This window comes from Deinococcus yavapaiensis KR-236, assembly GCF_003217515.1.
Taxonomy (GTDB): Bacteria; Deinococcota; Deinococci; order Deinococcales; family Deinococcaceae; genus Deinococcus_A; species Deinococcus_A yavapaiensis.
The window spans coordinates 1-56,831 of the sequence record NZ_QJSX01000019.1 but is presented as its reverse complement, the minus strand read 5'-3'; the positions used below and the strand labels follow the sequence as shown (position 1 = coordinate 56,831).

Annotated in this window: 54 protein-coding genes, 1 tRNA gene, 1 pseudogene and 1 riboswitch (1 of these 57 running past the window's edge); of the genes and pseudogenes, 24 read left to right on the top strand and 32 right to left on the bottom strand. The window is 64.6% G+C overall.

All coding sequences use genetic code 11. From position 1 onward, the window contains the following. The 3 genes in view from DES52_RS19390 to DES52_RS19380 are tightly spaced (each overlapping or abutting the next) and all read right to left on the bottom strand, a layout consistent with a single transcriptional unit that may run on beyond the window. Nucleotides 1–815: the 5' portion of an ROK family protein gene (locus DES52_RS19390; protein WP_110888489.1), read on the bottom strand. 79 nt of this gene lie to the left of the window's left edge; only the first 815 of its 894 coding nucleotides appear in the window; it begins with the start codon at nt 813–815; its stop codon lies off the left edge, out of view. Next, a complete protein-coding gene (locus DES52_RS19385; protein WP_110888488.1) occupies nt 802–1,068 on the bottom strand; it encodes a hypothetical protein in 267 nt (88 codons plus the stop codon). The genes DES52_RS19390 and DES52_RS19385 overlap by 14 nt, the downstream gene beginning before the upstream one ends. Next, the gene (locus tag DES52_RS19380; RefSeq protein ID WP_245901163.1) at nt 1,065–1,493 is read right to left on the bottom strand and encodes an acyl-CoA thioesterase; all 429 of its coding nucleotides are present in this window, start codon (nt 1,491–1,493) and stop codon (nt 1,065–1,067) included. The genes DES52_RS19385 and DES52_RS19380 overlap by 4 nt, the downstream gene beginning before the upstream one ends. A gap of 55 nt (nt 1,494–1,548) precedes the next feature. Here DES52_RS19380 and DES52_RS19375 point away from each other — a divergent pair, with 55 nt between their 5' ends. The 7 genes from DES52_RS19375 to DES52_RS19340 all read left to right on the top strand — a co-directional run bounded on the left by DES52_RS19375 (nt 1,549) and on the right by DES52_RS19340 (nt 7,604). After that, a complete protein-coding gene (locus tag DES52_RS19375; protein WP_110888487.1) occupies nt 1,549–1,869 on the top strand; it encodes a cell division protein FtsB in 321 nt (106 codons plus the stop codon). A 46-nt stretch (nt 1,870–1,915) separates the two neighbouring features. Next, nucleotides 1,916–2,004, top strand: a riboswitch (adenosylcobalamin-variant (AdoCbl-variant) riboswitch). 121 nt (nt 2,005–2,125) lie between these two features. Next, a complete protein-coding gene (locus tag DES52_RS19370; RefSeq protein WP_110888486.1) occupies nt 2,126–2,986 on the top strand; it encodes an ABC transporter substrate-binding protein in 861 nt (286 codons plus the stop codon). Further along, nucleotides 2,983–3,978, top strand: coding sequence for a FecCD family ABC transporter permease (locus DES52_RS19365; protein ID WP_245901160.1), 996 nt, complete (start codon nt 2,983–2,985; stop codon nt 3,976–3,978). Before DES52_RS19370 ends, DES52_RS19365 begins: the two co-directional genes overlap by 4 nt. Continuing rightward, on the top strand, nt 3,975–4,766 hold the full coding sequence (locus tag DES52_RS19360; protein ID WP_110888485.1) for an ABC transporter ATP-binding protein: 792 nt from the start codon (nt 3,975–3,977) through the stop codon (nt 4,764–4,766). The genes DES52_RS19365 and DES52_RS19360 overlap by 4 nt, the downstream gene beginning before the upstream one ends. Nucleotides 4,767–4,768: 2 nt before the next feature. Next, nucleotides 4,769–5,107, top strand: coding sequence for an NAD(P)H-dependent oxidoreductase subunit E (locus DES52_RS19355; RefSeq protein WP_110888484.1), 339 nt, complete (start codon nt 4,769–4,771; stop codon nt 5,105–5,107). 9 nt (nt 5,108–5,116) lie between these two features. Next, nucleotides 5,117–6,085, top strand: coding sequence for a DUF2268 domain-containing putative Zn-dependent protease (locus tag DES52_RS19350; protein WP_110888483.1), 969 nt, complete (start codon nt 5,117–5,119; stop codon nt 6,083–6,085). A gap of 550 nt (nt 6,086–6,635) precedes the next feature. After that, nucleotides 6,636–7,604: a ferritin-like domain-containing protein gene (locus DES52_RS19340; RefSeq protein WP_110888481.1), complete on the top strand. Its 969-nt coding sequence runs from the start codon at nt 6,636–6,638 to the stop codon at nt 7,602–7,604. Between the two features lie 173 nt (nt 7,605–7,777). Here DES52_RS19340 and DES52_RS19335 read toward each other — a convergent pair whose 3' ends face one another. Beyond that, nucleotides 7,778–9,310, bottom strand: coding sequence for a carboxypeptidase M32 (locus DES52_RS19335; protein ID WP_110888480.1), 1,533 nt, complete (start codon nt 9,308–9,310; stop codon nt 7,778–7,780). A gap of 37 nt (nt 9,311–9,347) precedes the next feature. Between DES52_RS19335 and DES52_RS19330 the strand changes: the two genes are divergently transcribed. Further along, entirely contained in the window at nt 9,348–10,121 is a 774-nt protein-coding gene (locus tag DES52_RS19330) for a class I SAM-dependent DNA methyltransferase (protein ID WP_110888479.1), read from the top strand. Continuing rightward, a complete protein-coding gene (locus DES52_RS19325) occupies nt 10,118–11,071 on the top strand; it encodes an NAD(P)H-dependent glycerol-3-phosphate dehydrogenase (protein WP_110888478.1) in 954 nt (317 codons plus the stop codon). Before DES52_RS19330 ends, DES52_RS19325 begins: the two co-directional genes overlap by 4 nt. Before the next feature lie 53 nt (nt 11,072–11,124). Here DES52_RS19325 and DES52_RS19320 read toward each other — a convergent pair whose 3' ends face one another. Continuing rightward, a complete protein-coding gene (locus DES52_RS19320) occupies nt 11,125–12,942 on the bottom strand; it encodes an RNB domain-containing ribonuclease (protein WP_110888477.1) in 1,818 nt (605 codons plus the stop codon). Between the two features lie 99 nt (nt 12,943–13,041). On the opposite strand from DES52_RS19320, the gene DES52_RS19315 reads away from it, so the two are divergent. The 3 genes from DES52_RS19315 to DES52_RS19305 all read left to right on the top strand — a co-directional run bounded on the left by DES52_RS19315 (nt 13,042) and on the right by DES52_RS19305 (nt 15,002). Beyond that, nucleotides 13,042–13,929 carry a hypothetical protein gene (locus DES52_RS19315; RefSeq protein WP_110888476.1) on the top strand — a complete coding sequence of 296 codons (888 nt, stop codon included), beginning with the start codon at nt 13,042–13,044 and terminating at the stop codon, nt 13,927–13,929. 13 nt (nt 13,930–13,942) lie between these two features. Continuing rightward, a complete protein-coding gene (locus DES52_RS19310; RefSeq protein ID WP_110888475.1) occupies nt 13,943–14,539 on the top strand; it encodes a hypothetical protein in 597 nt (198 codons plus the stop codon). A gap of 106 nt (nt 14,540–14,645) precedes the next feature. Beyond that, a complete protein-coding gene (locus DES52_RS19305) occupies nt 14,646–15,002 on the top strand; it encodes a DUF2089 domain-containing protein (protein WP_110888474.1) in 357 nt (118 codons plus the stop codon). A gap of 3 nt (nt 15,003–15,005) precedes the next feature. On the opposite strand, the gene DES52_RS19300 is transcribed toward DES52_RS19305, so the two are convergent. The 7 genes from DES52_RS19300 to DES52_RS19270 form a co-directional block, all read right to left on the bottom strand. Next, nucleotides 15,006–16,535, bottom strand: a complete 1,530-nt coding sequence (locus DES52_RS19300; RefSeq protein ID WP_110888473.1) for a sensor histidine kinase — start codon at nt 16,533–16,535, stop codon at nt 15,006–15,008. 62 nt (nt 16,536–16,597) lie between these two features. Continuing rightward, entirely contained in the window at nt 16,598–17,275 is a 678-nt protein-coding gene (locus DES52_RS19295) for a response regulator transcription factor (protein ID WP_015235450.1), read from the bottom strand. A gap of 46 nt (nt 17,276–17,321) precedes the next feature. Further along, the gene (locus tag DES52_RS19290; protein WP_110888472.1) at nt 17,322–17,912 is read right to left on the bottom strand and encodes an adenylate/guanylate cyclase domain-containing protein; all 591 of its coding nucleotides are present in this window, start codon (nt 17,910–17,912) and stop codon (nt 17,322–17,324) included. A gap of 75 nt (nt 17,913–17,987) precedes the next feature. Further along, nucleotides 17,988–18,416, bottom strand: coding sequence for a hypothetical protein (locus DES52_RS19285; RefSeq protein WP_110888497.1), 429 nt, complete (start codon nt 18,414–18,416; stop codon nt 17,988–17,990). 10 nt (nt 18,417–18,426) lie between these two features. Then, nucleotides 18,427–18,699: a hypothetical protein gene (locus DES52_RS19280; RefSeq protein WP_110888471.1), complete on the bottom strand. Its 273-nt coding sequence runs from the start codon at nt 18,697–18,699 to the stop codon at nt 18,427–18,429. Then, a complete protein-coding gene (gene mqnP / locus DES52_RS19275) occupies nt 18,681–19,565 on the bottom strand; it encodes a menaquinone biosynthesis prenyltransferase MqnP (RefSeq protein ID WP_110888470.1) in 885 nt (294 codons plus the stop codon). Before mqnP ends, DES52_RS19280 begins: the two co-directional genes overlap by 19 nt. A gap of 49 nt (nt 19,566–19,614) precedes the next feature. After that, on the bottom strand, nt 19,615–20,787 hold the full coding sequence (locus DES52_RS19270; RefSeq protein WP_110888469.1) for a VanW family protein: 1,173 nt from the start codon (nt 20,785–20,787) through the stop codon (nt 19,615–19,617). Nucleotides 20,788–20,913: 126 nt separating this feature from the next. Between DES52_RS19270 and DES52_RS19265 the strand changes: the two genes are divergently transcribed. Beyond that, a tRNA-Gln gene (locus DES52_RS19265) sits at nt 20,914–20,987 on the top strand. A 150-nt stretch (nt 20,988–21,137) separates the two neighbouring features. Here DES52_RS19265 and DES52_RS19260 read toward each other — a convergent pair. Further along, entirely contained in the window at nt 21,138–21,812 is a 675-nt protein-coding gene (locus DES52_RS19260; protein WP_146237389.1) for a hypothetical protein, read from the bottom strand. A gap of 476 nt (nt 21,813–22,288) precedes the next feature. On the opposite strand from DES52_RS19260, the gene DES52_RS19255 reads away from it, so the two are divergent. After that, on the top strand, nt 22,289–23,344 hold the full coding sequence (locus DES52_RS19255; RefSeq protein ID WP_170131178.1) for a chemotaxis protein CheB: 1,056 nt from the start codon (nt 22,289–22,291) through the stop codon (nt 23,342–23,344). A gap of 28 nt (nt 23,345–23,372) precedes the next feature. On the opposite strand, the gene DES52_RS19250 is transcribed toward DES52_RS19255, so the two are convergent. Further along, entirely contained in the window at nt 23,373–24,662 is a 1,290-nt protein-coding gene (locus DES52_RS19250; protein ID WP_110888467.1) for a sensor histidine kinase, read from the bottom strand. Between the two features lie 218 nt (nt 24,663–24,880). Here DES52_RS19250 and DES52_RS19245 point away from each other — a divergent pair, with 218 nt between their 5' ends. Then, the gene (locus tag DES52_RS19245; RefSeq protein WP_110888466.1) at nt 24,881–27,868 is read left to right on the top strand and encodes a CheR family methyltransferase; all 2,988 of its coding nucleotides are present in this window, start codon (nt 24,881–24,883) and stop codon (nt 27,866–27,868) included. 69 nt (nt 27,869–27,937) lie between these two features. Here DES52_RS19245 and DES52_RS19240 read toward each other — a convergent pair whose 3' ends face one another. Next, nucleotides 27,938–28,993 (bottom strand): chemotaxis protein CheB, encoded by a 1,056-nt coding sequence (locus tag DES52_RS19240; protein ID WP_110888465.1) that lies wholly within the window; start codon nt 28,991–28,993, stop codon nt 27,938–27,940. A 211-nt stretch (nt 28,994–29,204) separates the two neighbouring features. Between DES52_RS19240 and DES52_RS23795 the strand changes: the two are divergent. The 3 genes and pseudogenes from DES52_RS23795 to DES52_RS22660 form a co-directional block, all read left to right on the top strand. Next, nucleotides 29,205–29,477: pseudogene (locus tag DES52_RS23795) on the top strand (transposase); the annotation flags it as partial. A gap of 777 nt (nt 29,478–30,254) precedes the next feature. Continuing rightward, complete coding sequence (locus tag DES52_RS19230; protein WP_110888463.1) at nt 30,255–30,713, top strand: hypothetical protein; 459 nt, start codon at nt 30,255–30,257, stop codon at nt 30,711–30,713. Nucleotides 30,714–31,425: 712 nt separating this feature from the next. Beyond that, complete coding sequence (locus DES52_RS22660; RefSeq protein ID WP_146237388.1) at nt 31,426–31,626, top strand: hypothetical protein; 201 nt, start codon at nt 31,426–31,428, stop codon at nt 31,624–31,626. Between the two features lie 236 nt (nt 31,627–31,862). On the opposite strand, the gene DES52_RS19220 is transcribed toward DES52_RS22660, so the two are convergent. The 12 genes from DES52_RS19220 to DES52_RS19165 form a co-directional block, all read right to left on the bottom strand. Then, nucleotides 31,863–32,438 (bottom strand): TerD family protein, encoded by a 576-nt coding sequence (locus DES52_RS19220; protein WP_110888461.1) that lies wholly within the window; start codon nt 32,436–32,438, stop codon nt 31,863–31,865. 59 nt (nt 32,439–32,497) lie between these two features. Next, nucleotides 32,498–33,079 carry a TerD family protein gene (locus DES52_RS19215; RefSeq protein WP_110888460.1) on the bottom strand — a complete coding sequence of 194 codons (582 nt, stop codon included), beginning with the start codon at nt 33,077–33,079 and terminating at the stop codon, nt 32,498–32,500. A gap of 37 nt (nt 33,080–33,116) precedes the next feature. Further along, nucleotides 33,117–34,340, bottom strand: a complete 1,224-nt coding sequence (locus tag DES52_RS19210; RefSeq protein ID WP_110888459.1) for a VWA domain-containing protein — start codon at nt 34,338–34,340, stop codon at nt 33,117–33,119. Beyond that, nucleotides 34,337–35,506 carry a TerD family protein gene (locus DES52_RS19205; protein WP_110888458.1) on the bottom strand — a complete coding sequence of 390 codons (1,170 nt, stop codon included), beginning with the start codon at nt 35,504–35,506 and terminating at the stop codon, nt 34,337–34,339. Before DES52_RS19205 ends, DES52_RS19210 begins: the two co-directional genes overlap by 4 nt. Nucleotides 35,507–35,593: 87 nt before the next feature. Beyond that, the gene (locus DES52_RS19200; RefSeq protein ID WP_110888457.1) at nt 35,594–36,169 is read right to left on the bottom strand and encodes a TerD family protein; all 576 of its coding nucleotides are present in this window, start codon (nt 36,167–36,169) and stop codon (nt 35,594–35,596) included. Between the two features lie 112 nt (nt 36,170–36,281). After that, entirely contained in the window at nt 36,282–37,193 is a 912-nt protein-coding gene (locus tag DES52_RS19195) for an aldolase/citrate lyase family protein (RefSeq protein WP_110888456.1), read from the bottom strand. Further along, entirely contained in the window at nt 37,190–38,236 is a 1,047-nt protein-coding gene (locus tag DES52_RS19190; protein ID WP_110888455.1) for a cysteine protease StiP domain-containing protein, read from the bottom strand. Before DES52_RS19190 ends, DES52_RS19195 begins: the two co-directional genes overlap by 4 nt. 38 nt (nt 38,237–38,274) lie before the next feature. Then, entirely contained in the window at nt 38,275–39,024 is a 750-nt protein-coding gene (locus DES52_RS19185; RefSeq protein WP_110888454.1) for an HAD family hydrolase, read from the bottom strand. Further along, a complete protein-coding gene (locus DES52_RS19180; RefSeq protein ID WP_245901156.1) occupies nt 39,021–40,100 on the bottom strand; it encodes a phosphoribosyltransferase domain-containing protein in 1,080 nt (359 codons plus the stop codon). Before DES52_RS19180 ends, DES52_RS19185 begins: the two co-directional genes overlap by 4 nt. Before the next feature lie 35 nt (nt 40,101–40,135). Beyond that, on the bottom strand, nt 40,136–41,143 hold the full coding sequence (locus DES52_RS19175) for an ATP-grasp domain-containing protein (RefSeq protein ID WP_110888452.1): 1,008 nt from the start codon (nt 41,141–41,143) through the stop codon (nt 40,136–40,138). A 22-nt stretch (nt 41,144–41,165) separates the two neighbouring features. Beyond that, on the bottom strand, nt 41,166–41,894 hold the full coding sequence (locus DES52_RS19170) for a hypothetical protein (RefSeq protein ID WP_110888451.1): 729 nt from the start codon (nt 41,892–41,894) through the stop codon (nt 41,166–41,168). 10 nt (nt 41,895–41,904) lie between these two features. Then, nucleotides 41,905–42,675 (bottom strand): AIM24 family protein, encoded by a 771-nt coding sequence (locus tag DES52_RS19165; protein WP_110888450.1) that lies wholly within the window; start codon nt 42,673–42,675, stop codon nt 41,905–41,907. 437 nt (nt 42,676–43,112) lie between these two features. Here DES52_RS19165 and DES52_RS19160 point away from each other — a divergent pair, with 437 nt between their 5' ends. Then, the gene (locus DES52_RS19160; protein ID WP_245901154.1) at nt 43,113–43,433 is read left to right on the top strand and encodes a hypothetical protein; all 321 of its coding nucleotides are present in this window, start codon (nt 43,113–43,115) and stop codon (nt 43,431–43,433) included. Between the two features lie 14 nt (nt 43,434–43,447). On the opposite strand, the gene DES52_RS19155 is transcribed toward DES52_RS19160, so the two are convergent. The 5 genes from DES52_RS19155 to DES52_RS19135 form a co-directional block, all read right to left on the bottom strand. Further along, nucleotides 43,448–43,810: a thermonuclease family protein gene (locus DES52_RS19155; RefSeq protein WP_110888448.1), complete on the bottom strand. Its 363-nt coding sequence runs from the start codon at nt 43,808–43,810 to the stop codon at nt 43,448–43,450. 334 nt (nt 43,811–44,144) lie between these two features. Further along, nucleotides 44,145–46,763 carry a C1 family peptidase gene (locus tag DES52_RS19150; RefSeq protein WP_110888447.1) on the bottom strand — a complete coding sequence of 873 codons (2,619 nt, stop codon included), beginning with the start codon at nt 46,761–46,763 and terminating at the stop codon, nt 44,145–44,147. A 34-nt stretch (nt 46,764–46,797) separates the two neighbouring features. Continuing rightward, nucleotides 46,798–47,457, bottom strand: a complete 660-nt coding sequence (locus DES52_RS19145) for a hypothetical protein (protein ID WP_110888495.1) — start codon at nt 47,455–47,457, stop codon at nt 46,798–46,800. A gap of 328 nt (nt 47,458–47,785) precedes the next feature. Further along, nucleotides 47,786–48,286, bottom strand: coding sequence for an RICIN domain-containing protein (locus DES52_RS19140; RefSeq protein ID WP_110888446.1), 501 nt, complete (start codon nt 48,284–48,286; stop codon nt 47,786–47,788). Nucleotides 48,287–48,458: 172 nt separating this feature from the next. Continuing rightward, the gene (locus DES52_RS19135; protein WP_170131177.1) at nt 48,459–51,593 is read right to left on the bottom strand and encodes an ATP-binding protein; all 3,135 of its coding nucleotides are present in this window, start codon (nt 51,591–51,593) and stop codon (nt 48,459–48,461) included. A 300-nt stretch (nt 51,594–51,893) separates the two neighbouring features. Between DES52_RS19135 and DES52_RS19130 the strand changes: the two genes are divergently transcribed. The 5 genes from DES52_RS19130 (at nt 51,894) to DES52_RS19110 (ending at nt 56,431) form a co-directional block, all read left to right on the top strand. Beyond that, on the top strand, nt 51,894–54,200 hold the full coding sequence (locus DES52_RS19130; protein ID WP_110888444.1) for a LuxR C-terminal-related transcriptional regulator: 2,307 nt from the start codon (nt 51,894–51,896) through the stop codon (nt 54,198–54,200). A 273-nt stretch (nt 54,201–54,473) separates the two neighbouring features. After that, on the top strand, nt 54,474–54,695 hold the full coding sequence (locus tag DES52_RS19125; RefSeq protein ID WP_110888443.1) for a hypothetical protein: 222 nt from the start codon (nt 54,474–54,476) through the stop codon (nt 54,693–54,695). Nucleotides 54,696–54,963: 268 nt separating this feature from the next. Then, nucleotides 54,964–55,401 (top strand): hypothetical protein, encoded by a 438-nt coding sequence (locus tag DES52_RS19120; RefSeq protein WP_110888442.1) that lies wholly within the window; start codon nt 54,964–54,966, stop codon nt 55,399–55,401. Nucleotides 55,402–55,534: 133 nt separating this feature from the next. Further along, on the top strand, nt 55,535–55,741 hold the full coding sequence (locus DES52_RS19115) for a hypothetical protein (protein WP_110888441.1): 207 nt from the start codon (nt 55,535–55,537) through the stop codon (nt 55,739–55,741). A 360-nt stretch (nt 55,742–56,101) separates the two neighbouring features. Next, nucleotides 56,102–56,431, top strand: coding sequence for a hypothetical protein (locus DES52_RS19110; RefSeq protein WP_146237387.1), 330 nt, complete (start codon nt 56,102–56,104; stop codon nt 56,429–56,431). The last annotated feature ends 400 nt before the right edge of the window (nt 56,432–56,831 follow it).

Sequence of the window (56,831 nt, the reverse complement as noted above, 5' to 3'; positions counted from 1 at the left end):
AAGCCTGCCGCGCTGTCGTTGGCGTACGCGCGCACGGCGTCGAGGAAGTACTCGCCGACTTCGGCGACGCCACCGCCGATCACGAAGACTTCGGGGTCGAGGAACTTCTGGACGTCGCCGATGGCGGAGCCGATGAAGCGCATCGCGCTTTGGACGATCTTCTCGGCTTTCGCGTCGCCGCTGCGAGCGAGATCGAAGACCTCGGCGGTCGTCATGGGCGTGCCGAAGGCGAAGGTGGCGTCACGAGCGATGGCCGTACCGCTCGCGACCGCTTCGAGCGCGCCCGCGACGGAACTTCCCGCGACGGGACCGTTCGGCAGCGAGATGATGTGCCCGAGCTCTCCGGCGATCTTGTGATGACCGCGCCACACCTTGCCGCCGAGGACGATGCCGCTTCCGATGCCCGTCGAGACGGTGATGTACACGCTGCTGGTCGCGCCGCGTGCCGCCCCGACCGTCGCTTCGGCGAGGGCGGCGGCCTTCGCGTCGTTTTCCAAGACGATGCGGTGCCCGATGTGCTCGCTCATGTACTCGACGATGGGCACGTCACGAAAGCCGTAGATGTTCGGCGCGAACTTCACTTCCGTGTACTCGCGGTTCAGCGGGCCGGGCACGCCCACGCCGACTGGCGCGCCGGGAAAGTCGGCGTGCAAGGCGCGCACTTCGTGCACGGCCGCGTCGAGGACGCTGTGCCAGCCTTCGCGCGGAGTGGGAACGGAGAGCCTACGAACGAGGTGATCGCCTTGCAGGACGCCGAGGGCGATTTTCGTGCCGCCAACGTCCACGCCGATGGTGGTGAGGTCACTGTGAGTCATCTTCGCCCAGAATACGCTCCGCTTGCACCTGATGCACCTTCAACACGTACAGCCCGACGCTGCCCATGTAGCCGCCCGTCTCGATTTCGATGACGGGCGTGAACATCACCCATTGAAAGGGAGTGCGCAGAACGCTCGGAATCCCGTCTTGATCCAGCAGGCGTCGAAAGGACTCGGCGATGAGCCTCGGGTACTCGCCGACGTGCACCCAACGGTCGCCGCCGAGGGTGACTTCACGCTCGTCCCGCTTCACTTGAGGTCTCGTTCCAGCGCTCGCCGAAGGTCCTCGGGAAGCGGTCGAGGGCGGCGCTCGCTCGGCTCGACGTTCACCTGCACGGTGCGGGCGGCGGCGGCGACGACGCCGTCGGCGAGCACGCGGTAGTGGAAGTCGAAGGAGCTCGCGCCGAGCCGCGTCGGCGCGAGCTCGACGGTGACGCGCTCGCGCAACTTCACTTCGCGCACGTAGTCGACTTCGAGACGCGCGACGACCATCGTGAAGGTGATGCCGCGCTCGCGCAGGGCTTCCATGTACGCGACGCGCGCGATCTCCAGGTACTGCGCGTACGCGACGTTGTTGACGTGACCGAGCGAATCGACGTCGCCGAAGCGTACTTGGATCTCGGTGGTGTGCGCGCCGCTCCAGTCGATGTCGAGCGGCGGGGTCGGGGCGGGAGTCATGCGGTCAGTCTACCTCCCATGCGCGCTCGCGCCTCGGGCGCTACACTGGCGTTCGATGCGCAGGTTGCCCCTCCTCATGGTCATCGCGAGCGTCCTGGCGGGCCTGGGAGTCGTGCAGATGACCTTCCTGATCGGCCAGGCGGCGTACCGCGCGGTGTCTTGGTCCAACGAGTCGCGGGCGTTGCGCCGCGAGATCGACGGGTTGCGCCGAGACGTGCGGACGTTGCAGGACATGCGGGCGCGCACCTTCGACGGAAATTACCTGCGCGACCTCGCGCGCTGTCAAGGCTTCGTGGAGACGTCCGAGCGGGTCGTCGTGGACGAGGCGGCGAAGGTGCCACAGCAAGGCAACTGCGAACCCATGGCGTCGCCCTGAACGAAATGGACCGAACCTTTTCATGTCGCGCGTGATACACTCGGCGCGACGGCGATCAGGGGAAGTCCGGTGAAAGTCCGGCACTGTCGCGCAACGGTAAGCCTCGGTGAGGCAAGTCCGAATGCCTGCCCGTCACGCCTGCAACACTCCTCGCGAATCGGGAGGACGCACGCACGAACACGAATGCTGGTTCATGCGACGTTCTCCGCCCTTCACCGGGCGGATTTTTCGATTTCGGCGAGAGGAGGAGAATCGTATGAAGCATCTGCTGTTGACCCTCGGCTTGCTCTCTTTGCCCACGGCGCTCGCCACGCGCTACCCTTTGACGATCACCGACGACCTCGGGCGCAAAGTCACGATCACGAAGGAACCTCAACGTGTCATCTCGCTGCTTCCGAGCAGCACGGAGACGATCTGCGCGATCGGTGCGTGCGACAAGCTCGTCGGCGTGGACGACTACAGCGATTTTCCAGCGCAAGTGAAGAACTTGCCGAAAGTCGGCAACCTCTACCAACCGAACATCGAGGCGATGGTGGCGCTCAAGCCCGACGTCGTCGTGCTGAGCAAGTACGGTCAACTCGTCGAGCCTCTGACTCGGGCGGGCGTCACGGTCGTGGCGATCAATCCCGAGAAGTACGACGAGATCTTCTCGAAGACGAACCTGATCGGAAAGCTCCTGAACCGCGAGAAAGGCGCGACGGCCGTCAACACGAAGATCAGCCGTGACGTCGCCCGCGTGGAGATCTTGACGAAGAACAGCCGCAAAGTCCGCACGTACCTGGAGATCGACCCGACGCCCTACACCGTCGGCCCCAACTCGTTCATGGGCGTGCTTCTGTCGAAGGCGGGCGCTTCGAACATCATCCCGGCGAACCTCGGAGACTTTCCGCAGATCAGCCCCGAACTCGTCGTGCAGCAAAATCCCGCCCTCATGCTGGGGCTCGACCTCGCGGCGGCCAAGAAGCGGCCTGGCTGGAACAACATCGCGGCCGTCAAGAGCGGCGCCGTGAAAGACATTCCCTCGGCGCTCAACACGATTCTCGGCCGCCCGGGGCCGCGCATCGGCGAGGCGCTCCTCGGTCTCGCTAAGCTCGTTCACCCGGAACTCTTCAAGTGATCGGCGCGCGAGGGCGGCAAGGCGGCAAGACGATCTTGCTGCTGGTCGCCCTCGCGGCGACGGTGCTGCTCGGCGTGGGGCTCGGCAGCGTCTGGGTGCCGCCGCTCGAGACGCTGCACGCCCTCTTCAAGGGCGTGACGGGCGCCGAACTCTCGGGCAGCGAGATCATCGTGTGGCAGTTGCGCTTTCCGCGGGTCGTCTTGGGGCTCCTCGTGGGCGGCATTCTCGCGACGTGCGGCGGCGCCTTTCAAGGCGTGTTTCGCAATCCGCTCGCCGATCCGTACCTGATGGGCGTGGCGAGCGGCGCGTACCTCGGCGTGACGATCGCGGTCGTGCGCAGCCTGTCCTCGGTCGTGACGCCCGTCTTCGCGATGACCGGCGCGCTTCTGAGCGTTCTCGTGACGCTCGCGCTCGCTCGGCAAGGGCGGACGTTTCCGCCGACGCGACTCATTCTCGCCGGGGTGGTCGTGGGCAGCATCGTCACGGCCGTCAGCACTTTCTTGATGCTGCGCGGCCAAGACCGCGTGCGGCAGGTGTTCACGGCGACCCTCGGGAATCTCGCCCTCGGCGGCTGGCCGGAAGTGCGCCTGGTCGCACTGTACGGCGCGGTCGGCGTCGGGATGGTGCTGCTGCTCGCGCGCGCCCTCAACACCGTGCAGCTCGGTGACGCGACGGCGCGGTCGCTCGGAGTGCCCGTCGAGCGGCTGAGGCTGATGGTGATTTTGGCGGCGAGCGTCGCCACGGCGGGCGCGGTGAGCTTCGCGGGCATCATCGGCTTCGTGGGTCTCGTGACGCCGCATATCGTTCGGCGCGTGTGGAGCGCGGACTTCCGCGTTCTCCTGCCGATGTCCGCGCTCGCCGGGGGGACGCTGCTCGTCCTCGCCGATCTGCTCGCCCGTACCCTCACGCGGCCCGCCGAACTGCCCGTCGGGATCGTCACGACGCTGCTCGGCGGGCCGTTCTTCCTGTATCTGCTGAGGAAGACGCGATGACGAGCGAATCCGCCTTGGAGGCGCGGCACCTCACCGTGCGCGCGAGCGACGCCTTCGCGCTGCAAGATGTCGATGTGATGTTTCGGCGCGGGCAGTTCAGCGTGATCCTCGGGCCGAACGGGGCGGGGAAGAGCACGTTGCTCAAGGCCTTGCTGGGCTTGGCGAAGCCCGCGCGCGGCGAAGTGCGTCTGCTGGGCCGACGGTTGGTGGACGTGCGCCGTCAAGAGCGCGCCCGCCTGCTCGCGTACCTCGCGCAAGGCGAGGCGCTTCCCGAGGAGATGCGCGTGCGCGACCTCGTCTCGCTCGGACTTGGCGCGGGCGGTTGGCTGTGGGGCCTCGTGCCGCTGCAAGGCGAATCGACGGACGACGAGTCGTCCGTGACGCGCGCCATGGAGCGAACGGACGTCCTGCGTTTCGCGACTCGTCGCGTGTCCGAACTGTCGGGCGGCGAACGGCAGCGAGTGGCGCTCGCGCGCGCGATCGTCGCCGAACCCGCCTTCGTGCTGCTCGACGAGCCCACCAACCACCTCGACCTCAGCGCGTCGCTGGACCTCGTGCGCTACTTGCGCTGCGAAGTCGCCGGGGAACTCGGCGCGGTCCTCGTGACGCACGACTTCTCGCTCGCGTCGAGCGCCGATCACGTCGTCGTCCTGAAAGACGGGCGCGTCCTCGCGAGCGGTCTCCCGGAGCGCGTCCTCACGCCGCGCGTCGTGAAAGAGGCGTTCGGCGTGAACGTCGAGATCCTTCGTCGAGGAGAACGTCTCCTCGTGGTGCCCACGGAAGCCTGATCATGCCAGCGAAATACTTCAAGACGAGCGGGCACCTTCTGCTGTGCCTCAACAACAATTGCCGAGCGCGCGGCGCGGACCTTCTGCACGTCGCCCTCACGAACGCCCTCGAAAACCACAAGTTGGCGTACTACAAGACGGGCGGAAGCTTGCGCTTCACCACGAGCGGCTGTCTCGGCGCGTGCGGATACGGCCCGATCCTCGCGTGCTACCGAGAGCGAAACGGAACGCTGGAAGAAGGATGGTACGAGAACGTCACCTTCCCGCTCGCGATGAAGGTCGCGCGGGCGATCCACGAGGAGGGCGACCTTCCGGACGAACAACGGTACGGCCCGAAGTAGAGTGACGTGATGCGCCGCGACTTCACGCTGCTGGGCCGAGACGTTCGCGCGGTCCTCGGTTGGGTGGGGCGGCGGCGCGCCCTCGTGGAACTGCCGGGCGCGTTGTCGCACGCGTCGCCGACCGACGTTCGCTTCGTCACGCAGGACGTCGCGCGCTTCTACGCGGCCTTCGACGAGGCGCGGCGCACGCGAAACTTTCCTGCGGCCTTTCGAAGCCTCTACCTCGCTTCCGGCTCGCCGGGCTTACGTGAATTCGCGCACCGCCGACCGCAAGGATTCGCGAACCTCGGGGCGATCGTGCGCGCTCGCCGAGCGTTTTACGAAACCGCCCGCGAGCAAGTGCTGAGCCTCGCCGAGGACGACGCTTGGAAAGCCCGCGCCCTCTCGGCTTTTCGTGACCTTCACGCGCGGTTGCCGCGCGCCCGCTTTCCCGACGTGCACCTCGTGGTGGGCGGCCTCTTCACGGGCGGCACGGCGGGCTTGAGCGGCTTGTTTCTCTCGGCGGAGTTCTTCGCCGACGCGGCCGACACGAGAAGCTTGAGCGCGTGGGAACGCGCGGCGATCACGTCGGGCGACGCCTTGCCGTTCCTCGCCGCGCACGAACTCGTGCATACCTTGCAACGACGCTCGTACTCGTCGGTGTCGTCGCCGTCCTTGCTGGACCTCACGATCTACGAAGGCACGGCGGACTTCGTGGCGAGCGTCGTGTCGGACCAAGCGCCGCGTGGCGCTCACCACACGTTCGGACGAGCGCACGAGGCGGACGTGTGGCGCGCGTTTAGACGCGACCTGCTCAAATCGAGCGTCCGCGACTGGCTGTACCAGGGACCGAACGCTCGGGGAGTGCCCGCCGACCTCGGATACTTCGTGGGCGAGCGAATCGCGCGGTCGTACTTCGAGCGCACGGGCGACTTCGCGGGTCTGTTCGACGTGAGCGACCCGCTCGCCTTGCTGCGAGCGAGCGGCTACGATCCTTGAACGACGATCGGCGGGACTTCCGGGCGCGAGTCGATCTCGTTCGAACGCCGCGTGCCGCGGGCGGACTTCTCGCGCGACGCGTTGGTCGAAGCCGTGCGTCTCGGTTCACGTGACGAGAAGCTCGGGTTGCGTCTCGTTCGACGTACCTTCGCGGGCGTCGAGGCTCCCGTGGACGATCTCGGTGCCCTTCGCCCCGAGATTGCTCGCTCGCCTCGGGAGAGCGTGAGAACACGAGCTTGGAAACCGCTGGCGAGAAAGGCGTTTGTGGAGCGAATATGGTTGTGAAACGCACGAAGGAAAGCAGGAACAAAACAAAATAAATAGAAAGACAGAGTTATACGCGGGCTCATGGAAAATAGATGCGCTCGCCTGTGAGGAGGCCGGGACACAATTTTTTTAATCTTTGAAGACTTCCCAGGGATTTCCTTGCGACTCATGAAAATGTGAATAGATAAAGGTCAGCTTTTGTGAATACTCAGCGCCTGGCTTCTAGGTCTGCCTACCCTCAATGAGACTCCGCCTCAAGCGAACGTCAATCTAGGAGGGAATGATGACAAACGACCAACGCCCGTCTTCAACCAACCCGCGCCGCCGCTTTCTGTCGAACTTGGGCCTGATGGGTGCCGGGGCCGTCTTGGCCGGATGCGCGCCCACCATCGCTCAGCAGCCTTCTCAAGACAACGGTCTCGACGTTCCCATCTTGAACTTCGCCCTGAACCTCGAGTACCTCGAAGCCGCCTTCTACGCGGCCGCCGTCGGACGGCTCGCCGAAGTCCAAGCGCTCGGCGGAAGCGCCGCCATCACCCTCCCGGCCGGCTTCAACGCGGGCGACAACAATCCCGCGGGTCTCTCGGCCGACATCCTCTCCATCGTGCAGGAAATCGCCGAGGACGAAATCAACCACGTCAAGTTCCTGCGCAACGTCCTCAAGTCCGCCGCCGTCAACCGCCCCGCTCTCGACCTCAGCGCGTCCTTCGCGGCGGCGGGCAGCGCTGCCTCGGGCGGCCTGATCACGGGCTTCAATCCCTTCGCCAACGAGTTGTTCTTCTTGCACGGAGCGTTCGTCTTCGAAGACGTCGGCGTGACGGCCTACAAAGGCGCGGCGCGCTTCATCGACGATCAAAGCGCGAACGGCGTCTTGGAGCAGGCCGCCGGGATTCTCGCGGTCGAAGCTTACCACGCGGGCACCATCCGCACCTTGCTGTACCAACGCCGCGCCCAAGCCGCCGCGGCCGGGCTCGACGTCGCGACGGTCGTGCAAAAGATTTCCGACTTGCGTGACGCCGTCGACGGCTCGGACGACCGTGACCAAGGCATCGTGGGCGGCACCTCGCAAAACCCCAATACGGTCGCGGGCGCCGCGAACATCGTGCCGACCGACCAGAACGGCGTCGCCTTCAGCCGCACGCCTCGTCAAGTCGCCAACATCGTCTTCTTGCAAGTCGGCGCGACCAAAGGCGGCTTCTACCCGAACGGAATCTCCGCCGACGCTGGAACCGCCACCCTGCTCGGCTTGTAAGAACGGCTCCGAGCGTCGCATCACGAAGACCACGAGAGGAAGGCGCCGAGTCATGCTCGGCGCCTTCCTCTCCTCCTTTTATGTCGCTCGCGCCGTTCCTGTCAGGCAGGTCCGCTGCCGAGCAGGGGTGTATCGACCGTCGGCGCCACGACGACCTTGCTCTTGCCTTCGGTTCAGCTCAGGTTGTACAACTCGCCGTACTTGCCGCGCAGGTACGCGAGGTACGGCGCGACCGTCAGTTCCGAGCCTGTCGCGTTTCGCGCGACTTCCGCCGCCGCGCGGCTGCGTCCGAAGCGGTAGACGTTTTGCGTGAGCCAGCCGCGCAACGCGCCGAACTCTCCGCGCTCGATCTCGCCTGGAATGCCAGGGTGCGCCTTCACGGCCGCGTCCCAAAACTGCAAGCTCAAGATGTTGCCGAGCGTGTACCCGTGGAAGGCGCCGCCGATCAGGCCGCCGAACCAGTGCACGTCTTGCAGCACCCCGTCGCGGTCGTCGGGGGCGCGCATCCCGAGGTCCGATTCGTAGCGGGCGTGCCAGGCGTCGGCGAGGTCGCGCACCTCCAGCGTCCCCTCGATCATCGCGAGCTCCAACTCGAAGCGCAAAATGACGTGCAGGTTGTACGTCAACTCGTCCGCGTCCGTACGAATGAGGCTTTTGCGCACGACGTTCACCGCGCGGTACATCTCCTCCTCGCTCACGTCGGCGAGTTGCTGCGGAAACGTGTCGCGCAGCGGCCCGAAGTAGCGCGCCCAAAAGCCGCGCGACCTGCCGACGACGTTTTCCCACAAGCGCGACGAACTTTCGTGCACGCCCGCCGACGCTCCTCTGGCCAGCGGCAGTCCTTCGAAGGCGCGGTCGACGTTCTGCTCGTACAGCGCGTGCCCCGTCTCGTGCAGCGTCGAGAACAGCGCGTCCGTGAGGTCGTTTTCCTGCACGCGCGTCGTGATGCGAACGTCGTCGATCGAGAAGCGCGTCATGAACGGGTGCGCCGTGAGGTCTTGGCGTCCGCGCGAGAAGTCGTAGCCGTAATCGCGCGCCACGCTCTCCCCGAAGCGCAGTTGTGTCGCCACGTCGTACGCGCGCCCCACGAAGTCCGTTCTCGGCTCGGGACGCTCGGTGACCGCGCGCACGAGCGGCACGAGTCCCTCGCGAAGCTCCGCGAACACCGCGCGCACCTTCTGCACGGTCATGCCCTCGTCGCTGCCGTCCACGAACACGTCCATCGGATGCGAGAACTCGGGGAAGAACGCGCTGTACTGCCGAGAAAGCTCCAGCGTCTGCTCCAGACGCGGCACCATCGCCGCGAAGTCGTTGGCGGGCCGCGCCTTCGTCCAAGCGCCGTAGGTCTCGGACGTGTGCCGCGACATTCGCGCCACGAAGTCGCTCGGCAGGCGCGTCGCACGGTCGAAGTCGCGCCGCGCGACGCGCACGAGCCGCGCCTCGAAGGAATCCGCTTCGAGCGCCTCCACGTCACGCTCCAGCCCGTCGATGAGGCGTCCGAGGTCCGCGTCCGTCGCCTTGGCGTGGCGAATGCGGCTCAGCACCGCGCTTTGCCGTCCGCGCGCGGCCGCGCCGCCCTCGGGCAGGTACGTGGAACGATCCCAGCCGAGCACCGCGCCGATGCTCGTCAAATCCTGAATTTCCGCGAGTCGCTCGCGCAACTCCGCGAACCGCGTGTCGAACGCCGTTCGTTGATCGGTGGTCATGTGGGCATGATACCCCCCCTCCGTCTATCATGCCCCCATGCAGCGCCCTCCTTTCACAGCCCTCGCGAGCGTGTACGACGCGATCATGGCGGACATCGAGTACGACGCCTGGGCGGACTTCATCTTGACGTACGCCCGCTCGGAGAACTTCACGCCGAGCAGCGTCCTCGACCTCGCCTGCGGCACCGGGGCGAGCACCGAGCCGTTCGTGAAGCGCGGCCTCGACGTCGTGGGCGTGGACGGCTCGGCGGACATGCTGAAGGTCGCGCGCTCGCGCGTGCCGAACGTGGAATTCGTTCTCGGGGACTTGCGGACCTTCGATTTGTCGCGGCGCTTCGACCTCGTGACGTGCCTGTTCGATTCGCTCAACAACCTCACGGCTTCCGAGGATCTCGGCGCGGCTTTCTCGCGGGTGTACGCGCACCTCGCGCCGGGCGGCTTGTTCGCGTTCGACATCAACACCCGCTCGGGCGTGCGTGACTTGTGGGAAGGGGACGCCTTGGAAGGACTGGCCGTCACGCCCGACGGGCGCGAAGTGCACTATCACTGGTCGCACCACTACGACGCGGCGCGCGATCTCGGCGTCGTGCAAGCTTTTTGCCGCGTGGAAGGCGAGGAGTTCGTCGAGGTGCACGAGGAGCGTGGCTACGATCAGTTCGACCTCGAACCCCTCTTGGCGGCAGCGGGATTCGGACGGTGGGAATTCGTGGAATTCCCCGACTTCGCGCCGCCCGAGTTCGACGCGCCGCGCGTCTGGGTGTTCGCGTGGAAGGCCTTCGAAGGACAGGGGCTGCCGTCGGAGGTCGTGTGAACGTTCTCGTGCTGGGCGCGGGCGGTTGGGGGACGGCGCTCGCGGTGATGCTCGCTCGCCAAGAGCGCGACGTGACCCTCTGGGCGAGACGCGAGGACTTCGCGTCTCTTCTTCGCGAGGAGCGAGAGAACGCCGAGTACTTGCCTGGCGTGACGTTGCCGAGCGACGTGCGCGTGACGTCGGACTTGTCGGTCGCGCCTCAGTTCGACTTCGCGCTCGTCGTCGTACCCTCGGCGGGCGTGGAGGACCTCCTGTCGCGCCTGCCTCGCTCGCTCGGCGTCGTTTTGTGCGCCAAGGGCTTGGCGGCGAGAGGCGAGCGCTTGTCGGAACTCGCTTCGCACCTCGGGTTTTCGCGTGTCGCCGTCTTGAGCGGCCCGAACCACGCCGAGGAAGTCGCGCGCCTGCTGCCCGCCGCGACGGTCGTCGCGAGTCACGACGAAGCGTTCGTGCAAAGCGTGCAAGACGTTTTGCTCACGCCGACCTTCCGGGTCTACACCTCCACGGATCTCGTCGGCGTGGAACTCGGCGGGGTCCTCAAGAACGTCATGGCGCTCGCGGCGGGCATGGTGGACGGAGCGGCCCTCGGCGACAACGCCAAGAGCGCCCTGCTCACCCGTGGCTTGCGCGAGATGGGCCGTTACCTCGCGGCGAACGGAGCTTCGCCCGACACGGTGTACGGCTTGTCGGGCCTCGGAGACCTCGTCGCGACCGCCACGAGTCGCCACTCGCGTAACCGCGCCGCCGGAGAAGCGATCGTCAAAGGACAAAGTCCCGCGCAAGGCGGCAAGGTCGTCGAGGGCATGCGCACCGCGCGCCTGCTGTTCGAGTGGGCGTCCGCGCACGGACACGACCTGCCCATCGTGAAGGCGGTGCGCAACGTCGTGGAGGGCGAGTGGTCGCCGAGCGAAGCGCTGCGGTCTTTGATGGAGCGGGAAGCGAAGCCCGAGTAGCGTTCGGGCCGCCTCGTCGTACCGCGAGGGCGGCCACACCGCTTCATGGCGAGTCAAGTCAGGACGCGCCACCTCGCCGTGAGGTTGGGCAGGTCCACGCTCGCCACTTCCAGCGTCACCGTCTCGCCGAGGTCGTGCGGAGCCGTGACGGTCGCGTCGAGCGCCAAGTCGGGCAGCAGAACGGTCGCGCTCGCGCCTTTGCGCTCCACGACGACGCCCTCTCCACGCCACGCCGCGTGACGCCGCAAGAACACCAGCGTCCAATGACGATTGCTGGCCCGCTCGGCGCTTCGCACGGCGCCCGCCGCCATGTCCGCCTCGGCGGTGCGCGCCGAGATCTCGCGGCCCGACAGCAACCGCTCGCCCGCGAGGAAGGCCCGCACTTGCTGATGCACCACGAGGTCCAAGTATCGCCGCAGCGGCGACGTGCTTTGCGCGTACATCGACAGGCCCAAGCCGAAGTGTGGGGCGGGAGAGGGCGCGAAGCGCGTGCGGGCGAGCAGCTTGCGGCCCGCGTACTGCGAGGCGAGGTCGTCTCCTTCGACGCTTCCGAGGGGTCGGTCCTGCGCGGCGAAGGGCAACGCGATCTCCCGCTCGGCCGCCCAGCGTGCCACGCCTTCTCCGGCGGCCATCATGGCTTCTTGCACGAGCAGACGGCTTTCGAAGGGCGGCAGCGACGTGATGCGCACGTCGCCGTCTCGAACGCGAATGCGCACCTCGGGCAGGCGCAGCATGAGCGCGCCTGCCGCTTCGCGCCTCGAGCGCGCCGCTCGTCCGAACTCGGCGAGCGCCGCGAGCGTCGGCTCGTGCAGGCGTTCTTGCGCCTCGGCGTACGTGAGGCGCGTGACGTGCAGACGCGTGAGGTGCACGTCCACGTTCGTCACCTCGAAGGCGTCGTTCAAGTCGAGGGCGACGCTGAGGGCGTTCGACGTCTCGGTGAGACCCAACGCCACGGCGTCGGTGAGTTCTTGCGGCAGCATCGTGATCGTGCGGTCCGGCAGGTAGAGGGTGGCGCCGCGCGTTCTCGCTTCCCGGTCGAGCTCCGAGTCGGGCGTCACGATGACGGCGGGATCGGCGACGTGTACCCACAAGCGCCAGCCTTCGTCGGTGCGCTCGATGCTCAGCGCGTCGTCGGGGTCGGCGCTGCCCTCGTCGTCGATGGCGAGCGCGCTCAAGTGCGTGAGGTCGAGGCGGTCTTCGCTCGGCGCGGTGGGAAAGGGGAGGGCGACGTCTTTCGTGGAGACGCCCGCGCGCTCCGGATGTGGATTGCGCGTCTCAGTCCACACGCCGAGGTCGAGCAGCAGGGCGTGCGCTTCTTGCGGGGTCTCGAGGCGACCCAGGGCGGTGAGCACGCGCGACTTGGAGGTGCGCCCCGAGGCGAGGCTCTCGACGTCGGCAAGCTTGCGCGCGTCCGTGACGTCGCGGCGCTTCAGGGCGGCGATGAAGTCGTCCCACTCGCGCGCCTCGCGGTCCTTTGCTTCGCGCGCGTCCAAGGTCGCCTGCACCGCTCCGGGCGACTTAGGTTTCACGCCGTCCACGCCGCCTTCGAAGTACGTTCCGTCTTGCAGCCAGTTCCACACGCCGAGGGCCGCGCCGGGCGTGAACGAGCCGAAGGCGAGGTCGGCGAGGTCGGCCAAGCTGAAGGTCTCGCCTTCCACGAGGTCCCACGCGTCGCGGGGATCGCCGCTCGGAATCGAGACGTCGAGGTTCGCGACGGGGCCGGGGTGCAGTTCCACGACGTCCTTCGGCCGCACGCGTACGCGTCCGGAAGGAGTCGAGATTTCGAGTTTGTCGCCGCTGACCTCCTCGACGCGGGCGGGTTTCGACTTGTACAGCACGAGGCTTCCGGTTCGAAGGATCACGACGGGCATTGTCGCGCCTTCTGCCCTTGAAACGCTACGCCAAAAAGCCTATGAAACGTAAGTTGACAAAATAGCAAGCTAGGGTTTACAAAGAAGCAGGAGGTAGGTATGAATCAGGATGAACAGTTTCGGAGCCGGGTGGAGCAACTTGTCGCCGAAGGCAAACTCACCGCCGACGAAGCCGCCAAGCTCGTCGGAGCACCCGCCCGCACGACCTCCGCCGCCGACGAAGGTGTCGAGGACGTGAACGCTACGAGCGGGACCGACGAAGCGAGCGGTTCTCTCGCCGCGACGTCCGCCGCGCCCGTTCGCACCGAGGTCATGAGCTACCGCTACGACGGCGAAGTGCCGTCGCGCCTGTACCTCAACGTGCAAGGCTTCAGCCTCACCGTTCGCGTCGATCACGGCGTCACCCAACCGATGCTGACGGCCTCGCAGCCCGACCGTCTCGAACTCGTCGGATCGCCGCAAGGCTGGCGCGTGTCCCGCACGCCGCTGCAATGGGAAGAAAAAGGCTCGAACTGGTTGGAGCGCGTGCTGAACGGCTTCACCCAAGAAGGCAACTTGCGCGCCGACCTCGTCATCCCGGCGGACATGGCCGAAGTGACCGCCAAAGTGCAAGGCGGCAACCTCACCCTCGATCCGCTGGTCGCCACCGTCGACGCGGTCGTGCAAGGCGGCAACCTCACCCTCGCCGACGCGCTCGGCGTGCAGGCCAAGGTGCAGGGCGGCAACCTCAAGTGGCGCGCGACCTTGAACGGCGGGCAGCACAGCGTCAAGGTGCAGGGCGGCAACCTCAACCTCGAACTCGGCGCGGCGTCCAGCGTGCGCTTCCGCGGCGACGTCGTCGCGGGCAACCTCAGCGCCAGCGGTCTCGACGTCACGAAGACCTCCCGTGACTTCGTCAGCGCTTCGTACGAAGGCGTGCTCGGCGAAGGCAACGCGCACCTCGACCTCAAAGTGCAGGGCGGCAACGCCCGCCTCGTGACCGTCTGAAAGGGTTCCACGCATGAAAGAACGCATCACGAAAATCCTCGAACTCGTCGCCGCAGGTCGCCTCGGCCACGACGACGCCGCGCAACTCCTCCAAGCCCTCTCGCCGAAACTGGCCCTGTCCGAAGAAGCGCGACCGCACGTCTTCGGCCTTCTGAACGCTCCTGACTTCGGCGTGGACAAGGTCGCCGACCTGCTGCTGGCCACGCTGTCGCCGACGCCCTCGTTCGTGGTGGGCGGACGCCGCACTCCTTTCCCCAAGGGCGACTTCTCCTTCGGCTTCGAAGACCTCGGGCAGCGCATCTCCAGCGTCGTCGAAAGCGCCCTCGAAGGCTCCATGGGCGCGCGCGGCGCGGCGAGCGGCAAGCCGGGCCGTACCTTGCGCGCCTCGGGCGAAGACAGCGACGGCAACGAGTTCACCGTGAACATTCCCCTCGCCCTCGCCGAGCACGCGGACAAGCTCTTGCCGCCCCTCGCGTGGAAGCTGCTCGAACGCCAAGGCATGACGCCCGAAGCGCTGAGGCTGCTGCTCAAAAGCAACCCGCCCATCGGTCCGCTTTTGCAATCCGAGGACAGCGACGGCAACGAACTGCAACTCGTGATCGTGGCGTGAGCTTCCCCCGCCTCGAGAAGCCCCCCTCCAAGGGGGGCGTTTCGGCGTTAACCTGAGTTTCGACGTTCAACGCTTCCCTCGAAGGGAAGCTCGCCTGAGGAGGCCCATGTCCAAACCGCTCCCCATTCCTTTTCCCGGCGTCAAGGAAGCGCCCGTCGTGATCGAACTTCGCTTCCCCAACGCCGACGTGACCGTGCGAGGCGAGTTCGAGCTCAACGAGTTCGCGCTGCTGAGCTCGGAGAACCTCGAATTCCTGCGCCTGTACATCAAGGTGCGCGGCAACCTCAAGGAGGTGGAGCGGATCCTCGGCGTGTCGTACCCGACGGTTCGCGCCCGCTTCGACGCGATGCTTCGCGGAATCGGCTACGAGCCCGACTTGCCCGACCCGAAGGACGAGGCGCTGACCTTGCTGGAAAAAGGAGCGATCAGCCCCGAGGAGGCGTTGCGCCGCTTGAAGAAGTAAGCGTCACGCCACTTCCTCGGCAAGCTCCTCGCTCACCCGCACGATCGGAAGCTTGACGTACACGATCGTTCCCTCGCCGACGGCGCTTTCGATCCAGATGATGCCGTCGTGCGCGTCCACGATGGACTTCGTGATCGCCAGCCCGAGACCCGAACCGCCGACGTCGCGCGACCGCGATTCCTCCACGCGGTAGAAGCGGTCGAAGAGCCGCGCGAGGTGCTCGGGCGGAATGCCCGGGCCGTCGTCGGCGACGCGCAGCAGCAACTCGCTGCCTTCTTTCGTCGATGACAGCATGACGTCCTTCGCGCCCGCCTTGAGAGCATTCGAGACGAGGTTGATCATGACTTGCCGCAACTTGTCGGAGTCGGCGGCGAACTCCACGTTCTCGCCGCCCGTGCGAATCTCGGCGCCGCTCGCTTGCGCGACGGGTCGCAGCTCTCGGCTGATGTCGTCGAGGAAGATGAGCGACAGCATGCGCTCGCGCCGCAACGGATTGACGCCCGAGTCGCTGCGCGCGAGTTCCAGCAGCGACGCGATGAGCTTCGAGAGGCGGTCCGCTTCGCTTTTGATGATCGTGAGGCTCTCGCTTTGCTGCGCGCTGGGATTCGTGCGCCGCAGCAAGTAGCCCGCGTGCCCGCTGATCGCCGTGACGGGAGTGCGAAGTTCGTGGCTGGCGTCGGACGTGAAGCGTCGCTGCGCCTCGAACGAGTTCTCCAGACGGTCGAGCATGGAGTTGAGCGCGCGCGCCAAGTCCTGCACCTCGTCTCCGGTCGGCGGCTCGGGCACGCGGCGGCGCAGCGTCTTCTCGGAGATGCTCTCGGCGGCGTCACGCACGAACTTCAGCGGCCTGAGCGCGCGGCCCGCCAAGAGGTACGCGAAGACCCCGGCGAGAATCACTCCGACGATCGAAATCAGCAGCACGATCGGCTGGAGAAGGCGGATGACGTCGTAGGTGGGGCTGAGGTCGAACGCCATGTACAAGATGCCAGTGGACGGCTGCACTTGACCGTCGAAGATCGTCGCGTCCGTCTCTCGGTCCAAGGGGAAGAACCCGATCAGCATGATGACGGGAACGCGCTTGTCGGTGGACGTGGAGCGCAGCACGGACGCCCGCTTGAGGATGTACAGCGGTTCGGTCTTCAAGCGCTCGAAGTCCTCGCGCGTCAAGGCGAACGGCGCTTGATTCGCGCGGCGCGGCGTGTCGGGCTGCAAGTTCGAAGAGACGTAGTACGGCTGCTTGAGCGCTTGCACAGTCGACCACGGCAGCGCCCGGAAGTTCTCGGGCGTGACGTTGGGAATGACGTCCACCGCCGTCAGGAGGTCCGTCGAGACGGGCAGCGTGAGGTCGGTGTTGTCGGACTTGAGGTGCCGCAGTCCTTCACGGCTGATGTTGAGGTACGTCGTCTTGAGTTGCTCGCGCGCGTTGCTCTCCAAAACGAAACGCAAGTTGTGCACGACCGCGAAGCCGATGATGGACAGCACCAATGCCAGAAGCGTCGTGTAAAAGAGGGTGAGGCGCCAGCGAAGCTTCATGCTTTACAGGGTAGTGGAAGAGCGTGAGCGGGACGAGGCGGCGCGCACCTCGTCCCCGAACCTCACTCTTCGCGCAGCACGTATCCGACGCCGCGCACGGTGTGAATGAGGCGGCGCTCGCCGCCTTCCTCGAGCTTGCGTCGTAAGTAGCCGATGTACACGTCAACGACGTTGCTGCCGCCCGTGTACTCGGGCCAGACTTTCTCTTCGATCTCGAAGCGCGAGAAGACCTTGCCGGGATTGCGCGCGAGCAGTTCGAGCAGTTCGAATTCCTTCGCCGACAGTTCGACGCGCCGTCCGCCGCGAAAGATTTCGCGGCCGTCGAGGTTCATGACGAGGTCGGCGACGCGAACTTCACCGGTGACGGCGGGGTTGACGCGTCGCAGGTGGGCGCGCACGCGCGCGAGAAGCTCCTCGATGGAGAAGGGCTTGACGAGGTAGTCGTCGGCGCCCGAGTCGAGGCCCTCGACTTTGTCTTGGATGTTGTCCTTGGCGGTCAGGATGATGATGGGCGTGTTGGAGGTCTTGCGAATGCGGCGCGCGACTTCGAGCCCGTCGAGGACGGGCAGCATGAGGTCGAGGATGACGAGGTCGGGGCTGACTTCGCGGAACTTGGAAAGTCCCGTCACGCCGTCGAAGGCAACTTCGGTCGCATAGCCCTCGGCAGCGAGTTCGAGCTCGATGAAGCGGGCGATGTCCTTTTCGTCTTCGATGACCAGCACGAGCGGCTTGCGTTCCATGCCTGCAGTCTAGAAACGGCTCTCATGAGAAGGTGAGAGCCTTCACTTAACCTATTTTCATGTCCCCTCTCGAAGGTGAGTACAACAACCGCGAGATCATAACGGGCGGAAATCCACGCGGCACCTCCCTACGCCCCGCGTCAACGAGGGTAGGAGGAACGCGGCGCGTCGTTTCCTCGCACAGCAAAATTTCTCCGGGCGTCGCCAAGTCGCACAGGCGTCTGGCGAGGTTGAGCGGTGTTCCGTACGCCGAGCGTGCCCCAACGATTTCGCCGAAGATCACCTCGCCACAAGCGACGCCCGCGTGCAACTGCAAGTGCAATCCTCTTTGTTTCGCTACCACGAGACGTCCGAGACGGTCATGCAACGCGAAGGCCGCTTCGAGCGCATGAGGAGTGTGGCGCGCGTCCCACAACGCCAACACCGAATCGCCCTGATGCTGCAACACGTCACCTCCGTTCGCGGCACACGACAAGATGAGAAGTTGGACAGCCTCCACCATGACTTCGTAGTAAGCCTCCAACGGAAGCGTTTGTGACAACCGCGTGCTTCCTACCACATCCGCGAAAAGAGCGCAGATATGGTGCCGCTCGGAACTCCGAACAGGAACGAGCGAGGAAGGCGAGTCGTCGGACATGAGAGGCAGTGTAAATAGTCTATGAAATCTTTCATTTCATATTTATGACACAGCGTTCTTTTGCCCCTCTCATTTTTACGAGATTAAAAAACCATGAAGAGGCGCCTCAGAATCGAAGCGCACCCAATCTCCCACGCTCAGTTGCGAAAGCGCCGTGAAACTGCCAAGCACCAGCGGAACACGCGCCTGCACCACGCACACGTTCCGTGACACCTGCACGACGTACCCGACGCCCTCCACCGAGGAAATTCCCGTCGTCGTCAAGCTCTCGGACTCTTCGCCGGACCCCACGACCTCCAACACCTTCGCGACCGCGTGCACGACCATCCTGGCGGGTCCCGGCAACGCCGCGTACGGCCCCGAACGATCGAAGAGGTAGAGCACGACTCCCCCCGCCTCGAACTCCAACAGCGGACTGCCCTCCACGCCCGGGTACAACACACCCTGCGCCGCGTGCGCCGCGTAACGCGTCGTGAACTCTTCGGCGGAACTTTCGAGCACCATGAACGCCATTCTAGGACGTCTCCCAGCCTTCCAGCGTCGGCGTCGGCGCGCCCGCCGCGTCCAGCACCGCGTCCGAACGCTCCAGCGCGAACGTTCCCTCCACCTCGCGTTGCATGTGAATCAGCACGAGTCCCACGAGGCGCTCCAGCGACGCCCACCCGACCGAGCCCGCTTCCTGCGCGTCCCTCGCGCGCCGAAGCAACGCCAACGCCTCGCGGTCCTCTCCCTCACGAAAGGCCGCGCGCGCGCGCGCCAACTCCGAGGTCACGTCAACGCTCGCCACGCCACGTCCGCCACGACGCCCACCAGCATCGTCAACGACAACCACATGTTCGCGTCGAAGAACGCCACGTTCACCCGCGTCAAGTCCTTGGGATTCACGATCGCGTGCTCGTACGCCAGAATGCCGCCCATGACGAGCGTCGCCAGGAAGTACGGCCACGCGGCCGCCGTCGCCACGCCCACCGCCACGAGCGCGAGAAACGTCAGCAGGTGCGAGATTCTCGCGATGCCCAGGGCGCTCGGCACTCCGAAACGCGCCGGAATGCTCTTGATTCCATGGCGACGATCGAAATCGACGTCCTGCGTGGCGTAAATGACGTCGAGCCCCACCATCCACACGATCACCACGAGCCACAACAGCCACGCGCCCGAGTCGAAGCGACCCGTCACGGCGATCCAACCTCCCGCCGCCGCCGCGCCGTCCGTCACGCCCAACCACACGTGGCACAGCCACGTGAAGCGCTTCGTGTACGGATACGCGATGAGGAAGACCACCGCGATCGGCATGAGGGCGAGACACAACGGATTGAGCTGCCACGCCGAAAACGCCAGAACAGCCAAACTCGCGATCGTCAACCACGTCGCTTGACGCGGCGTCACCTTGCCCTTCGGAATTTCCCGATTCGCCGTTCGAGGATTCAAGGCGTCGATGCGCGCATCGATGAGACGGTTCGCCGCCATCGCCGCCGTCCGCGCACCCACCATCGCCAACGTCACCCACAGAGCGACTCCGAGGCCCGGCCACGGCCTGCCGAGCGCCTGCATGGACGCCAGCAGCATGCCAGCGTACGCGAACGGCAACGCGAACACGGTGTGCTCGAACTTCACGAGGTCGTACAGAGTTTTGAAGCGCGTCTTCGCCGTCACGACTCGCCAGCATAGCGCGTCACGCGCCGCCGCTCTGCGAACGAAGCTTTCAATTCGACGCTTGGGCCTTGAGGCGCTTGTCGCGCGGGTTCACGGCGTACACCGCGCCCCACGGCTCGTAGACGCTCACCGTGCGGTCTTTGCGCGCCTCGCCGTTGGCCTGCACGATGCGGCGCGTGATCGCGGCCTTCATGCCCTGCATCGGCACGTCCACGAGACGCCGCGTTCCCTTCGCCTGATTCGGGTCCGCCGTGTACGACGGCTTGGCTGGCGGCTTGAAACTCGTCACGACGGGCCTCGACACTGTGACTTTCCGGTTCGGCTTCGCGCCGAAGATGTCGAAGCGCAAGGTGCTGCTCCGCAAGTCCCAGGACGCCTGGATGAACAACGGCGCCTTCGTGTCGTTCCTGAACTTGAAGTTCTTGCTGGGCGCGTACACCGTCGCCTCGTACCCGACCGGGTCGTAGTACTTCACGCGGTGCGAATGCTCGTGGCGCTCCGTGATCGGAAAGCCGCCTTGATACGCCGCGCGAAAAATCGTCGTGCTCACTTGGCAAATCCCGCCGCCATCCTCTTTTTCCAGCGTTCCGCCCGAGATCACGTAGCCGGGCACGAAGCCGTTTTTCTTGTCGATCTCGCCGACGTACGCGTTGAAGTCGAACTCCTCGCTCGGCTTCACGTACCGTTCCTCCAACTTTTTGGCGCCCACGAGGATGTTCTTCACGCGAAACGACGGGCTGCCCGCGAAGTTCGATTCGCCGCCCGAGACGTGATGGAGAATTCCCGCCCGCGCCCAATCGCGCACGGAGCGCTTGGGTTCCACGCGTCTCAGCACGATCTCGGCCTCGTGCCTTCCGGCTTGGATGGCCTTCAAGATGTTGTCCTTCGTGGCGCGGCGGTCCACGACCCATCCCGTCTGCTGCCGCGCGATCCAGCGGCCTTCGTCGTTGACGAAGTACGCTTCCTTCGGTTTTCTCTGCTCGATGACGTTGAAAGTGTGCGACAACCTCGGCAGCAGATCCGTCGAAAGACGCCCGATGCGCTGCGAACGCGCGACGAGCGCCGCGTTCACCGGGTAGCGCTTGGCGATCGTGTCCTCCACGAGCCGCCCTTTCTCGATGCGCGGCTCGTTCGTGACGAACTTGAGGCTGAACGCCGGGTATGTCGCCGCTCCCACGGAACTGACGAGAGACAAGACGACGAGAGGAGGCAGAAATCTCACGAGTTCAGCCTAGAGGGCGGAGCATGACGCCAGATTTGCCTCCGCTTCGCCCCCCTTGACCTATGAAAGCCTCCTCGCTATACTTCCCATGCCTCTGAGGAGGCCGTCCTGCAAGTAACACCGCGTTGGGGCATCGTCTAACGGCAGGACAACGCTCTTTGGAAGCGTCGATCATGGTTCGAATCCATGTGCCCCAGCCAACTGAAAACCGCGCTCTAGAGCGCGGTTTTCTTTCTTTTCAGCTTCGCTTGGTAGCGTACTTCTGCACTGATTGGTGCAATAGAAGTTGACCCCGGTGTCGCCTAGCCCAAGCGCCTCTCGACAAATCTGTAGATGAGCCGATCGACTTGTCATACACGCACTCGGGTCCGAACACGAACGTCGGTGACGACGGTTTGTTGAACGCTTTGGTACAGCTGTATCTGGGCGTCTTCGTGCTCGAGCGAAACCACCAGGCCGTACCGTTGGGTCTCATCAGCATGCCCAGGGAACTCTTGATTGCAGTAGACAACAAGGTGCAGTAGGAACTTTCCGTTCTGCTCGGTGCTGGCAAGTACTGTTCTTTTGCTGGTTTCGTACATGAACGACTGCACGGTGGAGTAGGACAGGCTGCTAACGGTCGGAGCGAGTTCAATCAATTGGCTGGAGTGGAAGCTGATACTTCCCGTTCCCGTTCCCGCCGCCAGTCGCGCCCGCGCGGCGAGCATCAGCGCGTGCCGTTCGGTTTCCCGCTGCCGTTCTTCCCCTTCTCGGCGACGTTCCGCTTCGACATGTGCATGCAAGCGCACTTCGTGCACTTCCCGTTCGCGTTGTTCTTGCTCGTCGCGTGAATCTTGCAGCGCTTGACAGTGTGCGCACGGCTTGCCGGAGAAGAAGTTGGAGTCCAACACGCGAAGCTCCGGCGGTTTGTCATCGGCGAGACCGTCCGGAAACGCGTCGACTTCGAGCCACTTCGACGCTAAAGTCGTGCCTTTCTCGGCGCTGACAGCATGCGTCCAATACGCTTCGACCGCGACGCGCACCACGCCGTCTTCGAGGACAGCGGCGTCCGCGCGAAACGGGGGAATCGCGACTTCCTCGCGCACGACCGCGGTCGGCGAGAGGCGGTACGTTCGGCTTTGCGCGTTGCCGCAGCACGTGCAACGGAAACGAGCCGTGAACTTGCCGTGATGGGTGAGTCGTTCGACCAGCAGGCGTTTGAACGCGGCGTGCTCCACGTTTTCGCGGGAACACGTGCGTTCCTCGGCGCGGCGGTGGTACTTGAAGTGCGCAGCTCGCACGAGGCCGCGCGACGTGAACGGGATCGGCGCACGTCAAGCAGCGGTACCACGCACCCTTGGGGGGCGACGCGCGGATCGGCGATTTGACCGTGCGCGTGGAGGGCGAAGGGAACGCCTTGCTCATCGTCGGTTCGCATTGCATCGACCGTGCGGCTCTTCATCCTGAACGCACGCGAGGCAAAGGCGCACCTCGCTCAACATCCTTCGACCGACAATGACGCATGCCCCCTGCTTCCATCGTCGTGATCGGCGGGTCCGCTGGCGCACTCGATCCCCTGCGGGAACTCGTCGCGCACTTTCCCCACGACTTCCCAGCCGCCGTTCTCGTCGTGGTTCACGTCTCTCCGGACTTCCCCAGTCACTTGCCCGGCATTCTCGCCCGCAGCGGTCCCCTACCTGCGCGGCACGCGCGGCACGGCGACGTGCTGCAACCAGGCCACATTCTCGTTGCGCCGCCCGATCATCACTTGCTGGTCGGGCAGGACCGCGTGAAGTTGTCGCGCGGACCTAAAGAGAATCGCTCGCGCCCCAGCATCGACGTGCTGTTCCGCTCGGCCGCGTACACCCATCGCCACGGCGTCATCGGCGTGCTGCTCAGCGGCATGCTCGACGACGGCACGTCCGGCTTGTGGACCATCAAGCAGCTTGGTGGTCGCGCGGTCGTGCAGCACCCGGAGGACGCCGCGTACAGCGACATGCCCCTCAACGCGTTGCGGGAAGTCAACGTGGACGCCATGGTGCCCGCGGCGAGCATCGCTCTGGCCGTGCAGCGCCTGCTGCACGCACCGCTCGCTTCGCAGAAGGAGGTTTCATCGATGAATGACGACTGGAAGCGCCTCGAATTGGAAGTCGGCATCGCCAGCGGCGACAACCCCTTCGAAGCAGGCTTGCTTCAATACGGCTCACCTTCTACGTTCACCTGCCCGGAGTGTCACGGCGTGATGGTCGGTTTGAAGGAAGGCAACTTGCTGCGCTTTCGCTGCCACACCGGGCACGCGTACAGCCCCTCGAGCTTGTTGGGAGAACTGCGCGGCTCGATCGAAGCGAGCGTGTGGAATGCCGTTCGCGCGCTCGACGAGAAGACCATGCTGCTCGATCACCTCGCCAAGCACACCGAAGAAGCCGATCAATTGGACGTTGCGGCCGCGTACCGAGAAGAAGCCCGCGAAACGCGCGAACGAGCGCGACGCCTTCGGCAAGACGCTTTGCGCGCCGGGCAACTCGGGCACGACCGCCTGCTAAACGTGTCGCACGGGCACACCGACGAACACGAATGACGGGCACGTGACGGTCAACGAGGCGGCGTCACTCCAGCAGGGTCGGTTGTTTGGGCCACCCGATGAAGAACGTCGCGCCGCCGTCCACCTTCCCTTCGGCCCACACGCGCGCCCCGAAGCGGCCGCACACCCGCCGGACGATCGCGAGACCCATGCCCGCGCCGGGAAACGCCGATTCGGGGTGGAGGCGCTTGAAAATCTGGAAGAGCTTGTCGCGATGGCGGTTGTTGAACCCCACGCCGTTGTCCGTGAAGCGCACGATGAACTCCGACTCCGACTCTTGCGCGCTCACGTGAATGCGCGCTTCGCTGCGCGTCTCCGTGAACTTCAAGGCGTTGTCCAACACCTTGAAGAACACCAGTTGCATCGCGCTGCTGTCGCTCAGCACGACCGGCAGCGCGTCATGGGTCAGGTGCACGGTTCGGCCTTGCATGCGGGGCCGCACGTCCTTCGCGACTTCCTGGAAGACGCGGTTCAAGTCGAGCGGCGCGAGCCGCACGCGGGTTTGCGAGGCGCGCGTGTACTCCAGCAAGGCGTGCGCGAGCTCCTCCAGGCGGTCCACCGAGCGGAACACGTGACTGAAGTGCTCGGCGTGCGTGCCGCTCGAGGTGAGCCCGTCGCGACGCAGCACGTCCGCGAGCGACGAGACGCGGCGAAGCGGCACCATCAAGTCCTCGCTGATGCTGAGGGTGACGGCCTTGAGTTCATCGTTGACTTCGCGCATCTTGGCGGTGCGTTCCCGGACTCGCTGCTCCAACGTTTCGTTCAAGTGCAACAATTCCGCTTGCGCGTTCTTTTCCGTCGTGATGTCCGTCATGGCGATGAGGCACCCGCCGGATGCGGGCGTCCGGCCTTCCAACCGCACCGGGAAGGAACTGCCGTCCGCGCGTTGCAGGTGCAGTTCCGCCACGATGACTTCCGCGCTTGCCAGCAGGCGCGGCAGCAGCATGGCGAGCAGCGTGCGGGATTCAGGTGCCGTGAATTGGGAAAGCCGACGGCCCAGCAGCCGTGACCGTTCCATCTCGAGCAGGCGCGTCGTGCGCACGTTCGCTTCGCGAATGATGCCCTGGTCGTCGAGCGTGAAGTACCCGACGGGCGCGTGATCGTACAACTCCACGTACCGATCCTGTGTGCGCTGCAACTCCATGTTGGCTTCGCGCAACTGTTGGTTTTGCAGTTCCAACTCGATTTGATGCACGGACAGTTCGTGCTTCAAGACGTCCGGCGTGTCCGGCAGCACGAACGGCGGCGTTTCCTTCAGCTTCTGCTCGGCCGTTTCTCGCAATGTGTTCAAGGCGGGCGTCGTCTCGTCGTTCATGGGTCCTTTCGACGGTCCCGCATCCGCCTGAATCGTAGGAAATTTTGTGAAGTCTAGCAGAAAAAGGGAAGGCGCAGGTCGCGACGGCCCTTCGAACGGCCCGCGCCTCGCGCCGCTCCCTCACGTCCGGATGGTACAGTGACTTGCAAGGTAACCTCGCTGTTTCCTAAGCGACGCTATGCCCGCCGCTCGGCACGCGCGCCTCGCAAAGGAACTTCATGACCGACGACTCGAACCGACCGCCGAATACCGCCGCACCCAGCTCAACCGAGGCCGCCCTGTCCCCCACGCCGCCCACCAGGATCGTCGCGCTCGGCGGGTCCGCCGGGGCCCTCGACGGGTACGAGCGGTTCTTCCTGGGCCTCCCGCCTGGAAGCGGCATGACGTTCGTGGTGGTGACGCACCTCAGCCCGAACGGAGAAAGCTTGATGCCGGACTTGCTGCGCCGTTGCACGTCCTTGCCCGTCGAGTTGATCGAGGATGGTCTGCGCGTCGAACCGGATCACGTGTACGTCATCCCGGCGGGCTTCAGCCTCGCCGTCATGAACGGCACGTTGCTGCTGCGTGACCTCGACGTGGCGGAGGGACGCGTCATCGACGCGTTCCTCGCGAGTCTCGCGGCGGACGTCGGGGAACGCGCGGTCGCGGTGATTCTGTCCGGGATGGGCTCGGACGGCACGCGCGGTGTTCGCGCCATCAAAGAGAACTTCGGGTTGGTGCTCGCGCAGGATCCCACGACCGCCGATTATCCCGCGATGCCCACGAGCGCCATCGCGACGGGCGTCGTGGATGAAGTGCGGCCCGCGGACGAACTCGCGTCACATCTGCTGGAACGCGTCACGCGCGAACGCTTGCTGCAAAGCGATCCAGCAGCGTCCAGCGCGGACCTTCAACGGGTGCTGCTGCTCGTGCGGGAACGCACCGGGCAGGACTTCACCCGCTACAAGCACGCCACGCTGCTGCGCCGCATGGACCGCCGTTTGAAAAGCCACCGCCTCGACTCCCTCGCGCAGTACCACCAGTTCCTGCAGCAGCACCCGAGCGAAGTAGACGCGCTGTTCGACGACCTCACCATCAACGTCACCAGCTTCTTCCGCGACCCCGAGGCGTTCGAACGCCTCAAGGCGCACTTGCGAATGACGCTCACGCGCGACGAGCGCGGCGGGGAAGCCGTTCGCGCGTGGACCGTCGGGTGCGCCAGCGGCGAGGAAGCGTACAGCGTCGCGATGGTGCTGCACGAACTCACTCAGGAACCCGAGTGGCGCGGACCGACGGGCATTCAAGTGTTCGCGACGGACATCGACCCGCGCTCTATCGACAAAGCCCGCGCGGGCCTCTACCCGGCAAGCATCGAGCAGACCGTCACGCCCGAGCGCTTGCGGCGGTACTTCACGCCGACCAGCGGCGGCTACCACGTCAACAGCGTGCTCCGCGACTTGATCGTGTTCGCGCTGCACAACACCTTCAACGACCCACCCTTCACGCGGCTTGACTTGCTGACGTGCCGCAACATGCTGATCTACCTGAACGCCGACTTGCAACAGCAGATCCTGTCGGTGTTCCATTACGCCCTGCAACCGAACGGACTGCTGCTTCTCGGGGTGAGTGAAACGACGGGGTCGCACGATGAGCGCTTCCAGACGCTCGATTCACGCTGGAAGATCTACCTAAGAGAGCTGGGCGCGGTGAACACGCTGCCTGTGGGGCTGATCTTGGTTCGCTCGCCCTCCACACGGCTGTCCCAAGCGCAGCCACCGGAACGTCGCGCGGCCCGCACCTATCACTTGCCGTCTCCCGTGGAGCGCTTGCTGCTGGCCATGTACGCGCCACCGGCGGTGGTGGTGAACGCCGAGGGCGACATCTTGTACGTGACCGGCCGCACCAGCCGCTTCCTGGAACTGCCGTCCGGATCGAGCGGCACCGTGAACGTGCTCGACATGACGCACGACGGGATGCGCTTCGAGTTGGCATCCGCCATGCGGCGGGCCACGCGCGAGAAGCGCGCCGTGACCTTGCGCGACGTTCGGCAAGATGAAGACCGCGAAGTACTCGTGCTCGACGTGACGGTGCACCCCGTTCAGTCCCCGGAAGCACAGGCGCAAGACACGCTGCTGGTCGTCTTTCAAGAGCGGCCCGCGGAGGAAGCGGTGCCAGCCACGCCCGAGCAAATCGATCAAGTGCAGGCACTCACGCGGGAAGTGCAGCACCTGCGTGAAACCTTGCGGGCGACGATGGAGGAAAACGTCATCTCCAACGAGGAGCTTCGCAGCACGAACGAGGAGTACCAAACGACCATCGAGGAGCTCAAAAGCACCAACGAGGAACTACTGACGTCCAAAGAGGAACTGCAATCCGTCAACGAGGAGTTGCTCACCACGAACGCCGAGCATCAAGGCGTCATCCACGACCTCGCGCGCGCGAACGATGACATCAAGAACTTGCTGGAAAGCGCGGGCATCGCCACGCTGTACCTCGGGAACGACTTGCGCATCAAACGCTTCACGACTCAAATCACGCGGGTGATGAACCTCATCGGGTCGGACGTCGGACGGCACGTCGGGGACCTCAACGTGAAGTTACGCGACGTGAACTTGGAGCAGGACGTGACCGCCGTGCTGGAAACGCTGTTGCCGCACGAAGCGCAAGTGCGAACCCTCGACGACCACTGGTACTTGATGCGCATCAATCCGTACCGCACCGCCGATAACTTCATCGACGGAGTCGTCGTTGCCTTCACGAACATCGACTCGGTCAAGGAAATCGAGGCGAAGCTCGACCAGTCGGTGCTGCACTCGGAAGCGCTGCTCAACTGCATCATCATCCCGATGGTCGAGTTCGACGACGACCTGAGGGTCATCACGGCCAATAAGGCCCTCTACGATTTGCTGCGCGTGTCTCCCGAGCAGGCCCGCGCGCGGCCTGTGTACGACCTGGGCAGTCTGGGCCGTCAGCAACTCGACTCGTGGGAGTTGCGCGCGAAGCTGTCCGAGATGGTGTTGACGGACGTGCCGCTCACCAACCACGTCATCGACCTCGACGTGCCCGGCGTGGGCGTGCAGAAGATGAAGGTGGAGGCGTGGCCGGTCTTGAGTACGGACGGGCAGCAGGCCGTGCACCTCATGACGCTGGAGAACATCACCTCGATTCTCGAGGAGGTCGTCAAGGACGTGACGAGCGGCGAGGCAGAAGAAAACGAGGGGCGTTGACTTGGCGCGGCCATTCGAACGGCGTGCACGTGAAGCGCGTGACGTTCGAATGGCCGCGTTTCCATCGGTTCAAGTCGACTCGTCGCCGTCCTGCTCGGCGTGCTGCTTGAGGCGCTGAGCGCTGAGCGTCTCGTTGGGGGTGATGGCGTCAAAGATCGCGCGCGTTCGCGCTTCCACCTGTCGTGCCTGACGGGCGTATTCACGTGCGAGGCGCGCGTTGCCGCTTTCTTCGAGTTCCGTGCCGGTGTTTTCCAACAGCATCGTCGCTTCCTCCAAGGTGCGCATGGCGCGCCACAGCGTCTCCTCCACGTGCTCTGTCACGCTCGCGAGCAACGTGTCGCCCGTGTACGCGTGCCCGGTGTGGCAGCGGTAACGGGTAAAGCCGCCTTCCTTGATTTGCACGAGCACCCCGCCGCACTCCGGGCAGGTCTGCGGCGTCACCTTCCCGAAGTCCATGATGCCTTTGCGAAAGGCGCTGTCTCGCCTGGCGATGCTCACTTCGATTTCCACGCGCCGTCGTTCGTCGTCAGGCACGTTCACTTCCCCCGCGTTCGGCACGGGCTCGCCGACGAGACGCGTGAGGAGCGTGGCGAGGTCACGGGCACGGACGGTGTGGTCGACGTTCACCTGGTTGAGCGCGCTGAGCGGCATCGAGTCGAATTCGGCGTCCCTGGGGTCTTGCACCACGGCGGTGCCGCCGAAGTGCTTGATGGTCCACAAACCGGACGTGCCGTCGTCGAGCATGCCGGACAGGACCACGCCGATAACGTTGGGGCCATGGCTGTACGCGGCCGAGCGGAAGAGGGTGTCGATGGCGGGTCGGTGGCGGTTTTCCTTCGGGCCTTGCTTGACGGCCAGGTGGTGATCTTCCACGAGCAGGTGACGGTCGGTCGGCGCGCAGTAGATGCGGCCGGGCCGGAGGGGTTCGCCGTCCTCCGGGTGGGTGGCGTGGAGCGGTCCGGCGTTGCTGAGAATGTCCGGGAGTCGGCTGGGCGTATGCGCGGGCATGTGCGTGACGACGCAGATGCTGCCGGAGAAGTCAGCGGGAAGGGCCGCGGCGAGTTCGAGGAGGGGTTGCGTGCCACCGGCGGACGCGCCGACGACCACGATTCGGTACGGAAGCATACCTTCACCATACGCGGCGCAAGTAGCCGCGTGAGTTCGGCGAGCGCCGCGCCGAACTGCACCGGATGGGGAAGCGCGTCGAGCATGCGCGAAAGGACCGGCTTGTCGACGCGGTCACGCACGGCCATGGAGTTGCCCCCGCTGTACGGAGTTGCCGAAAAGAACGGCGATCATCACAAAGAGGCTGGGCATGTGAACACGAAAAACGTACGACGCAGAATTCAAGGAGAACGCCGTCGAGCTCGCCCGGCAGGAGGGTAACACCCGAGACCTCGGCCTGGGTCGCTCCACGCTGCAAAACTGGGTGACTGCCGACAAGAAGCACGGCGCGCTCGCCTTTCCGGGCAAGCGCAAGGCTCGCTCGACCCCCGAGCACGAAGAGATCAAACGCCTGAAGCGCGTTGCCGTACCAAAGACCGAGGATGGCCGGTCAAGCGCGACACAGCAGCGCGTGGTACGAAGCGCTGAGCGTACTCGGGCTTAACTTGGCTGCACGCCGGGCGGCTCGTTAGGATGACGGCCCGCCGATCCCTTCACACGCCGCTGGTGCCTTGCTCATCGTGCTCGCCGCGACACTCGCTTCTTGCGCGTCAACGCCTATACCTCCTACGCCGCCCAGTCCACCTATGACATGCGTGCCTGATAGCTGCTTCGTCCAAGACCCGATCTGTCCACCGTACCTGCCGAACTGTCCGTTCTTACCGCCTTCGCTGAGCGAATAAGCACGGCCCGACTGAGGTGGCGCTGCCGTCATCATCGATGGGAAGGAGGTCGGAAAGACGCCCTTCGTGCTGTTAATCGCACAGCTAGGTCGCTTGTCGTACACGGTGCGCTTGGCGGGTACGAGGATGAGGTCGAGGGGTTGTTGCCGCTTTGGAAGACCTCGCTGTGGTCGTGTCGTCCCTTCCTGTTCCTTGCAGGGTCGATGGGCTTTATGGGGTGCTGGACGAAGAAAAACACGGATGCGTTCTGGTGCAATAGCGCGTAATCGTGTGTGATCTCGAAGGGTCTAAGGTAATCTGGAGTAGCAGAAAAAGCGCGTCCGGGAGGCTTTTCCCAACCTTATACAATCGAGGGGAATCGGCTTGGCTCGCTCTTTGGAAGCGTCGATCATGATTCGAATCCATGTGCCCCAGCCAACCTTAAAACCGCGTCTCAGACGGGGTTTTCTTGCTTATGCCCTCGGCAGCGCACCTCGAAAAAACGCCATGAGATGTAGTAGCGGTGGAATAGCCGAAGGCACGACCCGGGACGAAACCGCATGACCACCAACCTTCAAAAAACGCTCAACGCGATCGACTGGCCGTCCTTCGACACTGCCTACGGTCCCGCCACGAAAATCCCCCTCTACCTTCAAGCGCTCTGGGCCACCGACGCGACGAACCGCCTCGACGCAGCGCACGACTTGTGGTGCAGCTTGTGCCATCAACGCGCCTACGTCTCGAGCGCCGCCTGGCCTGCCTTGCCGTTCCTCGTGTGCGCCTTCGATCACGCCGCCGCGCACGAGGATCACGCGCTCACGGCCGAACTGCTCGACATCTTCCTTGGCTTCGCGCAGTGCACGACGCATCGACGCGGCGTGACCCGCCCCAACTGGATGACCGAACTTCGCGGAGGTGTGCGCGCCGAACGCGCCCGCTTCGAAGCGTTGCGCGCCTCTACCACGCAGGACGTCGCCGACCTCGCGCACGCTATCCTCGAGGCGCTCGACATGCCGTGAAGACTTGAAGGCCGCGCGCCGCCCTCGACGGCCGATCCGGGCAGGGGCAAGGCCATGCCTTCGAACAAGTCCACGGCGTGCGCGCTTCTCGCCGTCGAACACGAAACGGTAGGTGTCGAGCGTGATGCTCGGCGTCTTGTGCCCCAGATCTTGCTGACGACCACCGGGTCCCCGTGGCGCCCCCTTGAGGGTCAAGGACGCGTACGTGTGCCCCGAGTCGTGCGGCGAACGAGGCGGCAACGCCTCGGCGTCCGGTGCCCGCTCTATCGCTCGCAGGTTCCCGAGTGCTTCGCGCGGCACGTGCTCGACGTTGCGTTCGAACGCTTCCGGGTCGCTCCACTCGACGACGTGCGTCATCGCTTGCATGAGGTTGTCCAGTGGAATCGGCGCGCCGAGCTCCGTGGAAACCACGTACGCGCCGCCTCGCCACAACTTGCCCGCCACGCCCTGGTCCCGCGCTTGCTCTTCGCGCGGCGCCCTCAGGACCTGCACCAGCAGACCTTCTCCGAGCGTTGACGGTGCATGCCTCACCGTACCCACGCCGTCGAACGTTCGCGGCGCAAGTGGCGTGCTGGGAGCACAACCGACGAGGAAGCACACGGCTGTCGTTCGCTAAGCGACAGTCGTGGCGGGGTGTAGAAGCCCTGTCGTTGGCCTGCCGCGTAGTTCTTTCTTATCCCGCGTGCAGCGTTGCCGCGCTACGCTCATACCCATGCTACGAGATACGCACAAGGGCAGGGAAATCGTCGTCAAGCGCGTCCAAGTGCCCGGTCAGGCGGTGGGAAGTCGGCGCCCACCTCCCGGCACCGGCTGGAAGATCACGTGGGGTGGCGTGGACGTCACGGGTCGGGTCGTGAGAAGCGGGACGTGGACCGAGCAGACGCTGATGGACCGCGCGAAGGAAGTCCTTTGACTCAACGCGCGCTGCCGGCATCTTGAACGACGGGCCAGCGTCGAACGCCTCGGGTCGTTGACCCACGTGTCGCGATCCAGATGCGAGCGCGGGAGCAGTGTGCAGCCCCCCGGTCGAAAGGCCATACCAAAAAAGCCATTGCCAGCGCGAACACGGGAAACGCGAGACCAAACTCTTGTTTCAGCGTGCAAAGGCGCTCGGGACGGCAGCGCTGAACGCGGTTCCTTCTTCGGAGTTCAAACGTTCACGCCGTAATTACGGGCGAGCGGACCGAGGCCTCCTTGATAACCTTGACCGACCGCGCGGAACTTCCACTCTCCGCCGTGACGGTAGATCTCCGCGAAGATCACCGCCGTCTCGGTGCTGAAGTCCTCGCCGAGGTCGTAGCGCGTCATTTCCTGCCCGTTGGCTTGATTGACGATGCGCACGAAGGCGCCGCCGACTTGCCCGAAGTTCTGGCGGCGCGCGTCCGCTTGGTCGATCGTCACTGCAATGGCGATCTTTGCAACGTCGTGCGGGACGCTGGCGAGATCGATGCTGATCGCCTCGTCGTCTCCATCTCCTTGACCATCGCGGTTATCGCCCGTGTGCTCGACGCTGCCGTCTTGCGAGCGCAGCTGGTTGTAGAAGATGAAGTCGTGGTCGCCGCGCACCCGACCCGTCGCCGTGAGCAGGAACGCGCTCGCGTCGAGGTCGAATTGCTGTCCGTCCGTGCTGCGCGGGTCCCAACCGAGACCGACGGTGATGCGCGTCAGCGAGGCGTCTTGCTTCGTGAGAGAGATGTTGCCGCCTTTTTGCAGGGAAAGAGACATGAGGAACTCCTGTCGAAGAAGAAAGATGCGGTGAGACCCGCAAGATGGTCGTTTGACGGTTACACGTACGGGCGAATGTCCGTCAGGTTGTCGTGGAAGGTGCGACCGCGAGACGTCTGGCCGATGGCCGTCATCACCCAGTCGTTGCCTTGCCGTCTGAGGCTCGCCATGATGAGCGCGCTGTGGCTGCCTTGCGCGCCGAGGTCGTAGCGCGCGATCTCCTTGTCGCCGTCCAAGTTGACGAGGCGGCAGTACGCGTTCTCGACTTCGCTGAAGTTCGGCCCGGAGTAGTTGTTGACCGAGAAGATCAAGGTGGTGACGTGCTGTGGCAAGCGCGTGAGGTCCACGCTGATGGTCTCATCATCGCCGTCGCCGGCACCGGTGCGGTTGTCGCCGCTGTGACGTACGCTGCCGTTGGCGTTTTGCAACTCGCGAAACCACACTGCCTCGACAAGTTGTCCGTCGGCGTCGAACATCAAGGCGTTGGCGTCGAGGTCTACCTCGACGCGCCCGCCACCGAAGCCGAACAGACCGCGCTTCATGATGCCGTCCCAACCGAGTCCCATTCGTACCCGCGTGAGTGACGGGCCTGCGGTCTTGGTGAGGCTGATTTGCTGACCTTTCGAAAGACTGACGGCCATAAGTGCTCCTTTGATCAGGCTGAACTCGCAGACCGCGTTACAAGACGCCTGCGCGTCGCGCGTCGCGCTGCCAAGAATCGAGCTCGTTGACGAGCAAGTCGAACAGTTCGGCGTCGGGCAGACGAATCGGAGCTTTTACCTTGAAGAAGTCCGCGTTGTCGACGCGGCGTCCCGTCAGGTCATCGAGCTTCTCGAGGAAATCGAAGTTGACGTAGCCTTGCTCGATACCCATGAACTTCCAGAAGATCGGCTCGTTCGCCGCGTCACGCATTTGCTTGATGACGCTTGCCGGGTTACTCGTGCCGCCGTCGGTGATGAACAATACCAGGGTCGGCAGATCGCGGCCTTCAGCGCGGGCGTCGTCACGCACGAGGGTCATGACCGGGCCGTAGTGGGTGCCGCCTTCGAATTGCACGCGCAGGGCTTGCACGAAGCCGCGCGTGTTGTCGAGCGAGAGTTTGCCTTTCCGGTGTGCCTGGATTCCGAAGAGGTACACGTCGACTTCACCATCGTCGTCAAGGCGAGCGGCGAGGGCGAGCGCGCGTTCGGCGAGCGCTTGCACGGCGCCCGAGGCGTACTCGTTCATCATGCTGGCGCTGATGTCGAGGACGAGCTTCACGCGGTAGCGCGCGTCGGCAAGGCCGCGCTTCTCGAGGCTGACTTGGGCGGTCTTGATCAAGCTGACGAGTTGAGGTTGCTCGCGCGCGGCCTTGTCGAGCAGGACCTTCTGCCGCTCTTTGACGAGACTCACTGGCGGCGACGGAGGTGTAGGCACGTCCTGTACGTCCTGTGCGACCTCCCCGCCGAAGTGCTTCACGAGGGCCGCGAGACCGCCGTCGAAGCCCTGACCGACGGCTTCGACGCGCCACTGCTCGCCGCGACGGTAAAAGCGAAGCAGCATCGCGGCTTTCTCCGCGTGCAGCGCGCCTGTAACGTCGAAGCTCGCCTCACCCAGGTTCACGATGAGCGAGCCGCGCGACAGTGGCGTGTCGTCATGCGTCGCAGTCAGAACGATCTCCGTGATGCTCGAGGCAAGCCGAGAAAGATCGAAGTCGAAGCGCGTACCTGACGTGCGCACCGCCCCGTCGGGACTTTCGGGTTGGTTGTAGAACACCATGTACCGATCGTCCGCGAGCCGGCCATCTTGCAAGCCGAAGGCGCTGTAGTCCGTGCCCGCGAGCGAGCTGTTCACCGTAACGACGAAGCGTTCGCTCACGCCCAGCTCGGCGAGCGGGAGCCGCTGCCCTGCGGATAGATTCACTTGCTCCTCGCTGTCCAGCGAAAGCCGAAGCCGTAGTATTCATCGCAGTCTTGATGACCGCCGAAGTACCGCTCCTCTTTCGTGATTTTGATTTCGCCGCCGACATTCTCGATCGAGGCGATCGCACAGAACAAACGGCGCATATCGGGATTGCTGAGACGCACCGTGATTTCATTGCCACGAGGGTCTTTCATCGTCAGTCGTCCGTTGACTTTCGTGAAGTCGCTCGTTCCTTCGTAGATGTAGGCGAAAATCAAGACCGTGTGGATGAGGTCGGGTCGGTAGATCACGAGGTTTTCGCCGTCGTTCGCGGCTCCGGTGCGGTCGTCCTTGTCGAGCATGATGTACGGCTCGAAGCGGTCGGAGCCGAAGGTGTTGCCGAGCGCTTGAATCACGCCTCGGTCGCCATTGTTCAAAAGGTACATGCAGCCGAGGTCGAGGTCCGCTCCGACACGCAACGGACCGCCACGGTCCCAATTGAGGTTGACACGAATCGGGTCTTTCTGACCGTCCTTGCGCAACGACAACTTCGTCGATGCGCCTTGCTTGTCCAACGTGATTTTCTGCAAGCTCACGCTGGGCGGCGCGGGTGGAGGCGTGCTCGGTCGAGGCGGCGGAGGTGGAGGTGCGGGTCGTCCGACCGGGGTGTCGGCGACTTCACCGCCGAAGTGCTTCACGAGGGCGGCGAGCCCCCCGTTGAACCCTTGCCCGACGGCAGCAACGCGCCACACGTCCTTGAAGTACACGTCGAGGAGCATGATCGCCTTCTGCTGCTGAAAGTCACGGCCCGTGACGCGGTACGTCAAGAGCGGACCGTCGGCGCTCGACACCGTGACCTCGGCGTGGTCGATCGCGGCGAAGGCGCCGTCGTCCACCGTGGATGCCAGCGTCATCCGGCGTATGTGCGCGGGCACGCGGGAAAGATCGACCGAGAAGATCTTTTCGTTGCGCGCTCCGGATTGCATGCGTAAGGCGTTCTCCGGCGAGGACGGCTGGTTGAAAAAAATCATGTAGCGGTCGTCGGACAGTCGGCCAGCCTCGTCCAGTCCGAACAGCATGAGGTCGTACTCGGCGGCAGGGCCGGTGACGCGGACGCTGATGCTGAGGTCGGTTCGAGACGTGAGATTCCGTAACGGCACTTTTTGTCCCGTTTGAAACGCTTGCAAGTTGACTCCTTCGGGCAGGGCGCCGAACGCCCGCGGTGCAGGGGCGGGCGTTCGATGGCCTTCAGCCTGGTAGACGCGTTGCCTCGATCAGACGTTGACGCCGAAGTTGCGGGCGAGGGGCTCTAGGCCGCCCGCGTACCCTTGGCCGACGGCGCGGAACTTCCACTCGCTCCCGTTTCGGTAGACTTCGCCGAAGATCATGGCCGTGTCGGTGCTCGCGTCCTCGCTGAGGTCATATCGAGCAATTTCGCTGCCGCCGTCGGCGTTGAGGACGCGAATGTACGCTTTGGAGACTTGCCCGAAGTTCTGCTTGCGGCCGTCGGCTTCGTGGATGGTCACGCACACGGCGATCTTGTCGACACCTGCTGGCACTTGATCAAGGCGCACGATGACGGTTTCATCGTCGCCCGCCCCTTCGCCCGAGCGGTTGTCGCCGCTGTGCTCGACGCTGCCGTCGGCCGACTTCTTGTTGTTGTAGAAGATGAAGTCGCTATCGCTTCCGACTTTGCCTTGAGCGTTGAGGAGAAACACGCTGCCGTCCAAATCGAATTCTTGTCCGTCGGTCGCGCGTGGATCCCAGCCGAGGCCGACCGTGATGGTCTTGAGCCCGGGAGCCGCCTTGCTGAGGGAGACATTGCCACCTTTGCTAAGTGAAACTGCCATGAGAACCTCCGGAAAGTATGTTGAGAGTACGTTTCGTATGGAGTGAGAAATCAACGTCGGACTCTCGCGAATCAGTCTACTCGTTGAGGCTTCGTTACAGATCACAACTGCTTCAGAAGTGCAAAGCCTCACTCGACGTGGTAGACAGCGTGCCGAAGTGCCTTGCTCGCTCGATGATTTCGTGCGCCCAAGCCGCGTGCGTGGCCGGTTCGCACATTCGCCCGTTCATCTTGAACACGGCAGGCGCGCTTTCATCGAGGATCGCGTGCGCCTCGGCGAGTTCTTCCTGGGTAACGCGGTAACCGTGGTGCACGGTTTCAAGTTGCCCCGGGTGAATGATCGTCTTGCCGCTCAGGCCGTATTCAAGATCTTGTTGCACTTCGCGCGCGAGCGTAGCAAGGTCGTCGAACACTTCGTAAACCGGGCTCGACAATGCGAAGCCGTAGGGTTTGAACACGGCGACCAGCATGCTCACGATTCGCTGCAGCGGGCCTTCGTACAAAGTGCGGCCGGGCGTACGACGCAGGCCGATCGTGCTGAGCAAGTCGTTGCCGCCGATGCGCAGGCAGCGCACCTGCTGGTGCCAGCCGTGTTCGAAGATGACGTTGCGCAGCCGCACCATCTCATGCTCGTTCAACGCCTCACGCGTTTCGAGTGTAAGCATGACGTGTAGATCCGGTCGATCCTCGAGCTTCGACATGTACGCGCTCAAGTTGCCGCCGTGGATTTTTGGAAGCACGAAGCCTTGGATGCCGCGCAGATCGAGGGTAAGCAGGTGTTCGAGCACGTCCAAGTTCCGCGCTCGAATGAATCGTACCGGGCCAGGCATGGACGCGAGATGGGGAAGCGCTTCGCGCAAAGCGGCGAGCGCGATCGGCACATCCTGCTCGCGCACCGCGTCTTCCGTGCAGTAAATCAGGCTGTCCAAAAGCGGATAGCGCGTCGTACCAAGAGCCACGAGATCGTCACGGGTGGCTGGCGCGTACAAGCTCGCGCCGAGCGGTCGTTCGCTCGCCGTCGTCACGCGCCACTTCCCGCCTGCACGAACGCGGCGGCCAGGTACGGCAAGTCGGGTCGAACGGTGATAGGAACCGAGCGTCGCTCAGCGAGCTTGACGAGGTGCAACGTGTCGAGATGATCCTTGTTCTTCAACAGCAGGTGGCCAGGTTCGCGGCGTAGAAACACCCGGGTCGCTTCTCCCACGCCCGGCTTCACGAGGTTGACGTCACGGACGCCGAGTGACCGTGCGATTTCGAGGACGAGTCCCGGCGCTGAAAGCGGGCGTTGCTCGTCGATTGCCGACACCGCGACGCGAGCTTGGACCGCGACGTGTTCGAGCGTGTCGATGTAAGCGCGGCTGAGGTCGTGCGGAGCGAGCGCGACCTCGAGCCGCGCACCGTGCAACTTGCCTGGGAGCGTCGTGAAGCTACGGCTCAACAGCCCGCTGACCGTGGCGTTGAGAAGCGCGTGCGGCAGCAACAGGTCGGCGAAGGTCGCGGGATGATCGGCGACTCCCGCCGGATCGCTCACCAACGCGAGCGACCAGCGCTCGTCCTTTGGCATGGACGCGCGGAGCGTGCGGGCGATGGCGCCTTTTCCGCTCCATCCGTCGATGAAGACGAGGTGAGCGGTGGGATGACGTTCCCGTACGAGGCGCAACGCTGCGAGATCCAGCCCTTCGCCTCGAATGATGCTCAGGGTGTAGTGCGCGACCTCGCGGCCCTTCGCGCGCGCGAGGCGTCTCAACACGCAGCCGATCGGCGTTCCTGCTCGTGCCAGCGAGACGTACACAACGTCCGGATAGCGTTCGAGCAAGGTCGACGACAGGGAAGAGAGCAATTCGCCCAGCCGTTCGGCGTTTCGCGAAAGGGCTTGCTCGTATGCGCTCACTTGGACGTCGCTTGGCGCTTCTTCAGGCGTGAGCAACGTCGCGTAACTGCGGCCCGAGCGCAACAGCACCTCCTTCTCGGCGACCCCGACAAGTTCGACAGTGCCGGGACGTAACAAAACCGTGACGTCGGACGCGTGAAACGTGGAGGTGAGCAGGTCGGACAGCGAATCAATCATGAGCGTCCTCAAGGGAAGAGAAGGCGTTTCGGATAACGTCATCGTTGCGGCAAGCGGACGGAAGTCACGGCTCGCAACAATTGACCACGCGTCGGCGTCACCGCGAAGTCGCACAAGTTCATGAATCCGAGATCGCTCACGCTGTCTCCCAGCCCGAGCGTGAGGATGGCGTCCGAGAAGTGGTGCTCGAGCAGGTACGAAACCGCCTCGGTTTTGCCGAGCGCTCGCGGTAGCACGGTGACGTTGTTGGCGTTGGCGATAACGTGCAGTGGTGTGCCGTCCACCCGCGCTTCCCAACGATCTTGCAGCTTCGCGAGGGCAAAAGGATCGGCGGTCGAATGCTTCGCCACTGACATGAAGTGGACGCCGTGCACGTCGTGACGACGCACGCGGCACTCGAGCTCGTGCGCGAGCGCTTCGCCTTCCCGAGTGACGAGCTCGAGCATGTCCGCGCACGCTCCGAGTTGCTCGCGCACGAAGGCCGCCCACGCTGCGTCGACGGTGCCGTCCGGCCTCAGGATGGTCGCGCCGTGGTCAAGTACCCGCCAAGACGAAAAGCGCAACGTCACGCGGGCCATGGCCGTCGAATCACGCCCCGTCACGGGAATCACCGTGGCACCGCTCGAAGCCAGCAACGACCAAAGCGCCACTTGAGAAGGCGTTGCGAACGAGTGGGGCTCGCCGGTCGAATCGACGGTGGCGGGCGTGAGGTTCCCTTCGTTCCCCCGCAGTTTGCGGCGAGTTTGGAACAGCGTGTCATCGAGATCCGCGAACACGACGACACTCACGACAGTCTCACTGCGCGTGCGCGCGTGCCCAAAGCCGTCAGGAGCGCCGCGTCGGGGGTGCAGGCGCCCTCGTAGGCTACCAAGATGTGGTCGTACGCGTCCGGAACGACGTTGTACACGAAGTTGGGCATTCCATCACCGACGTTGTCGGCGAACGCCAGTTTGCTTTGAATCGCGAATCCCGGCAGAATCGGCGAGCGTGTCGTCGCCCCGAAGTCCACGCGATTTCCACGCGTTTCGAGTGCAAGGGCCAGTCGCGCCGCCGGGAACTGGTACTCGCCCGTGCCGAGGACAAGCACTCGATCGGACGTGCGCACTTGCTCGGCGTTCAACACTTGTCGGACGTCGATGTCGACGCGTTGACCCAGCCGGGCGCTGCGACGTGCCAACAGCGCACTCTTGTCTTCTCCGTTGCCGCCCACGGCGGGCAACGTGGGCACGTTCCAAGCGGGCGACGTGGCGAAGTCGTACGAACCTCGCACCAACGACACGAAGGACGTGGGCTTTGCCAAGGCCGCTGAGATGGCCTCCCGGCGCGGGCACCAGTCCGTGAGGCTCACGAACACGACGCGCTCTACGTGCGGATGCAAGCTCAGCCAGCTACGCGCGAGGTTTTCGAGCGTCGTGCCGGTGGACAACTCGTCATCCACGAGCACGAGTTCTCGCGCGGCGCGGGCGACCGCGCCCGGATCGTACACGAGGTGCGCGGGCGCATGCGAGTGCGGCTCGTCGAAGCGGAGGAGCACGTCGTGGTTCGTGAGGTAACGCGAGGTGTGTTGAAAAGTCACGTTCACGCCGCGATGAAGCGCTTGCCAAGCGTGCGCTACGCCTTCGCCGAGCGCGGTCGCCGTTTCCGCGAGACCGATGAAGTGCGGGTGCGTGAGCGGCCCGATCGCCTTGGCAAGTTGCTGCCAACTCGCTTGCATGACGCTCGGCGCAACTGGAATGTGCTTGCCGAGCACACGGCTCACGAAGAGGAAGCCGCGTTTGGGATTCTCGCGTACCGCGAAGTCGGTCAGCGTGCTCAGCGGCACGCTCGCGCGTTCGACGCGCAAGGACAACGTTCCGCTCGTCAAGTGGACCTCATGCTCGACGGTAAGCGCGGGCACGCTCAAGACATCACACCCTGTGGCTCTTCGACGATCCGCGCGGCCTTGTGCTCGGCGACCGTCAAGCCGACGGTGCCAGTGGTCAACCTGACCTGCTCGCCAGTCGCGGCGTCGAGCATCAACTTCGTGAAGTTCACGCCGCTTGCCATGCTGAGGTAGAGACCGCCCGACGCTCGCGCGTTGATTTCGAGCATGTGCGGAGTGCCATGTTGATCCTTCGTTTGAAAGTTGAAGATGCCGCTCAGGCCGTAGCGTGCCGCGATGCGGCGAGCAGCTTCCATGAGGTCCGGTCGGTCTTCCAAGCGCTGCGAGGCGCCTTCTTTGCGCCGCACCACGGCTGCGAGGAGGGTCCCTTGCCAGGCGACGCAATCGATCGAGCGTTCCGTCCCCTCCAAGGTGTGCATCAGCAGCATGTGTTCGAAGGGAGCCTCGGCGAACAGTTCGCGGGCGGCAGTTACCGTCATTTGGTAAAGCTGCCCGCCGAAGAAGGCGGCGCGATCCGGGCGCTCGCTCAACACGCGAAAGCCGCTCGCGTAAATGCCGCGGGCAGGCTTGATGCACAAGCGCACGCCGTCCGCGCGCAATTCGTCGAGGCCACGTTCGAAACTCGCGAGGTCTTGGAAGGTCGTCCAGCGTGGAATCGGCAAGATCTCGGGATCCCAAGCCGTCAGGAACTCGTCTTTACGCTCCAAATGCTGCTGAACGGCGCGTGAAGCGGGCGTGACGACGCGTACGCCGAACTCGGCGAACGCATCCACGTGGTCCGCGAGACGCTCACGCTCCTTGGCGGCGACAATGACGTCGAGGTTCCGCGCCTCACACATTCGTTGCATCCACGTGATGTACGCCTCCCCGACGAGACCGCGTGGCTCGAGGAAATGATGGGGAGTCGCGTGCATGACCGCGTGCGTAGGGTCGGTGTGGCTGGCGTGCGCGACGTAGCGAGTCCCCGCGAGTGCTTGAATTTGGGCGGCCGTCACGCTGAAGCTTTTGTTGAACCAGACGTTCATAAGGTCTCCGAGAAGAGAGCGGTTAGCGACGCGCGACTGCAAACGTACGGGCGACTTCGCGTGCGCGGCGAAGCGCCTCCGGCACGAGTGCTGGTAAATGCTGTGCGATCAGCGCGCGGGCACGCGCGAGTTCGTCCGCGTTCAGATGGGCTTCGACACCATCGGCTGTGATGTGGGCTTCACGGTCGGTCAGACCCTCGATCAAGCCGCGTACGATTTCCCGCTCGAGCGGACCGGGCGCGCGCAGCAAGCGGACAGGATGCGCTCGCTCCCAATGTCGCCGTAACGCCGCTCGCACGAAGCGCTCGGCAATAGAACCGGGGCCGTGAACCAAGTCACGCGGCGTAATCTCGCTGGCCGCGCGACGCAACTCGTCGGGTGGAACGTCCGTGCCGTGTGCCCAACCGTCCGCGCGAACCTCTGCGAGCCTGTGGAGGTCAAGCACGTTCAGCACGCGCTGCACTTCGGCGTCGGTGAGGTCGGTCGCGTCGACAAGGCGGGTGAGGACGTCATCTTGTTCAGGGGTGCCAAGCCGAGCGACGAGGGCGGCGCTTTCCCGCCACCTATCGATCGCACTCAAGTCCTGCGTGACAGGCAAGCTCGGATCGAGGTCGTACAACGTCAGGTCGTACGCGGCAAGATGAGCGCTGAGCAATCGTCCGGCATTGACACGCTCGCCGCCGACACCTCGGCGGTAAAGGTGCAGCAGTTTCATGCCACGTGAGCGAGCGGCGGCGGAAGGATCGCTCATGTCACTCGAGTTACGCGAGACTTCCAACGGCGACGGCCGTGGGCGTCAAGAAGACTTGGCCGGGGCCTTGCAAGGTGTACACGAGGCCTTCACCGCTTCGGGCGCTGTTGCGCAAGCCGCGCACCAGCGGGCCGATACGCGGATTCATCGAGGCCGAGTACATCAACATCATGTCGCCGTCCAGCGTGACGGTATGTCCCGGTTGCACGTCCAGCACTTCGACCTCGTGCACACTCACGGGGCTTTCGATCACGAACAGCCCGGCGCCGTCGAGGCGCGGCTGCATGAGGCCATTCCCGCTGAGCACGCCTTGAACGCGAGCGTGCGTGTGAATGCTCATTTTCAACGAGCCCTGAGCCGCGTAGTAAGCTCGGTCGTCGATCAACATGCTGTCACCAGGACTCATCGTGCCGAAAACGAAGTGTTTGCGCGTCGGCTCGGTCCAGACTTCACCGCTGCCCGTAACGCGTGTCCCGAACGCTGACTCTCCACCTCCGGAAGACCGTGCGGCGCGCTGAAAGAAGTTGCCTTGCTGTTGCTGCACGACTTCGAACTGAAGTGCGCCGCACGCGTAGGACAAGATCCCCGGTTCGAGCACAACGCTGTCTTGGTTGAGCACGAAGCGAATTTGGCGTTGGCCCGTGTCGGTATACACTTCTCGAAACGAAGGTTCGGCTCCGGCCACTCCTTGAATCAACTGCGACGTGACTTTGCAGATCGCGTACAATTCGGCGCGAAGTCCGCTGCTACTCTCCTCACTCAACTTTATGCGGTAGCTCACCTGTTCATCATAGCCGTGCATAGTAGTATTCAGCACACCTTTGACGGTGCTCCTCGAAGACCTTCGCTTTCGCACTCGGAAGACGTCCTCGCACCGACCCCGGTCCGGCGGCGGCAAGCTCAGCCGTAGGTACACGGATGAAGATCGGAGGGACACCGCAGTCGGCGGTTGGGCATCATGCCATCTGCCAGCTCTGGCTAATCACATCACAAGACGTCGTGAGCGCCTACGCCAGCAAAGGCACCACGGCTGCCCACGAAACGTTCGATTTGTAATGTCTCGTGCCTCTTTTACTTCGTCTTTGCCCTTCCTCAAATTTGCTGAAGAGACGTTGTGCTCGTCCTCACGGATGCCGGAGCGTGCTCACGCGACGTCGAGGACCGCTGAACGAAACCTCGACCCGCCCTTGAGGACGTTCGGATGCGTACCATCATGCCGTGCGCCCACGGTCACACTGCGGCATGCTCGCGTTTCATCCGCACCTGTTCGTGCACGTCAAGCAACTCGAAGGGCCGCGCGCCCCGATTCCCAAGCCGCTCGACAGCGGCTTCAACGAGCACACCGCGTACCGCGTCCTCGGGATGTTCAACCCGTCGGAGACGAGCGACGCGTACTTCATCCTCGCCAACGACCGAGACGAAGTGTGGTTCATCTGTCAGCGTCACCTGCGCTTCCACGCGCTCGTCGACACGAACGCGCATCACTTGCCGCTCGCGAACCCGTCGAGCAGCGCTCGCGAAGCGCACGCAGCCGATTGACCGACATCGCGTTCCTAGACGCCTCGTCTCCTGCTGAACGTCGATATTTCACTTCCCATCGATTCAAGCTGAGGGCGCGTCATCAGCTCGGCAATAGCCGCCGTACGCGACCAAAATCGCGCGAGGATCTGCGTGCACGCCACGGTCGTGTCGCGGACCTTCTCGGCGAGCGCGTTGGCGACCTCTCGGCCACGCGAATGCGTTCGGCCGCCTTTCGTGCACGTCCGACTTGACTCGGGCGCGTCAACGCCGTGCAAGCGCACGCCTCGGATGTCGAGCGTGTCCCCATCGATGACACTCGGAACGCCAAGCGTCGTTCGAGCGACGGTGGGCGTCTGTAAGCTCAAGGCCACCACGGCGAGCAGGACGCGCGTCATGTTTCATGAAAGTACGGGACGAAAGCGTCGCGTATGCATTCGCCAACCGCGAAGCGGACGCGTGTCTGTCTTGCCGCGTCGCGGTTGTACATGGAAGGATAACCTGAAGTAACAGGAAAAGCGCGCCTGGGACGCCTTTCCTAACTCGGTGTCATCGAGAAGGGTCGGCTCGACTCGCTTTCGGACGCGTCGATCATGGTTCGAATCCATGTGGTCGTCAGAAGCAGGTCGGACGTTCGAATCGAACGGGCACGAGTCGACGCTCTTGGGAAGCGCGCGTCGTCACGCGACCGGCCAAAGTCCCGCCGAACGATGTCCGGCGGGAGAGCACACTTCAGCGAACGTCAGGAAGCGCCGAGTCGCACTGGCCGCTCCAGACGGTCTGCTGCTTGCTGCGCGCCGGCTCCGGAGCGTTCACCTGCACGATCACGCTGCACGGAAACGGCCCGCCGTACTTCACGCTGAGGTTCGCCCGCGTGGCTCCCGAAAGCGCCACGTCGTCCGTACGGCCCGTGATGGTGTTTCGGAAGCGCAAGGTCCACGTGTACGTGAGCGCCTCGTTCTGCGGATTCTCGACCGTGACTTCCGCGAAGTAGCGAGGCAAGGTGACCGCGTTGCACGCCACGTCTCGCAAGTCGATGAGTTGTCCGCTGGGCACGGCCTTGTTCGCGCAGCCGAGGAGGCCACCCACGAAGTCGCGTCCGAACACGCCCGCCGCCGTGATGCGCGGATAGGGGTTCACGGGTGGCGCTTGAACCGAGAAGGTCGCGCTGGCGCTGGCCGGGGCGCCGTCCCGATCTTGCGTGCTGACGCGCACTTGACGGCTTCCAGTCGCGCCGAAACGTACGCTGACTTGACAGCCCGTGCCCACCGACAGAACGTCGGGCGCGTCCACCGACCAGTGGGTCGCAGCGCATACGAGCGACAGGTCGGGTTCGTTGGGATCGGCGATGCTGGCGGCGAGGGGGAACGGCTCGCCTTGCCGGGCCGTTCCGGACGACGTGATCATTACGATCGGTGAGGTGTTCACGACGTTGGTGATGAAGCTGGACCGTGTTTCGATCGTTCCCGCGCGGGCCACGACGGTGACGGTGCGTGGGCCGGGCGTGTCGAAGGCGAAAAAGAGATTTTGCCCGAAGACGCCGCTCCCGACGTTCCAGTTGCCTTGATAGATGTTCTCGCCTCGGTCGGTGCTAACGCGAAGGTCGACGCTTCGAGCGACGGGATGCGTGACCGTGAACCACTGGGAGACGTCCGTTCGCACGCGCAAGTCGGCGCGGCTGGGATTGGCCTTCACGGTGATGCTGGCTCCCCCGCCGGGCGCCGCCTGCTCACGCGTCCACGCCTCGGAACGCTGCGCGTCGAAGTCGAGGTAGCTCAAGCGGTTGAAGTAGTCTTGGACGTACTTCACGGGCACGTACCAGTACCCCGAGTCACCCACCTTGCTCCCTCCGGGAGTGACGCAACCCCACGAATTCTTGGCGATGAAGTACCCGCCGCCAGGCGCGGGCGGAATGTTTTGCAGCAGCGGATTGGCGCTGATCGACAAGTTGTCGACGTACCCGACGAGCAAGACCGCGTGCCCGCCGTACGACCCGTCGACTTCCACGCCGCCTTCGAGTTTCTTCGCGGCGAAGTTCGTGACGTACCCGTCTCCGGTGGACGCGTCGTCCATGAAGCCTCGGTAGACCGTGAAGCTCGCCATGAGGGCGTGACCGTTGGCCAACAAGTTCCGGTACCGATCGAGGTCGAAGGTGTCGCCGCTGCTCCACGCTTGAACGGGCAAGTTCGCGCCCACGCCCGGCCCACCGAACGTGACGCGTCGATAGCCGCAAAAGTCGAAGATGAACGTTGTGCAGACGCGCTCGCTTTGATGCGCCGTGTCGGAGCACGTGCCGCTGTACCCGGCGCACGAGTTGGCGTACGAATCGTCGGGACGCGACGGAGAGCGGTTGTAAGTCCACCCCGCCTCGCCGGGTAGAACCTGACTTTTCACGATCAGCAGCAGCAGCGCCTTTTCGGCGTTGTAGCCATCCTCGTCGTCCGAGGGGGCCCAATCCCGCTTGACCTTGTTCACGAGGAATTGCTCGGACAAGTTGGAGACCGCTCCCCGCTGCACGGCTTCGCGGCTGTCGAGGGCCGCGACCGTCGTGAAGGCCCAGCAGGTGCCACGGCGCCCTTGGTCTTTGATGGGAGACAAGAAGTTCTTGAGCGGGAACCAGAAGCTCGCGTACAACCCCGAAGGCGGCGCGCAAGACCCCGTGGTGTCCGTCCCGTTGCCCGCATTCAACGCCGCCTTGAGAGGCTCGTCGGCCGACGAGGCGAGCCGAATGCCGTCGAGATCGCTCGCGCCGCCGAGCAAGGTGTTCATGGCGCTCAACGCGGTCTTGATACGCTCGGCCGACTCGCCCCGCAAGCTGTCGGGACGAACCGATTGCGCTTGAAATTCCGGAGGCAGCAAGGCGTACGAGCGGGTGTAGTCGAGCAAGGCGTTGCTCGCGCTGGCGGAAACCTCGCGCGCTTCCACGGCTTCGCGAAGCCGGACGCCGAGGCCGTTGAGGCGAACCACGCGGCCGTCGGGCAGCTTTGCCACCCGGTCGACTTCGACGTTCGGCTTGGCGTTCGCTTCCGCCAAGAGGGCGACGAGGAAGGGGCTCTTGTTCGGCAAGTTGTTCAGGGAGGCTCGGTCCTCCAGGTACTGCTGCTGCCGGGCCGCCGCCGTTCGCGCGAGCGAGGCGGCCGAGACGAGTTCGAGCTCTCCCGACGCGACCTGACGGCGAAATTCCTCGGGCGTCACCTGCTGCGCCTCGGCGACCCGCCCACCCGTCCACGCGTTGTCCTGGACGAGCGGGTCGGAAAGCGGCGGAGGTGGGGGCGTTCCCGATGGGCCACCTCCACAAGCGGTCAGCAGAACGGCGCTCCACACAATCAGCATTCTCAGGCGGGTGAACATCAAGACCTCCAGGAAAAGGGCAGGGCGCAGGCGCTCACTTCTTGCAGTCCAGCAGCACACGGAAGCTTGGCGTGGGCGTGGTGTAGGCCACGTTGGACGCCGCCGCTTGCGCCGCGTCGATCTCGACGAGCAACTTCGTGGGGCGCGCGAATTGATTGGCGGCTTTCGGCGCGTCGGCGTAGAAGGGAAGCTCCAAGGACGTCCCGGCGGCTTGCGGAAGCTTCTTGTACAGCAAGCTCTGGATGTCCTCGGACGTCAGCGTGGTGCCGTCGGCGAGCACCAACGTAACGGACTTCACGCCGGTGTTCAGAGCGTCGATGGACCGCGTCGTGCCGTTTTTCCACTCCAACGTCAAGCCGTACCCGGGATACGTTCCGTACCGCGTGATGGGCCGAACGGCTTTCACGGTGAGTCGCCAGACGCCGTTGAACAAGGTTTGGCCGAGGCAGCCTTCCAGAGAGACGCGGGCGTTTGCACCTCCTGGCGTGACGGTCGAGGCGGACGTCAAGTTCAAAATGCCGCCGTCCAATTGACTCTTCACGCCGAGGCGCGCCAAGACCGTCAGGGGCACGTACGTCTTGCCGTCGACCACGATGGCCGACTCGGTCGTCACGGTGCCGTTGGTGACGACACGGTACGTCGAACCGGCCGCGGCGACGAGCGAGCAAAGCGTGGCGACCGCCAAGGTGAGCATCCGGTTCACGTCGACCTCCTGAAGTAGGAGTCCGCGTCGTTGTCGACGCGAAAGGACAAGGCTTCTCCGCAACGCGCGCAGAAGTGGGCGTACGGCGAGGTGATCGGCTCGCCGCACCGAGGGCAGCCTTCGAGGAGGCGCGCTCCGTCGTTCACGCAGTACTGCTCGCGAGAGTGGAGCGGGACCGCTCGAAGGCAGCGTGGGCAAAGTCGGTATGCCACGTCGCCGCTCGTGCCCGCCCCACCTTTCCCCGGAACATCCTCATTCACGTCGTCAAGCTCCTTCGGTCTTCGAGCTGGAGCGGCCATCGTGGCGCGCGGCGTCCCGTTCAAGGACGGGGCATCCGCACGAGCCGCCACAATTGGCAGTCGCCGTTGGCGTAGGTCGAACCGGGATTCAAGGCGAGCGGTCCTTCGCAGTGATTCAAGTCGAGGTAGTTGAGGTTGATCTTGAGTTGAAGGCGGCTCCAACCATTGCCGGCGGGCACGAGACGCCACAATTGACACGCTCCGTCCGCGTACGTCGAGCCGGGGTTGAGGGTGATGGGCGCCGAGCAGTACGCCGCGTCGAGGTACTGGCCGTTGGACTTGAGTTGCAGTCGGTACCACCCGCCGCCCGCCGAGACCAGACGCCAAGCTTGGCAAGCGCCCGCCGCGTACGTCGAACCCGGATTGAGGCCGATGGTGGCCGTGCAGTGATCGGCGTCGAGGTACTGCCCGTTGGATTTGAGTTGCAGCCGGTAGTACGTCTGCGATGACGTTTGCGCGTGGGCGAGCGACGCGACGAGCCCGAGGAGCACGACGCCGAGGGACGCGACGTGGTTGTTCATGTCGTCTCCGGTTCTTTGCGTTCTTTGCGGTGAGCCGCGCGTGGACCGAGGGCTCACATGACATGGCGACGTGCCGATGGGCGAGCGCGTACTTCGACCCCGAAACAAGCCCGGATCGCCCCTCCTTTCCTCTCGAGGGTGATCCGAGGTGCGCGAGACGCGCGTCAGAGAATCAGGGAGCCGCGCCGATCGGCTGCGCCAAGAAATCCGCCCAGCGCTCGGGAAGGTGCTCGCCGACGTCCTCGAAGCGGACGCGCGCCAAGTGGTACGTCCGACTCAGGCTTTTGTGGTTCCGACTGCCGCGAAGGGCTCGCAAGGCGAGGTGCAGCGCGGCGCGGTCGTACGGGTCGGCGGTCAGCAACAGCCGAGCGACGCGCGCCGCTTCGGTCGGATCGTCGTGCAAGATCGCCTCGGTTCGCTCGCGCAGCGCGGCGTGCAACGCTTCCCCGACGATCACCTCGCTCGTGTCGACTTGAAGGCCCGTCAAGTACGGACCGCGCCACAAGCGGGTGTCACCGCTCGTCAGGAACTCCTCGGCGTCGAGTGAAACGCGGCCCAAGCGGTAACCGCCGGGCGTGGTGAGCACGGCGCCTGCGCCGCACTCCACGCGCAATTGATGCACGACGTCCCGCAAGGCGGCGCTCGCCTGCGCGTCGGGAACGCCCGGATAGAGCGCGTCTTGCAAATCGAGCCGAGCCACCTCGCTGCGGCCCGCGAGACGCGCCTCGGCGAGCATCGCCAAGACTTCTCGGCGGCGCCGCCCCCGCACCGAACGCGGCGAGCCCGCCGCCGAGAACCGCAAATCGCCCAGCACGTCCAGCCGTGCCGCGAGGACCGGCTCGGGCGTTCCCGCGACCTCCGGGAGCGCCGCGCCGAGCTCGTCTCGCCCAAGCTGAGGAAAGTACCGCCGCGCGATGCGCGCCATGTTCGCCATGCCCCGCGCCTCGAACCACGCGAAGCGTTGCGCGGCGCTCACCTCGCGCTGCGCGAGGCGGTCGGCTTCCAACCCGACTTCGTGCGCGGCGTCGGTGATGCCTTGCGCCTCGAGCGCCGCCGCCACGGCCTCGAAGCACCGAAGGGCTTGCTGGAGGTGCCCGAGCGCTTCGAGCGCGTGGGCGAGCGCGAAGCGCGCCAAGCCGATCTGCCCGGGCGTTTGAAGGCTCGTCGCGAGCGTCAACGCCTCTTGGGCCAACGCTTCACTTTCGCGGGCGTTGCCGAAACGCGCCTCGGCGATCGCCGCGTACCCCAAACTCCAAGCGATCTTGCGCGGATTTTCGACGAGACGCGCGAGGTGCAACGCGGCGCGGGCGTGCTTGATCGCGAGGATGGGCGCGTGAGGCGACGCCCAATCTCGGTACAGCACGCTGAGTCGATACTCGCATTCGATGAGGTGATCGGACGGCGCGATGCGCGAAAGCACGTCCCGACAACTCAGCAGCAACTCCTCGGCTCGTTCGTACTCCGCGAGGTCGAGCCAAGCGTCCGCGACGGCAACTTGCATCCGAACGGCTTGCAGCACGTGTCCACCTTCGATTTGCATGCGCACGCTCGCTTCCAAGTCCGCGACGCGCTCGTGAACACGGCCGAGCTCTCCGAGCGCCATCGCGCGGTTGCCGAGATACAACGCTTCCAATTGAGGAAGTCGCGCGGCGCGCGCGCATTGCAGCGCGCGTCCGTACTCGTGCGCCGCGCCCACGAAATCGTTGCGGTTGTAGCGAATCATGCCCAAGATGTTGATGAGCTCGCAAGACGTCCGCACGTCGGGCCGCGCTTGCTCCAAGGTCCGCGTGACCAGCGTAAAGGCCTCGTCGCTTCGCCCGTGCCGCGTCAACGCGAACGCGACGGCTGTGGTCACCTTCGCGTTCGCGGCGACCTCGAGCTCGAGGTACTCGGTCCACAAGTCCAGCACGCCCGACTCGTCCTGGGCGGCGGCGCGCAGCAACATACGGCGAGCCAACCAGGACGCGCCTTGCCGCTGCCGTTCGGGAAGTCGGGTCAAGGCGCGTTCCGCTTCGCGCACTCGGCCTTGAGACGCGAGCAGTTCGGCAAGCATGAGCACGGGCCTCTCGTCGTCGGGCAAGGCGAGAAGCGCCATCTCGGCGAGTCGCTGCGCTTCGCTCGAATCGACGTCTCGCAAAACGCGGGCGGCTTCCAACGCGAGCGTCATGCGCCGCGCGCCCGTCGTGTGCTCGGCGGCGCGGGCCGTGAAGCGCGCGGCGTGCACCTCCTCGTTGGCGTCACGCGCGGCCCGCGCCGCCGCTTCGAACCACGAGGCGGTGTCGGGCGCCTCCAAGGCCGCCTCTTCCACCAAGAGCGCTGCGCTTCGTGGATCGTCAGCCATTCTTTGTAGCGCCCGTCGAGCCAGCGCTTGGCGTTCCACGGCGGACAGGGCGCCCCGTGCGACCTCACCATACAAAGGGTGCGCGAAGTCACGACCGATCAGGACACCTCGAAGTTCCAAGGTGTCCTTCGCCTCTCGCAGCGCTTCGGGTGACAGCGCCGCGACATGTGCCCAAAGCGCCTCGTCAGCGATCGAGCCGAGAAGCGCCCGAGTGCCGAGCGCCTGTTCGAGCGCGGGCGTGTCGACGGCGCCATGCAGAACTTGCTCGATGAGCGCTTCCACCGTCAACGGCATGACATGCTCGGACGGTGCGCGCCAACGCCACCGTTGCCCGTCGTTCCACAGGTGACCTCGGCGGGCGAGCAAGCGAAAGTACTCCAGGGTGAACAGCGGATTTCCCGCCGCTCGCGCGAACAGCCAAGACAAGGCCTCGGCAGGCAGGGTGGCGCCCGCCTTCGCTTGCAGCAAGGCGTCCGAGCCATGACGGTCCAGCGGATCGAGCGTCACGCGTTCGAACGGCGCGGGCAGTTCGGTGCGGCTCGTCGTCAAGAGGCACACGCCGTGCGTGCGAACCACGCCGAGGGCCAGTCGCTGCCAGAATTCGATTCGCTCCGGAGCGTCGTGCAAGTCCTCGACGTGAAGCACGAGGGGCGCGCCGGCCGCGAGCACCCCGGCGATCAACGCCGACGCTTCGTCCAAGCTCAACTCCGGCCCTTCCCGAACGCGCTTCAAGGCGCGTTCCAGCCAAACGGCGGGCTGCTTGGGGACCGGCAGCGCCGCGAGGAGTTGCGCGAGCGGAAGCGCCGCGGGCACGGTCACCGACCAGCAAGGCGTTTCGCGCAGCATCGCGGTGGCGGCGTAGGACTTGCCGATGCCCGGCGCGCCTTGAAGGCAGACGGCCAGTCCGGCCCGCCGCGCCGTGAAAGCCCTCAGGCGGCGCGAAACCAGGCTCACGCTGCTGTTCATGGTGTAGTATGCGCCTTTCCCGAACGCTCGACGAGAAGGCCGCCGCGTTGCACGGCACGCCGCGTTTTCCCTTCGAAGTCCACTGGCGTGCGGTTCGACCGTAGGACGAAGGTGGCGCCTTGCTTCCCGTCGAGTCGAAAACGCGGCACGACGCACTCGCATTATCGTTTCATGGTCCGGTCGGCCAGCACCTTCCGGTCGACGTCCAACGTGATGCCCCACGTGCCCACGCCATTTCGCCCCGATGCCCGCGTGCCGCTCGTCTAACCACAGCGTTTCGCGAGCGAATTACACTGAACCATGGAGCGCCACGCCAGCAGCGTCGGTTCAACCATTCGAGCGTACCTGCCGCCGCTCGTCGGGCGCGAGCGTGAGCTCGCCCTCGCCCGAGACCTCCTCGCCCGCCCAGACGTACGGCTTGTGACCTTGCGCGGTCCGGGCGGCATCGGCAAGACACGCCTCGCCCTCGACCTCTTCGAGCGCGTCGCGGCTGACTTCGACCTTGGCGCGGTGTGGGTGGATCTCGCGCCGCTGCGGGAAGCCTCGGACGTCCTGCCCAAAATCGCGTCCGCTTTGAAAAGCGACGCGTCCACCGCCGTGTCGCTCGCCGACGCCATTGCCGAAACGATCGGCGCGCGCGGCATTCTCGTGGTGCTCGACAACTTCGAGCAAGTCGTCGACGCGGCCGGAGACCTCGGCGACGTGCTCGCCCGCGTTCCGGGCCTGCGAGTGCTCGCCACGAGCCGCGTCGCGTTGCGCTTGCGCGGCGAGCACGTCATTCCGATCGGTCCGCTCGAACTTCCCCGAGACGACAAGACGAATCGTGAATGCGCGGCGGTGAGGCTGTTCGTGGAGCGCGTCGAGGCCGTGGAGCCGCAATTCAAGCTCACCTCGTCGAACTGCACGGCCGTCGAGGGATTGTGCGAGCAACTCGACGGCGTCCCGCTGGCGCTCGAACTTGCCGCCGCGCGTTTGCGCGTCGTGCCCCTCGAAGGGTTGCTCACGTGGCTCGACCACCAGCTTGACGTGCTCGCCGACGGACCTCGGGACGGTCCACATCACGGCGCCTCTCTCCGCGAAACCATCGCGTGGAGCTACGATCTGCTGACCGAAGGGGAGCGCGACGTCTTCCGGGCGTGCGGCGCGTTCGTCGGCGGATTCACCTTGCCCGCGCTCGAAGCCGTGTGCGACCGCGCCGCCGTGCGCGGGGCGCTGATTCGCCTCGTGGAGCACAGCCTCGTGCAATCCGCGCAAGGCCCGGAGCCTCGGTGGCGCCTTCTCGAACCGATTCGTGAATTTGCCGAGGAACTTCTGGGCGCGAACGAGGCGGAGGTCATGCGAGCGCGGCACGCGACCTTCTTCTTGCGCCTCGCCGAAAGCTCGGAAGGCTACGGGGAGTTGCTGCATCCAGAGTGGCGCGCGCGCTTGGCGGTGGAGGACGCCAACTTGCACGCCGCCCTCGAGTGGCTGCTGAAAGCGCGCCGCGCCTCGGAAAGTGCGCGCATGGTCCTCGCCCTCGGCCGTTATTGGGGGCACGACATGACGCCGCGTCGCCACGCTTGGCTCACGCGAGTTCGCGCTTTGCCCGACTTGCGCGCGCACCCCGATCTTCACGCCCGGATCCTCGCGCAACTCGGCTTGATGGCGACGATCCTGAAGCGCTTCGACGAAGCGCGCGAAGCGCTTCAAGCGGCCCTGGAGTTGTTCCGCGCGGCGAGCAACAAGGAAAGCGAAGCGTACACCTTGATGAGCTTGGCGCACGTGTACTCGAGAACGGGCGACCACGAGCACGCCTTGCGATTGGCTTTCGAGCAAGAAGCCCTCGCGCGGTCCATGAACGACGCGCAGATGCTCCAGACCGTGCTGAACGTCATCGCCGTGCTGTACATGCGGCTCGACCAGCCTGCCCTCGCCGTGCCGTACCTCGACGAAGGGCGGGTGCTGTGCGAAACCTTGCCGTACGAGTCCGGCGCGGCGTTCGCGATCGGCATTCGAGGGTGGGTCGCGTACTTGCTGGGGCGCCCGGAAGAGTCCTTTTCCTTGCTGCAAGAAGCGTGGCGGCGCGCGGCGAACGTGCCGAACGCCCTGCTGCGTTTCACGTTGCTGCACATGATCGCGTTTCACGTGCGCGACGACGGGCAGTTCGAGCTCGCCGCGAAGATGGTGGGGTGCGGCGAAGCGATGCGAACGCGTTCGGGTGAGCCGTGGGACGTGTGCTTCGAGCGGCACGCTCGCCAGATCGACGAGGACTTGAAGGTGAAGCTCGGCGCGGCGTACCAAGCCGCGTGGACGCTGGGCCGCACGTTGGAGTTCGACGAGGTGTCGGCCGAGGTGCACGCTTGGCTCGAAGCGCACGAGTCGAAGGCCGCACGAAGCGGCCCGAGAGCTCCGAAGCGTGAAGAGGGAATGCTGCGAGCGGACTTGGCCGGCTTGACGATGCGAGAGAAGCAGGTGTTGGCGCTCGTCGCCCAGGGACACCCGGACCGACGAATTGCGAAGCTGCTCGACATCAGTCCGACGACGGTCAGCAAGCACGTCTCGAACATGCTGTCGAAGTCAGGGCTGCGCAACCGCACCGAGCTGGCCTACTGGGCGACCGGTCAATAACTGGGCGGGTGACGTCGGCCGAACCGTCGATGTACCGTTCGACCGACGGCCGCAGCATCTCGTGCACGACGCCCTCGCGTCCCGCCGTGCGAAACGACGGAGCGGGCGGCGGTGGGCGCTGAGATCGATTCGCCGGTGTGCCGAAAGGTCGTGGCGTGGCGAGCAGGCTGCTCGTCCACTTCCGGCGAAGGCAACACTTCACTCTGCCGCTTGACGCGGGTTTCGTCGCCAAGTCATGCGATGAGGCAAGGAGCCGAGGCGTAAGGTGGGAGGATGCGATACACCGTGACCTTCCACCTCGTGAACGGCGACACCATCTCGTCCATCGCCTTCGACGCGACCGACCTCTTCGAAATCCGCCAACGCATCGAGCAACGTGACAAGCTGATCGCTTTCACAGTGTCTGCGGGCGTCGAGCGGGTGATCGCGCCTTGGCACGTGGTGTCCTACGACATCCACGAGCAGTTGGAGCCTCCCAGGCCGGAAGGAGTCTGAACCTACAGATTCCCGAAATGTGAAAAGGCGACCGTGTGACGGTAACTTCGGGCACGAACGTCTATACTTACCCTCGTATCAAGTCCGGTTCGCGTGCCAACTCCCGCCTCCCGTTACGGCCCTGCCAAGGAGGCGCCTGAATGCATAGCTCCTGTTTCTTACGATCGTACGTCGTTCTCGACTTCGCCAACACTTCCACGTCGGGTTCGAACACTGCCGGGTCGCCTCGCTTTCCACGAACGCCGCTTCTTGGCGCCGGAGGGTCTCGATGAAGCGGCCTCACAACATGACGCCGCAAGATCTCAGCGACGCCTGCGACGTCTTGACCGGCCTACTGTCAAGTCAAGACGACGCCACGGCGGAGGCGCTTCAGCAAGCGTCGGGACTGCGACCGTGGCTGTTCAACTTGGCCGCGCATGAACTGCTCTCCAACGGCGCGTTGCAGCGACGACCGAACGTGGAAGGCCCCCCCACCCTCAAGCTCACCGTGCTCGAGACGAAGTCCTCCGAAGGCTCCTCGGATGCCTTGCCCGACGACGCGCGCGCCATTCTCGCCTTTTTGAATCGAGGGCCGAACACCGCACAGAAGATCGCGTCGACGTGCCGCCTGCCCCTCGCCCGGGTTCTTCGATTTCTCGAGCACCTTCAGCATTTACGCTTGATCAACGTGCGGTACGTCGGGCAACTCAACATCTACCGAGTTTGACGACGAGGCGAGCGTCACGGCGAAGGCCAGTGTTCGCCTTCGTCACGCCGCGCTCGCCGAGAATCTTCGCGCCCCCATCGACGGCGCGAAGATTCACATCTCAAGAGGAGTGATCCAGGTGAATGAAAACGACATGAACCGCGAACTTCAAGCTTTGTTGACTCACATGCGGCAGTACGACCTCGAAGAGCGCACGCAAGGGCAGCAGGAAGCGGACGAACGACGCCGAGCTTGGCACGACGGGCGAGCGTCCGCGTACCACGACATAATCGATCGGTTGGCCGCCCTTCTCGAGGAGCCTCGAATCGAGTCGACGGACGACTTGGCGTCCCACTCCTGACGGCAACCCTCCTTGGGAGGGCATGAGGGCGCCATCAACATTTGACAATGCACGTCCGTCGTGCTCGCCGATCGAAGAGGCGGCAGGGTAGGCAAAGCGAGTCACGCGCTGCGATGAGCCACGAGTACGACAAGCGGCCGTTTCCGTCGATTCGACTCGGCCACTGCTTGTCCATGGCTCGATCGTTTTGCCGACGCACCCACATTCTTTTTCGAAGATCACCTTATCGAGGCTTTGAAGAGACTTTTTGCTTGCAAGGCTTCCTGAATGACGAGGGGTACATGGTCTTTAACGCCCTACCTTAAGGATAGAGGCACGGACCGTAGAACTATCAAGTCACCGAATTCAATAAACTGACCTATGCCCCTTCAACAAGATGTCGCTGTCGCTTGCCAAGTCGTGATGGAGGGGGAAATCTACCCTGGGTCGCTACGTGTGCTTGCTCATCACTGGAACCTTCAGGTTCAGCAACTGCCGCGCGCCGACGCACAGCACAAGACGGGCGTCGAGTTCGCGCGGTTGTTCAAGGGCGAGACGTACGTACGAATCACGCCGATCGATAGCGTGGACGTGTACGAAGGCTACGCGGAAATCGTCCAGTACGTACCGGACGTCTCGATGGACCTACGTGGACTCGACGATCTCAAGCTCTTGGAGCGCGCGACGTCGAGCGGCCTTCAAGGCAGTTGAGCCTGAAGGTGATGCGCGCCCAGGCTGCCAACATTCCCGCTCCATGACGTGATCCTCACGCCAGCGTTCGCTTCACCAGGACATCGAGGTCCGCCCGAGTAACCTGCAGTGGTCGTCACGTGGATCGGCGCGCTCGTTCCATCGCGCCGCTTCGCACCGTCGTACTGCAGCAGTGCTCATGCCGCGACCACCGCGCGGGGATCGGCGCCGATTGAGGCTGTCTTGGGGTAAACCGCAGGAGCATTGAGAAGGTCCTCAAATCGTCTTGGCAAAATTCGATTCTTCTAGGCTTCGTATCCACCCACACTATGCCAAGCAGCCGAAGGAAGGCTGGAGAGGAGCGACATGGCCAGATTGGTAACGTTATATGACTTGCAGCGAGACGGCGGTTACGACCTGC

Coding starts and splice junctions, on each gene's coding strand:
- DES52_RS19380 (WP_245901163.1), bottom strand. CDS start 1,493: ATGACTCCCGCCCCGACCCCGCCGCTCGACATCGACTGGAGCGGCGCG.
- DES52_RS19375 (WP_110888487.1), top strand. CDS start 1,549: ATGCGCAGGTTGCCCCTCCTCATGGTCATCGCGAGCGTCCTGGCGGGC.
- DES52_RS19370 (WP_110888486.1), top strand. CDS start 2,126: ATGAAGCATCTGCTGTTGACCCTCGGCTTGCTCTCTTTGCCCACGGCG.
- DES52_RS19360 (WP_110888485.1), top strand. CDS start 3,975: ATGACGAGCGAATCCGCCTTGGAGGCGCGGCACCTCACCGTGCGCGCG.
- DES52_RS19355 (WP_110888484.1), top strand. CDS start 4,769: ATGCCAGCGAAATACTTCAAGACGAGCGGGCACCTTCTGCTGTGCCTC.
- DES52_RS19350 (WP_110888483.1), top strand. CDS start 5,117: ATGCGCCGCGACTTCACGCTGCTGGGCCGAGACGTTCGCGCGGTCCTC.
- DES52_RS19340 (WP_110888481.1), top strand. CDS start 6,636: ATGACAAACGACCAACGCCCGTCTTCAACCAACCCGCGCCGCCGCTTT.
- DES52_RS19335 (WP_110888480.1), bottom strand. CDS start 9,310: ATGACCACCGATCAACGAACGGCGTTCGACACGCGGTTCGCGGAGTTG.
- DES52_RS19330 (WP_110888479.1), top strand. CDS start 9,348: ATGCAGCGCCCTCCTTTCACAGCCCTCGCGAGCGTGTACGACGCGATC.
- DES52_RS19320 (WP_110888477.1), bottom strand. CDS start 12,942: ATGCCCGTCGTGATCCTTCGAACCGGAAGCCTCGTGCTGTACAAGTCG.
- DES52_RS19315 (WP_110888476.1), top strand. CDS start 13,042: ATGAATCAGGATGAACAGTTTCGGAGCCGGGTGGAGCAACTTGTCGCC.
- DES52_RS19310 (WP_110888475.1), top strand. CDS start 13,943: ATGAAAGAACGCATCACGAAAATCCTCGAACTCGTCGCCGCAGGTCGC.
- DES52_RS19305 (WP_110888474.1), top strand. CDS start 14,646: ATGTCCAAACCGCTCCCCATTCCTTTTCCCGGCGTCAAGGAAGCGCCC.
- DES52_RS19300 (WP_110888473.1), bottom strand. CDS start 16,535: ATGAAGCTTCGCTGGCGCCTCACCCTCTTTTACACGACGCTTCTGGCA.
- DES52_RS19295 (WP_015235450.1), bottom strand. CDS start 17,275: ATGGAACGCAAGCCGCTCGTGCTGGTCATCGAAGACGAAAAGGACATC.
- DES52_RS19290 (WP_110888472.1), bottom strand. CDS start 17,912: ATGTCCGACGACTCGCCTTCCTCGCTCGTTCCTGTTCGGAGTTCCGAG.
- DES52_RS19285 (WP_110888497.1), bottom strand. CDS start 18,416: ATGGTGCTCGAAAGTTCCGCCGAAGAGTTCACGACGCGTTACGCGGCG.
- DES52_RS19255 (WP_170131178.1), top strand. CDS start 22,289: ATGCCCCCTGCTTCCATCGTCGTGATCGGCGGGTCCGCTGGCGCACTC.
- DES52_RS19250 (WP_110888467.1), bottom strand. CDS start 24,662: ATGAACGACGAGACGACGCCCGCCTTGAACACATTGCGAGAAACGGCC.
- DES52_RS19245 (WP_110888466.1), top strand. CDS start 24,881: ATGACCGACGACTCGAACCGACCGCCGAATACCGCCGCACCCAGCTCA.
- DES52_RS19240 (WP_110888465.1), bottom strand. CDS start 28,993: ATGCTTCCGTACCGAATCGTGGTCGTCGGCGCGTCCGCCGGTGGCACG.
- DES52_RS19230 (WP_110888463.1), top strand. CDS start 30,255: ATGACCACCAACCTTCAAAAAACGCTCAACGCGATCGACTGGCCGTCC.
- DES52_RS22660 (WP_146237388.1), top strand. CDS start 31,426: ATGCTACGAGATACGCACAAGGGCAGGGAAATCGTCGTCAAGCGCGTC.
- DES52_RS19220 (WP_110888461.1), bottom strand. CDS start 32,438: ATGTCTCTTTCCCTGCAAAAAGGCGGCAACATCTCTCTCACGAAGCAA.
- DES52_RS19215 (WP_110888460.1), bottom strand. CDS start 33,079: ATGGCCGTCAGTCTTTCGAAAGGTCAGCAAATCAGCCTCACCAAGACC.
- DES52_RS19200 (WP_110888457.1), bottom strand. CDS start 36,169: ATGGCAGTTTCACTTAGCAAAGGTGGCAATGTCTCCCTCAGCAAGGCG.
- DES52_RS19190 (WP_110888455.1), bottom strand. CDS start 38,236: ATGATTGATTCGCTGTCCGACCTGCTCACCTCCACGTTTCACGCGTCC.
- DES52_RS19175 (WP_110888452.1), bottom strand. CDS start 41,143: ATGAACGTCTGGTTCAACAAAAGCTTCAGCGTGACGGCCGCCCAAATT.
- DES52_RS19170 (WP_110888451.1), bottom strand. CDS start 41,894: ATGAGCGATCCTTCCGCCGCCGCTCGCTCACGTGGCATGAAACTGCTG.
- DES52_RS19155 (WP_110888448.1), bottom strand. CDS start 43,810: ATGACGCGCGTCCTGCTCGCCGTGGTGGCCTTGAGCTTACAGACGCCC.
- DES52_RS19150 (WP_110888447.1), bottom strand. CDS start 46,763: ATGTTCACCCGCCTGAGAATGCTGATTGTGTGGAGCGCCGTTCTGCTG.
- DES52_RS19145 (WP_110888495.1), bottom strand. CDS start 47,457: ATGCTCACCTTGGCGGTCGCCACGCTTTGCTCGCTCGTCGCCGCGGCC.
- DES52_RS19140 (WP_110888446.1), bottom strand. CDS start 48,286: ATGAACAACCACGTCGCGTCCCTCGGCGTCGTGCTCCTCGGGCTCGTC.
- DES52_RS19135 (WP_170131177.1), bottom strand. CDS start 51,593: ATGAACAGCAGCGTGAGCCTGGTTTCGCGCCGCCTGAGGGCTTTCACG.
- DES52_RS19130 (WP_110888444.1), top strand. CDS start 51,894: ATGGAGCGCCACGCCAGCAGCGTCGGTTCAACCATTCGAGCGTACCTG.
- DES52_RS19125 (WP_110888443.1), top strand. CDS start 54,474: ATGCGATACACCGTGACCTTCCACCTCGTGAACGGCGACACCATCTCG.
- DES52_RS19120 (WP_110888442.1), top strand. CDS start 54,964: ATGAAGCGGCCTCACAACATGACGCCGCAAGATCTCAGCGACGCCTGC.
- DES52_RS19115 (WP_110888441.1), top strand. CDS start 55,535: ATGAACCGCGAACTTCAAGCTTTGTTGACTCACATGCGGCAGTACGAC.
- DES52_RS19110 (WP_146237387.1), top strand. CDS start 56,102: ATGCCCCTTCAACAAGATGTCGCTGTCGCTTGCCAAGTCGTGATGGAG.